The organism is Shewanella sp. Scap07, from assembly GCF_013394145.1.
GTDB classification, from domain to species: Bacteria; Pseudomonadota; Gammaproteobacteria; order Enterobacterales; family Shewanellaceae; genus Shewanella; species Shewanella waksmanii.
In genome coordinates this window covers 1,338,087-1,395,757 of sequence record NZ_CP041329.1, presented here as the reverse complement: position 1 = coordinate 1,395,757, position 57,671 = coordinate 1,338,087, and the positions used below count along the sequence as shown (strand labels likewise).

53 protein-coding genes (1 of these 53 only partly in view) are annotated in these 57,671 nt (G+C 45.4%); 29 read left to right on the top strand and 24 right to left on the bottom strand.

Annotated features, from left to right (window positions below; genetic code table 11):
- Positions 1–153: 153 nt before the first annotated feature.
- Positions 154–1,062, bottom strand: a complete 909-nt coding sequence (locus FLM48_RS06155; RefSeq protein WP_179024048.1) for a sensor domain-containing diguanylate cyclase — start codon at positions 1,060–1,062, stop codon at positions 154–156.
- A 380-nt stretch (positions 1,063–1,442) separates the two neighbouring features.
- On the opposite strand from FLM48_RS06155, the gene yiaY reads away from it, so the two are divergent.
- Positions 1,443–2,591: an L-threonine dehydrogenase gene (gene yiaY, locus FLM48_RS06150; protein WP_179024047.1), complete on the top strand. Its 1,149-nt coding sequence runs from the start codon at positions 1,443–1,445 to the stop codon at positions 2,589–2,591.
- Between the two features lie 398 nt (positions 2,592–2,989).
- Complete coding sequence (locus FLM48_RS06145) at positions 2,990–3,259, top strand: hypothetical protein (protein ID WP_179024046.1); 270 nt, start codon at positions 2,990–2,992, stop codon at positions 3,257–3,259.
- Between the two features lie 65 nt (positions 3,260–3,324).
- Here the strand turns inward: FLM48_RS06145 and FLM48_RS06140 are convergent, their stop codons facing one another.
- Positions 3,325–3,834 carry an SCP2 domain-containing protein gene (locus FLM48_RS06140; RefSeq protein WP_179026286.1) on the bottom strand — a complete coding sequence of 170 codons (510 nt, stop codon included), beginning with the start codon at positions 3,832–3,834 and terminating at the stop codon, positions 3,325–3,327.
- 200 nt (positions 3,835–4,034) lie between these two features.
- Between FLM48_RS06140 and FLM48_RS06135 the strand changes: the two genes are divergently transcribed.
- A complete protein-coding gene (locus tag FLM48_RS06135) occupies positions 4,035–5,036 on the top strand; it encodes a peptidase U32 family protein (RefSeq protein ID WP_028772650.1) in 1,002 nt (333 codons plus the stop codon).
- Between the two features lie 2 nt (positions 5,037–5,038).
- Positions 5,039–5,920: a U32 family peptidase gene (locus FLM48_RS06130; protein ID WP_179024045.1), complete on the top strand. Its 882-nt coding sequence runs from the start codon at positions 5,039–5,041 to the stop codon at positions 5,918–5,920.
- Positions 5,921–5,924: 4 nt separating this feature from the next.
- Here FLM48_RS06130 and FLM48_RS06125 read toward each other — a convergent pair whose 3' ends face one another.
- Positions 5,925–6,608, bottom strand: a complete 684-nt coding sequence (locus FLM48_RS06125; RefSeq protein ID WP_179024044.1) for a DUF998 domain-containing protein — start codon at positions 6,606–6,608, stop codon at positions 5,925–5,927.
- A 389-nt stretch (positions 6,609–6,997) separates the two neighbouring features.
- Between FLM48_RS06125 and FLM48_RS06120 the strand changes: the two genes are divergently transcribed.
- The 4 genes from FLM48_RS06120 (at position 6,998) to FLM48_RS06105 (ending at position 16,000) form a co-directional block, all read left to right on the top strand.
- Complete coding sequence (locus tag FLM48_RS06120; protein WP_179024043.1) at positions 6,998–8,542, top strand: methyl-accepting chemotaxis protein; 1,545 nt, start codon at positions 6,998–7,000, stop codon at positions 8,540–8,542.
- 361 nt (positions 8,543–8,903) lie between these two features.
- On the top strand, positions 8,904–10,235 hold the full coding sequence (locus FLM48_RS06115; protein WP_037470735.1) for a YjiH family protein: 1,332 nt from the start codon (positions 8,904–8,906) through the stop codon (positions 10,233–10,235).
- Between the two features lie 137 nt (positions 10,236–10,372).
- The gene (locus FLM48_RS06110; protein ID WP_179024042.1) at positions 10,373–14,089 is read left to right on the top strand and encodes a two-component regulator propeller domain-containing protein; all 3,717 of its coding nucleotides are present in this window, start codon (positions 10,373–10,375) and stop codon (positions 14,087–14,089) included.
- A 153-nt stretch (positions 14,090–14,242) separates the two neighbouring features.
- Positions 14,243–16,000, top strand: a complete 1,758-nt coding sequence (locus FLM48_RS06105) for a lysophospholipid acyltransferase family protein (protein WP_179024041.1) — start codon at positions 14,243–14,245, stop codon at positions 15,998–16,000.
- A 40-nt stretch (positions 16,001–16,040) separates the two neighbouring features.
- On the opposite strand, the gene dapE is transcribed toward FLM48_RS06105, so the two are convergent.
- Positions 16,041–17,240 (bottom strand): succinyl-diaminopimelate desuccinylase, encoded by a 1,200-nt coding sequence (dapE, locus tag FLM48_RS06100; RefSeq protein WP_179024040.1) that lies wholly within the window; start codon positions 17,238–17,240, stop codon positions 16,041–16,043.
- Between the two features lie 131 nt (positions 17,241–17,371).
- Here dapE and FLM48_RS06095 point away from each other — a divergent pair, with 131 nt between their 5' ends.
- The gene (locus FLM48_RS06095; RefSeq protein WP_179024039.1) at positions 17,372–17,776 is read left to right on the top strand and encodes a CBS domain-containing protein; all 405 of its coding nucleotides are present in this window, start codon (positions 17,372–17,374) and stop codon (positions 17,774–17,776) included.
- A gap of 83 nt (positions 17,777–17,859) precedes the next feature.
- Here the strand turns inward: FLM48_RS06095 and FLM48_RS06090 are convergent, their stop codons facing one another.
- A complete protein-coding gene (locus tag FLM48_RS06090) occupies positions 17,860–19,221 on the bottom strand; it encodes an NCS2 family permease (RefSeq protein ID WP_179024038.1) in 1,362 nt (453 codons plus the stop codon).
- Positions 19,222–19,611: 390 nt separating this feature from the next.
- Here FLM48_RS06090 and FLM48_RS06085 point away from each other — a divergent pair, with 390 nt between their 5' ends.
- Positions 19,612–20,769, top strand: coding sequence for a BamA/TamA family outer membrane protein (locus tag FLM48_RS06085; protein WP_179024037.1), 1,158 nt, complete (start codon positions 19,612–19,614; stop codon positions 20,767–20,769).
- A gap of 208 nt (positions 20,770–20,977) precedes the next feature.
- Here FLM48_RS06085 and FLM48_RS06080 read toward each other — a convergent pair whose 3' ends face one another.
- Both FLM48_RS06080 and FLM48_RS06075 read right to left on the bottom strand, forming a co-directional pair.
- Complete coding sequence (locus FLM48_RS06080) at positions 20,978–24,103, bottom strand: efflux RND transporter permease subunit (protein WP_179024036.1); 3,126 nt, start codon at positions 24,101–24,103, stop codon at positions 20,978–20,980.
- Between the two features lie 12 nt (positions 24,104–24,115).
- Positions 24,116–25,273: an efflux RND transporter periplasmic adaptor subunit gene (locus tag FLM48_RS06075; protein WP_179024035.1), complete on the bottom strand. Its 1,158-nt coding sequence runs from the start codon at positions 25,271–25,273 to the stop codon at positions 24,116–24,118.
- 481 nt (positions 25,274–25,754) lie between these two features.
- Between FLM48_RS06075 and FLM48_RS06070 the strand changes: the two genes are divergently transcribed.
- On the top strand, positions 25,755–26,123 hold the full coding sequence (locus FLM48_RS06070) for a hypothetical protein (protein WP_028772638.1): 369 nt from the start codon (positions 25,755–25,757) through the stop codon (positions 26,121–26,123).
- Positions 26,124–26,464: 341 nt separating this feature from the next.
- Positions 26,465–27,766: an NAD(P)/FAD-dependent oxidoreductase gene (locus FLM48_RS06065; protein WP_218645330.1), complete on the top strand. Its 1,302-nt coding sequence runs from the start codon at positions 26,465–26,467 to the stop codon at positions 27,764–27,766.
- Between the two features lie 48 nt (positions 27,767–27,814).
- Here the strand turns inward: FLM48_RS06065 and FLM48_RS06060 are convergent, their stop codons facing one another.
- On the bottom strand, positions 27,815–28,183 hold the full coding sequence (locus FLM48_RS06060) for an acyl-CoA thioesterase (protein WP_028772636.1): 369 nt from the start codon (positions 28,181–28,183) through the stop codon (positions 27,815–27,817).
- Between the two features lie 378 nt (positions 28,184–28,561).
- On the opposite strand from FLM48_RS06060, the gene FLM48_RS06055 reads away from it, so the two are divergent.
- From FLM48_RS06055 to FLM48_RS06045, 3 genes are read left to right on the top strand one after another with little or no spacing between them, the layout of a single operon-like run.
- Entirely contained in the window at positions 28,562–30,058 is a 1,497-nt protein-coding gene (locus FLM48_RS06055) for an alkaline phosphatase (RefSeq protein WP_179026284.1), read from the top strand.
- Positions 30,059–30,072: 14 nt separating this feature from the next.
- On the top strand, positions 30,073–31,719 hold the full coding sequence (locus FLM48_RS06050; RefSeq protein ID WP_179024034.1) for an alkaline phosphatase: 1,647 nt from the start codon (positions 30,073–30,075) through the stop codon (positions 31,717–31,719).
- Between the two features lie 59 nt (positions 31,720–31,778).
- Complete coding sequence (locus FLM48_RS06045) at positions 31,779–32,498, top strand: hypothetical protein (RefSeq protein ID WP_179024033.1); 720 nt, start codon at positions 31,779–31,781, stop codon at positions 32,496–32,498.
- Positions 32,499–32,559: 61 nt separating this feature from the next.
- Here FLM48_RS06045 and ltaE read toward each other — a convergent pair whose 3' ends face one another.
- Positions 32,560–33,582, bottom strand: coding sequence for a low-specificity L-threonine aldolase (ltaE, locus tag FLM48_RS06040; protein WP_179024032.1), 1,023 nt, complete (start codon positions 33,580–33,582; stop codon positions 32,560–32,562).
- A gap of 298 nt (positions 33,583–33,880) precedes the next feature.
- On the opposite strand from ltaE, the gene FLM48_RS06035 reads away from it, so the two are divergent.
- The gene (locus tag FLM48_RS06035) at positions 33,881–34,519 is read left to right on the top strand and encodes a trimeric intracellular cation channel family protein (protein WP_028772631.1); all 639 of its coding nucleotides are present in this window, start codon (positions 33,881–33,883) and stop codon (positions 34,517–34,519) included.
- A gap of 183 nt (positions 34,520–34,702) precedes the next feature.
- On the opposite strand, the gene FLM48_RS06030 is transcribed toward FLM48_RS06035, so the two are convergent.
- The 3 genes from FLM48_RS06030 to FLM48_RS06020 all read right to left on the bottom strand — a co-directional run bounded on the left by FLM48_RS06030 (position 34,703) and on the right by FLM48_RS06020 (position 36,799).
- Positions 34,703–35,527, bottom strand: a complete 825-nt coding sequence (locus FLM48_RS06030) for a mechanosensitive ion channel family protein (RefSeq protein ID WP_179024031.1) — start codon at positions 35,525–35,527, stop codon at positions 34,703–34,705.
- A 31-nt stretch (positions 35,528–35,558) separates the two neighbouring features.
- Positions 35,559–36,131, bottom strand: a complete 573-nt coding sequence (locus tag FLM48_RS06025) for an OmpA family protein (protein WP_256871064.1) — start codon at positions 36,129–36,131, stop codon at positions 35,559–35,561.
- Between the two features lie 218 nt (positions 36,132–36,349).
- On the bottom strand, positions 36,350–36,799 hold the full coding sequence (locus FLM48_RS06020; RefSeq protein ID WP_179024030.1) for a PACE efflux transporter: 450 nt from the start codon (positions 36,797–36,799) through the stop codon (positions 36,350–36,352).
- Positions 36,800–36,888: 89 nt separating this feature from the next.
- Between FLM48_RS06020 and FLM48_RS06015 the strand changes: the two genes are divergently transcribed.
- A complete protein-coding gene (locus tag FLM48_RS06015) occupies positions 36,889–37,773 on the top strand; it encodes a LysR family transcriptional regulator (RefSeq protein WP_179024029.1) in 885 nt (294 codons plus the stop codon).
- 10 nt (positions 37,774–37,783) lie between these two features.
- Here the strand turns inward: FLM48_RS06015 and FLM48_RS06010 are convergent, their stop codons facing one another.
- Both FLM48_RS06010 and FLM48_RS06005 read right to left on the bottom strand, forming a co-directional pair.
- Positions 37,784–38,230, bottom strand: coding sequence for a DUF924 family protein (locus tag FLM48_RS06010; protein WP_179024028.1), 447 nt, complete (start codon positions 38,228–38,230; stop codon positions 37,784–37,786).
- Between the two features lie 166 nt (positions 38,231–38,396).
- A complete protein-coding gene (locus FLM48_RS06005; protein WP_028772626.1) occupies positions 38,397–38,957 on the bottom strand; it encodes a DUF4136 domain-containing protein in 561 nt (186 codons plus the stop codon).
- A gap of 178 nt (positions 38,958–39,135) precedes the next feature.
- On the opposite strand from FLM48_RS06005, the gene FLM48_RS06000 reads away from it, so the two are divergent.
- The 4 genes from FLM48_RS06000 (at position 39,136) to ruvX (ending at position 40,981) form a co-directional block, all read left to right on the top strand.
- Positions 39,136–39,450, top strand: coding sequence for a hypothetical protein (locus FLM48_RS06000; protein ID WP_028772625.1), 315 nt, complete (start codon positions 39,136–39,138; stop codon positions 39,448–39,450).
- Between the two features lie 149 nt (positions 39,451–39,599).
- The gene (yciH, locus tag FLM48_RS05995; RefSeq protein ID WP_179024027.1) at positions 39,600–39,929 is read left to right on the top strand and encodes a stress response translation initiation inhibitor YciH; all 330 of its coding nucleotides are present in this window, start codon (positions 39,600–39,602) and stop codon (positions 39,927–39,929) included.
- Positions 39,930–39,948: 19 nt separating this feature from the next.
- Positions 39,949–40,509, top strand: a complete 561-nt coding sequence (locus FLM48_RS05990) for a YqgE/AlgH family protein (protein ID WP_028772623.1) — start codon at positions 39,949–39,951, stop codon at positions 40,507–40,509.
- A gap of 52 nt (positions 40,510–40,561) precedes the next feature.
- A complete protein-coding gene (gene ruvX / locus FLM48_RS05985) occupies positions 40,562–40,981 on the top strand; it encodes a Holliday junction resolvase RuvX (protein ID WP_179024026.1) in 420 nt (139 codons plus the stop codon).
- 60 nt (positions 40,982–41,041) lie between these two features.
- Here ruvX and hemH read toward each other — a convergent pair whose 3' ends face one another.
- From hemH to FLM48_RS05960, 5 genes are all read right to left on the bottom strand, one after another.
- On the bottom strand, positions 41,042–42,049 hold the full coding sequence (gene hemH, locus FLM48_RS05980; protein ID WP_179024025.1) for a ferrochelatase: 1,008 nt from the start codon (positions 42,047–42,049) through the stop codon (positions 41,042–41,044).
- Between the two features lie 29 nt (positions 42,050–42,078).
- Positions 42,079–42,621, bottom strand: a complete 543-nt coding sequence (locus tag FLM48_RS05975) for a glutathione peroxidase (RefSeq protein ID WP_179024024.1) — start codon at positions 42,619–42,621, stop codon at positions 42,079–42,081.
- 90 nt (positions 42,622–42,711) lie between these two features.
- Positions 42,712–43,842: a hypothetical protein gene (locus tag FLM48_RS05970; RefSeq protein ID WP_256871063.1), complete on the bottom strand. Its 1,131-nt coding sequence runs from the start codon at positions 43,840–43,842 to the stop codon at positions 42,712–42,714.
- 99 nt (positions 43,843–43,941) lie between these two features.
- Positions 43,942–45,054, bottom strand: a complete 1,113-nt coding sequence (locus tag FLM48_RS05965) for a PilT/PilU family type 4a pilus ATPase (RefSeq protein ID WP_028772618.1) — start codon at positions 45,052–45,054, stop codon at positions 43,942–43,944.
- A 13-nt stretch (positions 45,055–45,067) separates the two neighbouring features.
- Positions 45,068–46,105: a type IV pilus twitching motility protein PilT gene (locus FLM48_RS05960; protein WP_028772617.1), complete on the bottom strand. Its 1,038-nt coding sequence runs from the start codon at positions 46,103–46,105 to the stop codon at positions 45,068–45,070.
- A gap of 35 nt (positions 46,106–46,140) precedes the next feature.
- Here FLM48_RS05960 and FLM48_RS05955 point away from each other — a divergent pair, with 35 nt between their 5' ends.
- From FLM48_RS05955 to FLM48_RS05920, 8 genes are all read left to right on the top strand, one after another.
- A complete protein-coding gene (locus FLM48_RS05955; RefSeq protein ID WP_179024023.1) occupies positions 46,141–46,836 on the top strand; it encodes a YggS family pyridoxal phosphate-dependent enzyme in 696 nt (231 codons plus the stop codon).
- 117 nt (positions 46,837–46,953) lie between these two features.
- Complete coding sequence (gene proC, locus FLM48_RS05950) at positions 46,954–47,772, top strand: pyrroline-5-carboxylate reductase (RefSeq protein ID WP_028772615.1); 819 nt, start codon at positions 46,954–46,956, stop codon at positions 47,770–47,772.
- Between the two features lie 30 nt (positions 47,773–47,802).
- On the top strand, positions 47,803–48,351 hold the full coding sequence (locus FLM48_RS05945; RefSeq protein WP_179024022.1) for a YggT family protein: 549 nt from the start codon (positions 47,803–47,805) through the stop codon (positions 48,349–48,351).
- Positions 48,351–48,644, top strand: coding sequence for a DUF167 family protein YggU (yggU, locus tag FLM48_RS05940; protein WP_179024021.1), 294 nt, complete (start codon positions 48,351–48,353; stop codon positions 48,642–48,644). The genes FLM48_RS05945 and yggU overlap by 1 nt, the downstream gene beginning before the upstream one ends.
- 95 nt (positions 48,645–48,739) lie before the next feature.
- Positions 48,740–49,174, top strand: coding sequence for a DUF4426 domain-containing protein (locus FLM48_RS05935; protein WP_179024020.1), 435 nt, complete (start codon positions 48,740–48,742; stop codon positions 49,172–49,174).
- Between the two features lie 103 nt (positions 49,175–49,277).
- Positions 49,278–49,880, top strand: coding sequence for an RdgB/HAM1 family non-canonical purine NTP pyrophosphatase (gene rdgB / locus FLM48_RS05930; protein ID WP_179024019.1), 603 nt, complete (start codon positions 49,278–49,280; stop codon positions 49,878–49,880).
- Complete coding sequence (gene hemW, locus FLM48_RS05925) at positions 49,880–51,022, top strand: radical SAM family heme chaperone HemW (protein WP_179024018.1); 1,143 nt, start codon at positions 49,880–49,882, stop codon at positions 51,020–51,022. The genes rdgB and hemW overlap by 1 nt, the downstream gene beginning before the upstream one ends.
- A gap of 206 nt (positions 51,023–51,228) precedes the next feature.
- Entirely contained in the window at positions 51,229–53,073 is a 1,845-nt protein-coding gene (locus FLM48_RS05920) for a DUF885 family protein (protein WP_179024017.1), read from the top strand.
- Between the two features lie 947 nt (positions 53,074–54,020).
- Here FLM48_RS05920 and FLM48_RS05915 read toward each other — a convergent pair.
- The 5 genes from FLM48_RS05915 to trmB all read right to left on the bottom strand — a co-directional run.
- A complete protein-coding gene (locus FLM48_RS05915; protein WP_028772608.1) occupies positions 54,021–54,965 on the bottom strand; it encodes a LysR family transcriptional regulator in 945 nt (314 codons plus the stop codon).
- 357 nt (positions 54,966–55,322) lie between these two features.
- On the bottom strand, positions 55,323–56,150 hold the full coding sequence (locus FLM48_RS05910) for a YggN family protein (protein WP_179024016.1): 828 nt from the start codon (positions 56,148–56,150) through the stop codon (positions 55,323–55,325).
- A 197-nt stretch (positions 56,151–56,347) separates the two neighbouring features.
- On the bottom strand, positions 56,348–57,262 hold the full coding sequence (gene glsB, locus FLM48_RS05905; RefSeq protein ID WP_028772606.1) for a glutaminase B: 915 nt from the start codon (positions 57,260–57,262) through the stop codon (positions 56,348–56,350).
- Complete coding sequence (locus tag FLM48_RS05900) at positions 57,262–57,585, bottom strand: YggL family protein (RefSeq protein WP_028772605.1); 324 nt, start codon at positions 57,583–57,585, stop codon at positions 57,262–57,264. Before FLM48_RS05900 ends, glsB begins: the two co-directional genes overlap by 1 nt.
- 38 nt (positions 57,586–57,623) lie before the next feature.
- Positions 57,624–57,671, bottom strand: the end of a protein-coding gene (gene trmB, locus FLM48_RS05895; RefSeq protein ID WP_028772604.1) for a tRNA (guanosine(46)-N7)-methyltransferase TrmB. The gene runs 669 nt beyond the window's last position; 48 of the gene's 717 nt are visible here — the last part of the coding sequence; its start codon lies beyond the right edge, outside the window; the stop codon is at positions 57,624–57,626.

The window sequence follows — 57,671 nt, the reverse complement described above, 5'->3', positions numbered from 1 at the left end:
TACCTCCACCAAATTAACAATTACACAACAATTGAATTCCTTGCTTGTGAAAGGCTAAGCTATTTCAAAATCGAATTTTCAATTGAATAGTCAGATTGAATGAAACTCTAATTTGAGCAACACACGTGATCTCAGCAAATTTTGTTTATGCAGCTAGGTTTCATGATTACAAAGCGCTTCTACCAACACATAAGGTTGTCTCTCGGTTTTACTAAGGTACATGGCGTTGTCAGCAAGTGCGATAACCCGTGCTAGGTCTTTATCATCATGGGGCACTATACCGATACCAATGCTTGCTCCTACCCTAATAGGTTGTTGCTGATCTTCAATTTGCACCTCTTGGGTAAGCAACTGGTGCAGTTTGCGACCAATACCATTGGCCTCTTGTTGATAATGCTGATGATGATTAATCTTAAATAGAACTAAAAACTCATCACCGCCAAGGCGGAAACAAACATCGTCGCTACGCGATTGCACCAGCAAACGCTCCGATAATGCCACCAGCAAACTGTCGCCAACATCATGCCCTAAATTATCATTGATCAACTTAAAGCCATTTAGATCTATGTAAGCCACCCCTAAACATCCAGAATCGTAAATCCCCAAGTAGGGCTTGCTCATGACATTTTCTAAATGCCGCTTATTGAAAAGCCCGGTTAACGGATCGGTACTCGCTTCGCTTCGCAGTTCATTAATTAACTCCTGCACAGTTGAGTAATCTTGTATGGTCGCGATACCACAAGCTTGGCCGTGGAACTCAATATTAGAGATGGAGATACGGGCGTTAAACCCTTCTCCTTTGGCGTTAATACACGGCATAATATTGCGCGACATCATCGGCCTTGAGTGGGACTGGTTATCAATAAATGTGGCCACTTTATTTTGGTGACCCTGCACCTTTTCTGGCGTCATTAAATCGGTAATCGATAGTCCCAACATTTCACCTTGCCCATAACCAAATAATCGCTCACAAGAGCGGTTGGCAAACTCAACCTGTGATTGACGATTGACTATGACAATGGCGTCAGCCAGAAAGTCTAAGAACTTAGAAATATCATCCATAGATTGCTCTCTAATTATTAACTTCTACAGTTAAAAACATAGCCAAACTGAAGAGGGCTGCCAGCTTTAATAGCAACTTGTTTGATATCAAATAAGTATTTCAGACTAATTGACTATTTCAGACTAATTAACTATCCCAGCCTAGCTTCCCTTAATTGAAATCAGTCACGCGCTTGCTGTTCACCTGCTAATAAGAGGCCAGTTTTTACAACTCTGTCATAAAATTACAAAATTAGTCGTACAGATCGACTTTCTCATCATCCCTATGGCTAATCCGCGGACAAATCAGACGCGGATCACACCTTTTGGCCATGGGGGTTGGTACTTTAGTTACCAGATAAAGATAACAACTTTTAATTTTGAGCATAAAGGTGAATTTTATGGCTGCTAAATTTTTTATCCCATCTGTAAACGTACTAGGCCAAAACGCTGTCGATGATGCGATTAGTGATATTAAAACCTTAGGCTTTAAGCGTGCGCTTATTGTCACCGACCAACCTTTGGTAGATATCGGATTGGTCGCGCAAGTGACCGAAAAGTTAGGCCAAGCTGATGTTAGCTCTGTCATTTTCGCCGGCGTGCAACCTAACCCAACCGTGGGTAACGTTGAAGCAGGCCTTAAACTTCTAACCGCTAATGACTGTGACTTTGTGGTCTCTCTCGGTGGCGGCTCTCCACACGACTGCGCAAAAGGTATTGCATTAGTGGCAACCAATGGCGGCAGCATCAAAGACTATGAAGGCTTAGATGTCTCAGTCAAGCCTCAACTACCGTTAGTGGCCATTAACACCACTGCCGGTACCGCCAGTGAAATGACCCGGTTCTGCATTATTACCGATGAAGAACGTCACATTAAAATGGCCATTGTAGATAAGCACACTACGCCCATTTTATCAGTTAATGACCCTGAACTTATGTTGGCCAAACCCGCGGGGCTGACGGCTGCGACAGGTATGGATGCATTAACCCATGCCATTGAAGCCTATGTGTCGATTGCGGCTAACCCGATTACTGACGCTTGTGCAATTAAAGCCATTGAGCTGATTAAAGGTAACTTAGTTGAAGCCGTTGAAAATGGTCAAAACATTGATGCTCGCGATCAAATGGCTTACGCCCAGTTCCTTGCAGGCATGGCCTTTAACAATGCGAGTTTAGGCTATGTGCACGCTATGGCTCACCAGCTCGGAGGTTTCTACGACTTGCCACATGGTGTCTGTAACGCGCTGTTACTGCCACATGTACAAGAATACAACGCACAAGTGGCCGCGCCTCGCTTAAAAGATGTTGCTAAAGCAATGGGCGTTGATGTCAGTGGCATGAGTGATGAACAAGGTGCCCAAGCCGCTATTGACGCGATTAAAGCATTGTCTGTCGCGGTGCATATTCCTGAAAACCTCACCAAGTTGGGCGTGAAAGCAGAGGATATTCCAACGCTGGCTGATAATGCATTAAAAGATGCTTGCGGGCTAACTAACCCACAACAAGCGACCCATGCTGAAATCTGCCAAATCTTTACCAACGCGTTGTAACGGCAACCGTTACTGCAATTAATTGCTATACATTTTCTCCCTGCAAGTAGAAAATGCGCTCAGGGCTCAACCTAAGGTTGAGCCCTTTTTTATCTGTTGCAAATCGTGATCTCTCAATTAACTTAAGCTTAACTTTAGCTTAGGTCACACTCGGCAGTTTTATAGCAAAAACCGCTAGCACTCTGGGATACAAGTGTTATAAGATGTTATCAGTTCGCTTTTTCCCTGCAAAGAAACAGCTAGCTAGAGGCCCAAGCGAAGTCACTTTGCTTGGGCCTTAATTATTTGAACTGCGCCAAACTCAAGGCTAGCGAATTTAATGGTTAAGGCTTCATAGACAGTTAAGCTACAGTCTTTACCCTAGCAAGATAATTATTTAGTAGGATGTCAGGCATTTGATGAATTGGACGAGCATAGGCCAACATTGTTGGTCATTTGGTTTAGCATTCGGCTTGTTTGTTGCCAGCATAGTCACATTAGTGATTACGGTTTGGGAATGGGTCGAAAATCCCGGCGGTATTTTTTATGACGGCAACTCAACGCAGTGGTCAATGCTGTATGACACCGCCATTAGCTGGTTTATCCCCACTTTACTTTATGCCGCCATTGCCGCAACAATCGGTCATTTGAGCATTACGTTACTCAGCCAATGGATAGGTAAAAAATAAACAAGCGCCGTTATAACAGTCCAATAAAAGGCTGCGCCAACAACATCAATGGCGCAGCGCATCATTTAAGCGTTAATGGGTGCCTGACGTTGTAAATACTGTAATAGCTCGGCAAGCTTATCGATACTATCTCTTAGCGGCGCAGGCATAGTGTCAAACTCAACCCCCAATAACAGGTTTTTTACCTCTAAACCTAGCTCTGTATCGCCTTCAATTGTTAGCTTACGTTGAAAAAACAGCGTGTCGGGATCTTCCTTGCCCGCAGCAATGAGCAACAGATCTTTGGAATTGCCACTAAATACCACTTCGGCGTTACCACTGGGTGCAACACAGATTTGACCATCGAAACTCACTTCAAATCGTAAGTCCATATCGGTGATGTTAATCCCCACCCAACGTTGCTCAAGAAAATCCAGTTCTTCATCAATTATCTGCTGCTTGAGGATTAGACTCAGCATTGACTGTAAAGCTTGGCCTTTTACAGCAAAAGGAACCAACTGCAGCGGTTTAGCGACGATTTGTGGTCCATGGTTAAGCAGCTGTTTGGCGGCATGGGCAAATAAACGCGATTGCATCAAAGGGAATACTCCATAACGTTCAAGGGATAGCGTCAACGAACCGAAACGCTCGGTTGATGAAATAAGCGGCAAACGTGCTGCTTGTCAAAAAAAGAAACCAAGTTTAACCAGATTTTATGATCACAAACCTGTTTTACATCAACAATTCGATCTGCAAACGGTTTTAAACTCCAGTCTTTTTGTGGGAGAACACCATCATGGAGCTGTTATGTCCAGCAGGGAATCTGGCTTCGCTAAAAACGGCGCTCAACGCTGGGGCTGATGCGGTCTATTTAGGGTTAAAAGACGACACCAATGCACGCTCTTTTGCCGGCCTAAACTTTACGCCGAAAAAACTACAACAAGCAGCACAGTACACCCAGTCATTAGGGAAAAAGATTTTTCTCACCATCAATACATTCCCTAAACCAGGTGAAGAGCAACGCTGGTACGATGCCATTGATTTAGCCGCCAATACGGGCGTCAATGCGCTAATTATGGCGGATTTATCACTGTTAGATTATGCCCACAGCCGTTACCCACATTTGCCGCTACATTTATCTGTGCAAGCCAGTGCAACCAATCTAGGTGCACTGAACTTGTATAAGAAAGAGTTCAACATTGAACGCGCAGTACTGCCTCGAGTTTTATCGATGAAACAGGTACGCGATCTATCTAAAGTCAGCCCCGTCGATTTAGAGGTGTTTGCGTTTGGCAGCTTATGCATTATGGCCGAGGGCCGCTGTCATTTATCCTCATACGTCACAGGGCAATCTCCCAACACGGGTGGTTCATGCTCACCGGCGCAACATGTTCGTTGGCAAGAAGTCGGCGCGAGCCGCCAAACCCGGCTCAATAACGTCCTGATTGACGAGTCCAGTGTGGATGAACAAATGGGTTATCCGGTAGTGTGCAAAGGTCGCTATACCACCGCAGAGAATGCCAAACCAAGCCATATTCTTGAGTCACCAACTAGCCTTAATACCCTAAGCCTGCTGCCGGAGCTGGCCAAAGCTAATGTGGTATCGCTTAAAATAGAGGGCCGCCAGCGCAGCCCAGCCTATGTGGAACAAGTCACCAAGGTGTGGCGACAAGCTATTGATACCTATCTTAATGATCCACAGGCTTATCAGTGCCAATCACAATGGGATGCCGCTTTAGCTAAAGTCTCTGAAGGCCAAACCACGACACTAGGCGCTTACGAGCGAGCATGGCAATAATCATGGAAAATACCCTTAATGTTTCTCTTGGGCCACTACTTTACTGTTGGTCCAAAGCTAAAGTCACAAAGTTCTATCAGCAAGTCGCTGACAGCGATATCCCGCTGGTATATGTGGGGGAAACCGTCTGTAGTCGTCGTCGAGAGATCAAGTTTTCCGACTATATGGCAATCGCCCAGCAATTGCGTGAAAGTGGTAAGCAAGTGGTGCTATCAACGCTAGCGCTCATTGAAGCTCCGTCAGAGTTTACTGAGTTAAGTAAACATATCGACAATGGTGAATTTACTATTGAAGCTAACGACATGGGAGCGGTATCGGTTGCTAAGTCTTTAGGGTTGCCCTTTGTTTGTGGGCCCAGCATTAATAATTACAACCTCGCTACACTCAATAAACTGGCAAGCTGGGGCATGCAACGTTTTGTTATGCCGGTAGAGCTTTCCAAGCATTGGCTAGGACACATTCTCTCTGACAGCACTAAGCGCCAATTTGAAGCGGAAGTTTTTGGCCATGGCTATCTACCACTCGCCCATTCAGCGCGTTGCTTTACCGCGAGACAGCTGGGACGCCAAAAAGATGCCTGTAAGATTGCTTGTATCGACCACGCCAAAGGCTTATTAGCGCAAACCCAAGAGAATCAGCCACTACTGCGTATTAATGGCATTCAAACTCAGTCGGCTCAAGCTATTGATTTACGTAATGAGTTTCACAAGATGCAAGCAATGGGTGTGAGCTATTTTAGGGTATCGCCGTCATCGCTAGACAGTATAGAGCTGGCCCAGCAACTGATAACCGAAAAGTCGTTAAACAGTAAAGAGGAGCGGGATTTATCTTGTGACGGTTACTGGCATGGCCAACCAGGATTTAACAACAGCTTAGCCGGCTAATCACTTAGGCTTTTGACTCTCGCTGGCTCCAAACCAGCGAGAACACCCACAATACAAACAAACCTACGCTGATCCACTCAATCAAGGCTGGCCACCACAGTTCAGGTCTAGGCTGTGCCATCACCATCTCTTGATAAAACGGTTTACCATTGACCGCAATGCCAATATCTAGATGTGCTAATAATAACGACAGCGTAAAGCTCACCCAAGTCAAAAAGGCCCAAAAAATACTGCCTAACGAAGCAAATCGGCGCTTGGCAAACGCACTGTAAAACAGGTAGGTCAAACTACTACTAAAACCAAAGTAATAGAAGCAATGCATAGCTTTGTTATGCAAGTGATAGACGTTAATCGGAAACAACCCCACCACGGCTAAAGATAAAAAACAGCCGCCTAACAACAAAAAGCAAGGCACAAGCCAAGGGCTATCACTTATCTGCATAGCGAACAAACAAAACAGCACTAAACTCAGCCCACCGAAAAATAGCCCACCATTAAGTAACACAGCACCAGCTGAATGACCGTAATGCCCAAGCTCACTGACTGAATAATTGAAAAAGCTAAAACCGTGACCATCAACATCGGTGAAGGATAGCGTGGCAACGGTTACACCCAGCACTAAACCCAGCAAACCAAGCAGGCCAAACCGAAATGCGAGCTTAGAAAGTTTTTGTTGCCTTGAGATCATCGTTATTACATTCACTACACATAAAATGCCACAAACGTCTATGGAAACAGATTTTGTTACTAAGGTCTAGCCTGAAATATTTACAATGTGGTCAATGACTAACTATTACTTCAATCCTAGCGGGCGATTTTACCGCAACGTAAAAACTGACTGTAAAGGCAGATTGTTCATAAAAAAAGACAAAGCAGCATTCGCTAATAAAGCTCAGATTAGTAGCACAGCATGTTATTTGTAAGGTGAAATCTACCGCAAAAACACAGGAAAAACTAATCCACATCACAATTGTGGTTTTTATGTGATACACCTAACAAAACAAGTGTTTAAATGATAATATCGAAGCCATAAAAATAACACCTGTGAAACCTACAATAACTTCTGAGTAGTAGATTATGACCCGACAGCAAGTAAGCCTATCGAAGCGGGAAGTGCAGCTCGCAGCCGACGACGAATTAATTTCTAGCACCGATCTTTCAGGTAAAATTACCTACATTAATCAAACTTTCCTGGATATTTCCGGCTATTCACAACAAGAGTTGATTGGTCAAAATCACAACATTATTCGCCATCAAGATATGCCAAAAGCCGCCTTTGCTGATCTTTGGCAAAAGCTTAATGCCGGCCAATCTTGGCGTGGTGTGGTCAAAAACCGCTGCAAAGATGGACGTTTTTACTGGGTCGACGCATTTGTTTCACCTTTATATGAACATGGCAAAGTGATTGGCTACCAGTCAGTCCGAGTAAAACCTAAGCAGCAATACGTCACCGCCGCAGAGAAAATCTACCAAAGATTAAACTCAGGTAAAGCCGTAAACGATCCTTTGAGCCTAAACAATAAACGTATTCTCTCTGCCATCAGTGCCACCGCAGGTTTAGCGCTTGCAGGTTATCTATTCGGTTGGCAAGTGATTGTTGCTGGCTGTTTATTGATGGCCATTAATTTAGCGATTTTCTATGACGAGGCGTTTCGAGTGCCAGCCAAACTGATGGCAATGAAGCAAAGCTATGACTCAGTGAGTCGATTTATCTATTGCGGTCGAGATACATCATCACTATTAGATTTTCAAATGCTGATGAAAGAAGCCAAGTTACAAGGGGTGCTGGGTCGCAACCAAGACAGCGCCAACACCATTAATGATATAGCCAGTCAGTTGATTGTCGCAGCAAACCAGACCCATGCGGGGATAGATAAAGAGAACCGCCAAATTGAGCAGATAGCCAGTGCAATGGAGGAAATGGGTGCCACAATTGGCGAGGTAGCAACTAATACTCAATCGACCTCAGATCATATTGAGCAAACTTATCAACTGTGTGCAGAAAGTCGCGATAAGATGCAAACCAATGCCAATAGCATTGCCGCCTTGACCGATTCTGTCACGGTAGCAGCCGAAAATGCTCAGCAACTAAACAAAGAGGCTGAGCAGGTGGCCAATGCCATGAGTGAGATTGATGCCATTGCCGAGCAAACTAACCTATTAGCGCTTAATGCGGCCATTGAAGCTGCTCGAGCCGGTGAACAGGGACGCGGATTTGCCGTGGTCGCCGATGAAGTGCGCGCCCTGTCGAGCCGTACCCAAGTATCGACCAATAGCATTTCAACCAGTGTTGATAAGATGTTCAACATGCTCAGCGACTGGGCCAAACAGATGGAGCAGAGCCGTGAACAAGCACAAGATTGCGCCAATGAAACCCAAGAGTCTGCTGGGCACCTAGAGAATATTTACCAATCAGTGAGCCACATCCAATCCTTGGCGCAGCAAAATGCAGTGGCAGCTGATCAACAAAAACAAGTCGTTAATGAAATAAACAACGGAGTGTATGAAATCAACCATGCAGCAAACTCCAACTTGTCAGCGTTAACTGAAGTTGAAAACTCAATATTAGAGCTCAAATACAACGCAGACAAAGCCAAAGGCTTACGACAAACCTTTGGTTAACCCTCGCTCACCAAAAGTCGGTTTGCCACTATGGATACAGTGGCAAACCACCCCAAATTAAAAACACAATTACCACACTGTTTTAAAAGGTTTTTAACCAAAAAGTACATAGTGCAATCTCACTTTTTTCCGCTACAATATATTTAGTCAAAATCAGCTAATAACTATTCTTCATCAGTGAATATTCTCACCTATTGCTGGAATCGTTTTACATGGCTAGATGAAGGGAGTAACCTTCGTCGCTACGCTTGAATGGATATTCAGCATCAATCAATCTATAGCAAAGAACTGTAACTAGGCAGTTCAAATCAACATAGTAAAATTTAGGGCATAAAAAGTGGCAGAAAAACAAACCCATAACATGAAAACGATAATGACATTTATCGTTCCATCACTTATTGGCTTATTGTTGTTTATGACACCAATCAGCTACAACGATGCAATCACTATCCCGATTGCGATCATCTCTAAAGGCCTTCAAAGCTATTTGGGTGATGCCATAACCGCCATTGTCACTGCTATCGTGGTATTTACGGCGCTAGCAACATTGGTCACCAAGGCTTTCAAGCCCGCTATTGTCAGCAACAGTCGATTTTTCACGTCATTACTCAATGTGTCTATTCCATGGACAGTAGTACGTGTATTAGGGGCGATATTTATTGTCTTGACCTATATGGGCATTGGTCCAGAGGCCGTCCATTCGGGTGATACTGGCGCCTTGGTACTCAATGATCTGTTACCTGTGCTGTTTTGTGTGTTTATCTTTGCTGGCATGCTACTGCCTTTACTGCTTAACTTCGGCCTGCTTGAACTGTTTGGTACCCTGCTCACTAAGATTATGCGCCCGGTATTTAACCTACCTGGCCGCAGCGCCATTGACTGTATGGCCTCATGGCTAGGTGATGGTAGCGTGGGTATTTTGATGACGAGTAAACAGTATGAGGCCCGCTTTTATACCCAACGCGAAGCCGCGGTTATCGGTACAACCTTCTCTGCAGTGTCAATCACCTTCTCACTGGTGGTGATCTCTCAGGTAAAATTGGAGCACCTATTTGTACCGTTTTACTTAACCGTGTGTTTCGCTGGTATTGTTGCAGCCATTATTGTGCCAAAACTGCCACCGCTATCTTGGAAAAAAGATAACTACATCGACAACACGCCGCGTCACCCTGATGATGAGGTGATTCCGCAAGGTCATGGTGTGATGTCTTGGGGTCTAGATCAGGCACTGACAAAAGCCTCAAAAGCTGGTGGTATTGGCCATACTCTTAAAGATGGGGTTAAGAACGTCATTGATATGATTTTTGGTGTCATCCCAGTCGTCATGGCAATCGGTACTGTCGCGCTGATCATTGCTGAATACACGCCGATATTTGACTACTTAGGTATGCCGTTTATCCCACTACTTGAGCTACTGCAAATTCCTGAAGCGACACAAGCGTCGAAAACCATCGTGGTGGGCTTTGCGGATATGTTTATCCCATCGATATTAGCAAGCTCGATTGAATCGGACATGACTCGCTTTGTTATTGCTGCAATGTCTGTGACTCAGCTTATCTACATGAGCGAAGTGGGTGCCCTGCTAATCGGCAGTAAAATCCCCGTGAATATCGTAGAATTATTTGTGGTCTTTATCCTGCGTACGCTAGTCACTTTGCCTGTGATTGCCGGTGTCGCACATTTAATCTTCTAAGTTTCACCGCCATAGATTAAATAAGGGAGCTGTCGATTCAGCTCCCTTTTTCATTTCAATCTCGCACTTTTGTTAATCCCATCTACACTTATAGCTTAAAACACTAACTTTATTAGAAAATAACTCGGCTAGGTGTAATGAGACCACTGCTGCTCCTTATCATTTGTTGCTTCAGCTTCTTCAGTTCTGCTGCGCAATTTTCGCCAAGGTTTGACACCTTTGGTGTTGATGAAGGCTTGTCGATGAATACCGTCAATGACGTTGTGCATGACCAACAAGGATATCTATGGGTCGCAACGCAGGCAGGTTTAAACCGTTTTGATGGCAAACAATTTATTCAGTACAACCCTAAAGCCAACGGCTTAGGTCCATCTAAAAAGCATATCACCAAGCTGTATTATGGCGAGCAGCAACGGCTTTGGCTTATCACTCGCAGTGATGGAATTAACCTCTACTTACCGCAATCAGACTCTTTTACCTACTTTAATCAGGCTAATAGTGGTATTCCTAACAATCACATTGTTGATTTACTCGAAGACACCAATGGTCACCTATGGATAGCTACGGCTGATCAAGGTCTGATATATTTTGACCCTGAAACTAAAAAAATACTTAAACACTATCGCTATGATGGCACCTCACATGCACTCGTCAGCGACAGTATAACTGGATTGTTTCAAGACAGATTTAACCGAATGTGGCTCAGTTTTGCTAATGGTTTGATGGTATTTGATAGCGCACAGGATCAATTTATTGCGGTCGATGTCAGCGTCATTAATGGCAATATAACTCAATTAGAGCAAGCCCCTAGAAACGAGATTTGGATAGCAAGCAGCACAGGTGAACTATGGCTATTGAATGTAGAGTCGCGACAATTAAAGCCAATTGCGCTTGCCGAAGATAAACCTAACTCAGCCATCAGTAGCCTCAAGTATGATGGTATCGACACCTTATGGGTGGCCTATGCCAACCAAGGAATCGCACTTTACGATATAAAACATCAGCAAACTAGCTGGTTAAAGCATAGCCACAGTCACCCTTTTAGTTTATCGAGCCCGTTGGTCAATGTGCTTTGGTTAGACGACGAACGGCAAATGTGGATAGGTACTCAGGGCGGAGGACTTAATAAGGCAAACCTTAATGCTGCATTTTTTGGTCACTTACATCCCTATAGTTTCGATAAAAACAATTTAAGAAATAAAGATGTACGCGCAATTGCACTGCACAATAGCCAGCTTTATGTGGGTACGGCTAAGGGCGTATTTGTCACCACCCTCGATGAGCAAGGTCATGCCAGTAGCTTTAAAAAATTCGATCCCAGTAATAGTCGCTTAAGCAATGGCTTTATCAGCTTCATCGAACTTGGGCCTCAGGGCAAATTATGGTTTGGTACTCGCGGCGATGGCTTATTTATCTATAGCGCAGAAGGTGATTACCGGCATTTACATCACACTCCACAAACGCCCCAGTCGGTGGATTATCTCGCGACAAACCAGCTTTACGCGCTGTACTTTGACCCACAGGGTGATGGCTGGTTAACCACAAAAGATGCCGGCTTCTATCGATTTACTAAAGGCACTACAACGCCACAGCATTACCAGCACAATGAAAATATCATCAACAGTCTACCGACTAATGCCTTGACGGACGTCACCCAAGACAGGCGCGGCCACACTTGGTTTACCTCTTATCAAGATGGCCTAGTGGAGCTCACTGCTGAAGGACAGTTTAATCACTATATTGACGCAGCGCTGCCGTCCAATCACTTATTCAATATCGTGGCCGGCGATGACAACCTGCTCTGGATAGCCAGCAGTGATGGGTTAATTAAATTTGACCCGACCAGTAAGCAATCTCAGTTATTTACCAAAGCTGACGGGCTTATCGGTGATACTGTCTACTTACTTACGCAAGATGCCACCCAGCAATTATGGCTCGGCACTGCCAATGGCCTCACACGCTTTAACCCCAAAAACCAACAAGTGGTCAACTTCACCCGTGATGATGGTATTCAAGACAACGAGTTTAATTTTGGCGCCAGTTTTTTAAGCCAAGATGGTTGGCTATATTTAGGTGGCATTAATGGCTTTAACCACTTCCAACCCTCGCAGGTTCGTTTAGGCAGCGCCCCGCGAAGACCGATTATAGATGCACTTTATATTTTAGATAAGCGAGTACCATTGCCGACATCCACCAGCAACAATCTGCAAAAAGGCAACCGGGCAGCAACCCTAAAGCTTCACTATAACGATGATATTTTCTCGCTGCATTTTAATAGCCCAAGCCTGCGTGCCGCCAGTTACCTAAAGTACGAATACCGAATGATCGGACTCAGCGAGACTTGGCTGCCGTCACCTGACGGGCAGTTCATTTACTTCACGGGATTAAAGCCCGGCGCTTATCTTTTTCAGGTCAGAGCTCGGGATTTAAATGGCAACTTAAGCCCCAACAAACAACTTAAAATTATTATCCCACCAGCACCTTGGTTATCACCACTGGCCTATGTCATGTATGCTTTATTAGTCGTGTTAACCATTGCAGGACTATTCTACCGAAAACATCGCCAATTCAAGCAACAAGCCCAAGTACTGAGCCGTATTGAAAACAGTGAACAACGTTTATTGCTGGCGTTATGGGGCAGCGGCGATGAATTTTGGGATTGGGATTTAGTCGCAAAACGCACAGTACGCACTAACTCTTTCTTAAATTATCCCAAAGATAATGTCAGCTTAAAGCAGGTACTCGCCCAATGCATCCACCCAGAAGATGTTGACGAAATTCAGCAACAGTTAGATAGCTGCCTTGAAAACCGCTCCGATAAGTTTTCCATAGCTTATCGAGCTCGCGGCGAAAACGATCAATGGATTTGGGTACTCAACCGCGGTCAGGTGGTCAGCCGGGACGCTAACTTAAAGCCGACACGCATTGCTGGCACCATCAAAAATATTCAGCAGCTCAAGCAAAGTGAGCTGGCACTCAAACAATTAAACAGCGATCTTGAAGATAGAGTCAAGGCTCGCACCCAAGACCTTGAACAAAGTAATCAGGAACTTACCGATACTTTAGCAAGCTTAGATCATGCGCAAACGGAGTTAATCGACAAAGAAAAAATGGCGGCGCTAGGTGGATTGGTTGCCAGTATTACCCACGAAATCAACACACCTATAGGTATTAGTGTCACTGCGGCATCACACCTACAAGAAAGTGTAAAACGTTTTAATACCGCCTATGCCAACGAAGATGTGTCCCACGATGATTTTGAGCTGTACCAAAAAGAGGTCGCCGAATGCTCTCAGCTGATGCTAACCAACCTAGGCCGTGCCTCTCGACTGATTAAGAGCTTTAAACAAGTGTCAGTCGATCAGTCCCATGAAGACGTACGCCAATTTGATTTACATGTTTATCTAGAGGAGATTTTCGTCTCGCTCAATCCACTGCTATCACGCACTCAACACCACTATGAGTATCAATGTCCAGAGTCGTTACAAATAACTAGTAACCCGGGAGCCTTCTACCAAATCATCAGTAACCTATTTAATAACTCGGTGATCCACGCCTATCCTGACGGTAACAGTGGTCATTTAAGCTTACAGGTTGAGCAAACAGCTGAAGCAATTGTGATGACTTACCAAGATGATGGCTGCGGAATGAGCGATGAAGTAAAAAACCACATCTTCGCCCCATTTTACACTACCAAGCGCGGTAAAGGTGGTAGTGGTTTAGGTATGAATATTGTTTATAACTTAGTTAACCAAGTACTTGGAGGCAATATTGAGGTAGAGTCGGCACCACAACAAGGCACTCGGTTCATCATCACACTGCCACTTAGCTTATTAGCACAAGCAAAATCCTAGCAATTCTACCCAGCCAACAGTCATCTGTTTGCAATAAATCAGTCATCGATTAGTCAAACTTCCCCCCTACTCTGAGCGGTAACCTATTGTAAGCTCACAACGCAGTACCGTGGGCCTCATCCGTTTCAACGGAAAAATTGCGAGTAGCCAACTATGGAAAAGACCATTTTCAGTGTCGATGATGTTGTCGCCAATAACCTACCTAAAATCAATCAATCACCCTGGTTAGCAACACCGACTAAAGCGGTATTACGGTACTTCTTAATGGAAAAGCAGTGCCAACAGATCACTCAGGAGTTTGACTACCTCAACGGTATCGATTTTATTGAACAGGTACTCGCAAAATTCAACTTCAACTACAGCGTACCCAATAGCGAAATTGAAAATATTCCTAGCGAAGGCCGCGTGGTTATTTATGCCAACCACCCTATCGGATCTCTTGATGCGCTCGCCATGATCAAGCTGATAAGCAAAGTGCGCCCAGACATCAAAGTGGTTGCCAACGAACTACTCATGGCACTAGAGCCGCTGCATAACATACTGCTGCCAGTAAGAAACATGACTGGTGGCACCCCAAAGCAGCATTTAAGTAATATTCACCAACACCTTAAGAATGAGGGGGCGGTGTTAATTTTTCCGTCGGGTGAGGTCTCTAGGTTGCGGCCAAATGGGGTACGCGATCTGCATTGGCACAGCGGCTTTGTTAAAATCGCCAAGGCTTGCCAAGCACCGTTGCTGCCAATGTATGCCGACGCTAAAAATTCAGCGGCCTTCTACGGTGCATCTATGTTGTACAAACCGCTGGCAAGCTTAATGCTGGTCAAAGAGATGTTTAAACAGGCGGAAAAAACCATGCCGATCCGCATCGGCCAGCTCATCGCCAAAGAAGTCGTCATGGGTCACGACTTCCCATTGAAGACGCAAGTAAAACTGCTAAAAAATCACCTCTATCGGATCGGCAAAAATCGAAGCCCACTGTTCACGACCCAAAATGCCATAGCCCACCCAGAGTCTCGCAGCGAACTTTTAGAAGCTCTATCACACTGTGAATTGCTTGGACAAACCCATGACAACAAGCAGATTTATCTATACAACCATGGCGACAGCAACCCCATCATGCGTGAAATCGGCCGCCTGCGAGAAATCGCTTTTAGAGCTGTTGGTGAAGGCAGTGGACAGCGCCGTGATACCGATAAATATGATGCACACTATCAGCACTTAGTGCTTTGGGACAGCCAAGCACTGGAGATTGTCGGCGCCTATCGCTTTGGTCACGCCGCAAAACTCTATAATGACCCAGAAACCTCCGGACTATACAGTCAATCACTGTTTCAATATGACAGTAAGTTCACGCCCTATTTCGAACAAGGGCTTGAGCTAGGGCGCAGCTTTGTGCAACCTAAATATTGGGGCAAGCGCAGCCTAGATTACCTGTGGTACGGTATCGGTGCCTACCTCGCCAAACGGCCACAGTTTCGCTACCTGTTTGGCCCCGTATCCATCAGTGACAGTCTGCCAGAACATGCTAAAGAGAGCTTAGTGTATTTCTATCAAACTCACTTTGCGACCGAGCAACCGCTGGCAACGGCCAACGCCCAATATAAGTTTGATAGCAGCAAACAGCAGCAACTGGCCGCGCTATATCCAGGTCTAGACTATCAGTCGGAGTTTAAGCAGCTAAAACAAGCATTGTCGAGCATGGACAGTGCGGTACCCGCGCTATACAAACAGTATGGAGAGTTATGTAAAGACCAAGGAGTACGCTTTTTAGATTTTGGTATTGATGCAGAATTTGGTGACTGTATTGATGGGCTAGTTTTAGTTGATACCCACAAGCTAAAACCCAAAAAACGTAGCCGTTATATTGACTGCCATCAACCTGATCTTAACCTAGGCCAACATAGCCACTAGTAATCCGGGCTAAGTCATCCAACAGCAGTTCTAACTTAGGTTAAAACTGCTGTAATAACTGCCGATAGATATCATACAAGCGAACCACTTGCGCTAGCTCCACCTGCTCGTTAACTTGGTGAATGGTTTTGTTGGGTAAACCCAGTTCAATAACCTGAGTTTGCGCTGAGCTTAAAAAGCGCCCATCAGAAGTACCACCAGAGGTAGATAATCGAGGAAAGCGATGATTAACCGCCACAATAGCTTGCTCGACTTTAACCAACAAATTTGAGTCTGCATCAGCGGCATCGCTAATATGATAAGGCGTACAAGGCCGTTGCCACTCTAGTTGATATTGAGCCTGACTCTCTGCCATGATTTTTGTAATACATCGCACAATTCGCTGACTGATACTCACCTCATTGTAGCGGTGGCTATAGCGTAAGTTGAAGCACACTTCGCAGCTACCCGGCACAACATTGTCGGTAAACTCCCCTGAGTTGACGTAAGTCACCTGTAAGCTGGTACCGGGAAAATCGTCACTGCCTTTATCCCACTCAAGCTCGGCCAAAGCGCAGGCCACTTTGCTACCGATATGCACTGCATTGATGCTCTTGTCTGGATAGGCAACATGCCCTTGGCGGCCTTGGATGATTAGCTTGGCTGAAATTGCGCCACGGCGGCCAATTTTTATCACATCACCGGCTTGTTGATCCGCTGTTGGTTCGGCAATCAAGCAGTATTGCGGCAGTTGGTTGCGCTGCGCCAATCGCTTAACAATGGATTGGGTACCATGACTTGCTTCGCCCTCTTCATCGCTAGTGAGCAAAAACTGCCAGTTCTGATTGGGGCGACCATAGGTTTGAAAATGATCTTCTACTGCCGCTAGCATCACTGCAACGCCAGATTTCATATCAACAGCACCACGCCCAATTAGATAGCCCGCTTTCACAGTCGGTACAAATGGGTCACTATGCCAACGTTCGCGCGCGCCAGGCGGCACAACATCGGTATGACCCGCCAGTGCCAACACAGGCTTAGCGTCCGATAAGCTCGCAATGGTGTTGGTGACCCCATTGTCGACAAATCGCTCTATGTTAAACCCAAGCTTAGTCAGCTTGGCAGCAACCCAATCTTGGCAACCAGCATCGTCAGGCGTCACTGACGCTTTAGCCACAAGGGTTTGTGTGTAAGCAACAGCTTTATGGATAGCAAGATCTGCGTGGGCTTTATCATTACGGTAGGCATAAGCGCGATTCATAGTCAGTGTCCTTAAACAATGCGCATTCCACTGCTATTTAATCCTAGGACAGTGACATTTTTGTGACTTAACTATGGCTATTTGTTGAACGCTGGTTTGTCTGATATAACTAGTATAACAAGGAGATGCGTATGACAATTAAGGTTGAAACCATAATGAGCACCCGCGTGGTTACCATCGATATGGATGACCGCTTAACGGTAGCGAAAGAGATTTTCGACAACGCGCCCTTTCATCATCTATTGGTGACTGAAGATGGTGCCCTGCAAGGGGTATTATCGGAACGAGATTATTTGCGTGCACTGAGCCCGCACTTAGGCAAGATTTGTGAAACTGAGCGAGACTCAGAAACATTACAAAAACGGGCCCACCAAGTCATGACCCGTAAACCTGTTACCGTGAGCCCGCAATCAAGTATTGAGCAAGCAAGCGAGCTCATGCTTAAACATGGTATCGGCTCGCTGCCAGTACTAAATAATGCCGAGTTAGTCGGCATTATTACTTGGAAAGACTTGCTCCGCGCTTACACAAACTAAACGGTTAGGTGCTCAAGACTATTCGACTATTAGTCCTAAGCACTTATCACCCGTGGCGCTTTACTGCTGGTAAGTTAAAAAGCCTAAATTGCCCAGCCGCCCATATAAAACACCACTAGCCCTAGCGTGATGGCGACAACGCCAGGTTTTAGTTGACGCCACTCACCACTGCATAAACGGCCAACAACTAAGGTGACAAAACCTAACATGATGCCGGTGACAATGTTGCAGCTCAAAATAATAAACACCGCACAAGTCAGTCCAGCCATCGCATCGACTTTGTCATCAAAATTTAGCTTAGTCACATTGCTGAGCATCAATAGGCCCACATACATTAGTGCTGGTGCCGTTGCATAGGCTGGAACCAAATAACTTAGCGGCGCCAAGAACATCATGAGTAAGAACAGCACGCCAACGATGGTCGCCGTAAGGCCTGTCTTACCACCCGCTGCAGTACCTGCTGCAGACTCAATGTACACAGCTGCAGGAGAGCCACCCACCGCTCCGGCAAAAATACTACTGACCGAATCTGAGGTCAGTGCTTTGCCACCGCCAACAATATTGTCTTTTTTGTCAAGTAATTCAGCTTGTCCTGCCACCGCTCTTATGGTGCCGGTTGCATCGAAAATAGCGGTCATAACTAACGCCAATACAATGGGTAATACCACCGGGTTTAGCGCCCCTATAATATCCATTTGGCCAATCAGTGAGCCTTCAGATAACAAGTTGGGCCAAGCAAAAAGCCCTTGATACTGCACGTTAGGGTCAAACGCCAAACCAAACAAGGACAACACCACAATCACTAATAAAATGCCACCTGGCACGCCGCGGCGCTCAAGGCCAATCGTTGCTGCTAAGCCGATGATAGTTGCCAATACAGGCAAGCTATGAATATCGCCAAGCTTGACTGGCAACCCGCTATCATTTGCCACAATCAATGACACACTATTGGTAGCAATTAACAGCAGAAACAGTCCGATACCAATGCCGGTGCCATGGGCGATGCCTTTGGGAAGGTTGGTCAATATCCACTGTCTTAAGCCTGTCACACTGACAAAGGTGAACACTAAGCCCATTAAAAAGATGGCACCTAAGGTCACAGGTATTGAGATTTGCTGACCTAAAACCATACTAAACGCGGTAAACGCGGTAAGCGAAATCGCACAGCCAATCGCCATCGGCATATTGGCCCATAACCCCATTAACAAAGACCCAAAAGCCGCAATCAAACAGGTGGCGATAAATACAGCACCGGGGTCAAAACCTGCCGCACCTAACATGTTAGGCACAACAATCACCGAGTACACCATCGCCAAAAAGGTCGTTAAACCAGCGATAGTCTCACGTTTAACATTACTGCCACGCTCGGTTATAAGGAAGAATTGGTCGAGTTTAGACAGTGACGGGCTAGCCGCCGAACTTGCAGGGGATTGCTTCGAGGTCATAGGAGTACCTTATTTTTTGATCTCTTGTGTTATTTGGTTAAGGGTGTCGCAGATGAGAGCCCCGCTGGCGGGTGAGAGATCCATAAAATGATTGCACTTTATGATCTGCTAATTGATATTTTTTGCATCAATTAATGTCGTTGCTATACCGCACGACAACACAACCTTATGTTGGCGGCGGATTCTACAGTATGACGAAGAAGTGAAAAGGGACATAGGCAGCAAATCTAAAACAAACTTCTGCTTTCATCAACATGTGCTACAGCAAATTGGTTACAAAGATTTTGCTAGCTAACTGAAAAGACGCCAATATAATGTACACAACAAGCTCAATGGATTGTTTGATAACTGCAAATAATGCAACCAAGCGCTATGCAAAGGAATACATTAATGCCGCTTTCATATCGACATATTGCTCGGCTAAGTCGTTTATCATTGGTCCTTGGCTGCCTATTTACTGCAAGCAGCCATGCTGATGTATGGCAACAGTTAACCGATCCTCAAGATGGTCAGTTTGATACCAGTCAGTGGATTTTAGACAATGCCCACGGCTTTATGCCGGTTCCTTTTATTATTACCGAGCCCGCGGTGGGCACTGGCGGCGGCGCAGCGTTACTGTTTTTCCATGAAAGCGAACAACAAAAACAATTGCGACAGCGCCATCCCGATCAGGTATCCGGCATTCCCCCTAGTGTCACAGGGATCGTCGGCGGTGCAACCAGTAATAGCAGTAAATTTGCCGGGCTATTTCACTCAGGCAATTGGCAACAAGATAAAGTCCGCTACCTAGGCGCCCTACTTGCAGGCTCAATTAATCTAGATTACTACGCCCCCCTCACCAACCGTCCAGCTCAGTTTAATATCGAAGGACTGTACTTGCTGCAAGACCTTGACTTTAGATTGGGCGATAGCCAATTTTTTGCAGGCGTAAATTATACCTATGTACAATCTAAGACCGTTTTTGATATCACTGACAACCTGCCAGGTGTCGACCCGCTGAGCTTAGATAATCAAGATGCTAGTGTTGCAGTTAAATTCTCGTACGACAGTCGCGATAATCAGTTCTCACCACGAACGGGGCTCAAAGCAGGTATAGAAGCAGGCTTTCATCATCCCAATCTAGGCGGTGACTTTACCTATCAGCAATACTCATCTTATGTTCATAGCTATCAGCGACTCAGCAATACTTGGGGGCTGAGGCTACGCGGTGAGTACGACTATATGACCGATGGAGCCCCTTTTTACGCGAAACCTTTTATCAGTTTGCGCGGTATTGCCGCAATGCGCTACCAAGGTGATGACGTCTCTGTAGCTGAGATGCAATTAGATTATGATCTCAACCCGCGTTGGACAGTGTTAGCCTTTGCTGGTGCAGGTAAAGCCACGACTGAACAACAAAGCTTTGCTGATGCTGATTGGCAATTCACCCAAGGAGGTGGCTTTCGATATTTGATTGCTAGGCAGCTTGGATTACGCAGTGGTATAGACGTTGCTAAAGGCCCTGAAGAGTGGACTTTTTACATCCAATTTGGCAGCGCTTGGCGTTAACTTAATCGCTTTAACTTAATCGCTTTAAGCACCCTTTTAACAGCCGATGTTAAATCTCTTGAGCCACTTTCACCACGGCATATTAATCGTACTGCGGTAACGCCAGCCATCCTCTCGACACAGTTTTCCAAAGACCAAACTCATCCCTTTAGCACGCCAAAATAAAAAGCCCACATCAAGTGGGCTTTTTATAAGGGTTTGCTAGCGTTTAGGCTTTGGCTTCGTCACTAGTGCCTTTCATGCGCTCGCGCAGTTTTTGCATAATCACATAGAAAACCGGTACCAGCAATGTCCCCACAATGGTGGCGGCCAACATGCCACCAAACACCGAATAACCTAGGGCGCGGCGGCTGCCTGAACCCGCACCGGTAGCCACCACTAACGGGAGTACCCCAAGTAAGAATGAGAAAGCTGTCATCAGTACCGCGCGGAAACGCAGCCTAGCAGCGGTTTCCCCTGCATCAAGAATGCTCTTGCCTTCTTCACGCAACTGTTTGGCAAACTCGACAATCAAAATCGCATTCTTACAAGCAAGGCCAATCAATAATACTAAGCCAATTTGAGCATACAAGTTCAGGTCCGCCCCAACCAATAAAATATTGAGGAACGCGCCTAATATTGCAATTGGAACCGCAAGCATAACCGCAAATGGAATGCTCCAACTTTCATACTGCGCGACTAAGAACAGATAGGTGAACACCAGTGCCAGTGCAAAAATTAGCGGTGCTAAGTTCCCCGCCTTAATTTCTTGATAAGTCTGCCCTGTCCACTCAAAGGTATAACCTGCCGGTAAACTCTCATTGGCTGCGCGCTCCATTGCGGTAATGGCATCACCACTACTAAAGCCCGGTGCGGGGAAACCATTAATGGTGGTTGAATTGAACATGTTGTAGGCGTTCATTACGTCGGGACCAAGAATTGGCGTCACCTTAACTAAGGTGCTCAGCGGCACCATTTCACCGGTGTTGGAACGCACATAAAAACTGGAGATATCCCGATCTGAATTTCGGTAATCGCCCTCAGCTTGAAGTATCACCCTAAACACCTTACCAAAACGGTTAAAGTCATTGACGTACATTGAACCGAGCATAGTCTGCATGGTGCTGAAGATTTCATTAAGCGAAATCCCTAAAGCTTTTGCCTTGTCACGGTCAACATCAACAAACATTTGTGGCACGTCGGCCCTAAAGTTACTAAAGGCCATAGCAATTTCAGGCTGCTCATTGGCTTTCATAATGAGCGCTCGCATTACCGCAGCAAGCTCTTGCGGAGAGCGACCTTGGGTATCTTGCAGCACAAACTCAAAGCCACCAACACTGCCCACACCAGGAATAGGCGGCAGAGAAAACGCCATCGCTTTCACCGAGGGGTTAGCGGCATATTTAGCCTGCAACTTAGCAACAATTGCCGCTTCAACCATATCTGGCGTGTCACGTTCATCCCAAGTCGATAAAGTGACAATCATCAAACCACCATTTGACGATACCGAACCGGTCAAAATACTAAAACCACTAGCATGAATCACATTCTCCACACCCGGCTCTTGCAGTGTCAACTCCACCAAATCACGCATAACTTCTTCGGTACGGTTGAGCGACGCGCCATCAGGTAGCTGAATATCTACCATAAAGGCCTTCTTATCTTCCATTGGCACAAAGCCTGAAGGCAAGATTTTTGCGATACCGCCCGTTAGGCCAATCAAACACACGTAGACAATTCCCACTAAGGTTAACTTGCGGGTGAGAGATTTCACTAAGGTCATATATTTACCGGTGAACTTCTCAAACATGCGGTTGAAAGCGGCATGAAAGCCTTTGGTATGTTGCTTAGGCGGTCTCAATACAGAAGCACATAATGCAGGTGATAATGTCAGTGCATTAATCGACGAAATCAGCACCGAAATACAGATGGTGACCGAGAATTGAGCATACATCTGCCCGGTAATACCTGGCATCACTGCGGTTGGAGCAAATACAGCCAATAACACTAAGGTGGTGGCGATAATAGGGCCTGTCACCTCTTTCATCGCTTTTGAGGTCGCTTCTTTGGGCGATAGCCCCTCATCTTGCATAAGGCGAGTCACGTTCTCAACCACCACAATAGCATCATCAACCACAATACCAATCGCCAAAATAAGCGCAAATAGCGATACGGTATTAATACTCATGCCAAAGGCAAGCAAAAACGCAAAGGTACCAATCAAAGACACCGGAATAGCAATCCCAGGCACTAAGGTTGAGCGTGCATCTTGCAAGAAGATAAACACCACAAATACCACCAGCGCGATTGAGATAAACAGGGTTTGCACCACTTCTTTAATCGAGGTTTCTACAAACTCGGTGGTGTCGTACAGCACTTCGTACTCTAAATCAGCCGGAAAACGAGCCGATAGGCGTTCCATTTCCGCTTTAATGCCTTTAGCCACATCCAGCGCATTAGCATCAGGAGACTGATAGATAGCAATAATTGCTGACGGTTTATTGTTGAGTTTACCTTGAGCATCATAGGTTTGGGAGCCGAGCTCAACACGTGCCACATCACCAACTGTGACTTTTGAGCCATCATTGTTGGCTCTAATCATCACATTACGAAACTCGTCGGGGTCTTTCAAACGCCCTTTAGTTTGTAATGTATATTGAAACTGCTGATCTGGGTCTACCGGCGCTGCACCAATACGCCCGGCGGCAACTTGAATATTTTGCTCTTGCAGCGCGGCAATGACATCACTGGCCGTGACGCTCAGGCTCGCCATTTTAAAGGGGTCAAGCCAAATACGCATGGCATAATCTAATGCACCAATGACTTGGACTTTAGAGACCCCGTTTTGCCGTGCTAATGCATCCTTTACATTTAAACCGGCATAGTTGGTGATAAACAGCGAGTCGAAGGTCTCTTTAGGTGAAACCAAGTTAACCACCATCAACATATTGGGACTTTGTTTCTCAACTTTGACCCCCTGACGGCTCACCTCTTCAGGTAAACGCGGCATAGCCTGTTGTACGCGGTTTTGCACCTTAACCTGAGCCATATCCGCATCGGTACCCACTTCAAAGGTGACACTCAGTGAATAGCTGCCATCGTTAGCGCTTTTAGACTCCATGTAGAGCATGCCTTCAACACCATTGACCTCGGCCTCTAACGGCTGCGCGATAGTATCTTTAACAATCTCGGCACTGGCGCCTGAATAACTGGTTGAAACATTCACTTGCGGTGGCGCTATTTCTGGAAATTCTGCCACCGACAAAATGGGGATAGAGATTAAGCCCACCAAAGTCAGCACCGTGGAGATCACAAATGCAAACTTGGGCCTATTGATAAAAAATTCACTAATCATAATAGGCTCCGGCTACGCGTCATTATTTTCTTGGAAAGGTACCACCTGCTGCTCAACCGCTTCGACCTTTATACCTGCGCGGATTTTTTGCAATCCATCGACGACAATACGCTCACCATCTTTAAGCCCACTATGTACGCGCCAATCAATGCCAAAACGTTCGCCTAGTTCGACGACGCGCTTTTCAACTTCATCATTTTCATTTAGCACCATCACAAAGCGCCCTTGTTGATCTTCCTGCACGGCTGCCTGGGGAATCAATAACGCAGTTTCAGTAATAGGAGATTCAATCACTAAGGTGACAAACAGGCCTGGTAGCATCAGCTTTTCACCATTGTCGAAGGTAGCTCTAACCGGCAAAGTACCGGTCGCGGCGTCTACACGGTTACCGATAAAGTCGATATGACCAGTTTCATTAAACATGGTGCCATTAGGCAAACGTAAGTTGATGACGATATCGCTGATCTTAATGTCACGCTGTGCCGCTTTTGAGAAGTTCTGCTGGGCTGTGATTAATGCCTTTTCCGCCACTTGGAAGGTGACCCACATAGGTTGAAGCTGAACTAAACTGGCCATATCAGATTGCGGGGTAATGATGTCACCGGTACTGACCATTGCGTTACTGATACGCCCTGAAATTGGTGCGTAAATTTTGGTGTAACTCAATTGCAGCTCCGCCGCTTTAACTGCAGACTCGGCCTGAACGACGCCTGCGGCTGTGGTTAATTTTCGGCTGGTTAGCTCATCCATATCTTGCGCACTGATCATACCATCAGGTAGTAAACGTCGACCACGCTCCCAGTTCATGACCGCCACATCGCGCGACGCAATGGCCTGCTCCAGCACTGCTTGTTGCTGGGCTAATTCCGCACTATAAGTCGACGGGTCGATTTCAAACAGCAAATCCCCTGCGCTAACATCGTCACCTTCGACAAAGTTACGTTTAAGTAACTGTCCTTGGATCTGTGAGCGAATAACCACATCTTCCGACGCCTCAGTTCGACCAACAATTTCGCTCTTAGGCGTAACTTGTTGGGTTTGAGCGGTATTAACAATCACACTCGGTAACAAAGCTTGTTGCGGGGCTGGCGCCTCACCACAGGCCGTTAAAACAAGTAGCGCCAAAACTGTGGAACACCACTTAAATGTGGCAACGGTGCGAACAACCATTACGGCCTCCGGTAACAATTAATAAAATTAATAACTTGAGTGACATAGAGTATAAGACGATAGTCAGACCAATAAAACTTTTTTACATTTTTTTTTCATGGTGGTAACGCGATTAAAGTAAGCCCTGCAGGAGGTATAGCGCTAGAGCAATATTCCCGCTCGGTTAATTGCACCCACCCACAGCCGAAAGCTTGCCGTGGTAGCCAGGATGAACGCCAATGGGCTATTGGATGAAGGCTTTGGATAGGGGGTTACGTTTTAGCTGATGCTTTATTAACCATTAACGATGCGATTAAAAATAGATTAGTACAAATGCGATCTAGCACAAAGTTATCTACGCTTTAAGCATGCTAAAACAAGTTCATAGCAACGAAGCTTTAACTTTGGATTTAAGATAGTTAAGTAAATACGAATAAAAGTTGACCGAATAGAAATACGGTGCCTATGATGGCATTAGTATCAACATACAGGTAGGTAATTTATGACAGCAATCTCTCATGTCTACAACTATACAGTTCGATGCCCACACGTTAAGGATCCCGCCCACCCCACCACTTGGCAAAATCACATTGAGTTCAACCAATCCTGTGAAATCGGTTTAAATCGCGTCACCAAGTGGCATGGCCGTTCTGGGCACCGAGTATTTGACATTCAAGGTTTTGTCGTGAGAGAAGCCGATACCGAGAGTGCATATTTTAGTATGAACAACGTCCGTATCAAAAATGATGGCCATGTGCTTGTCACCTTTAAGATTTTTATGGATGACGATACGAAAGACACCTCAGTACAAGAAATTATGCAGCATCTGATCAGCGATCTTAACGAGCGTATCGGTAAGATTAACGAGTAATTTGCCGTTGCGAGAGTAACCTCCAAAAGGAGGTTGCTCACAGTTTTTAAAACTAAGCTGGTGCGAGATCACATATTCGACAGGTCTACATCGCCAGATTTCTTTGTTTTAAATTGCAAAATCAAAAAATAAAAACATTAATAATCAAGCCACTACTATAAAACACATCCTGTTTACGCCTTTTAATCACGATATCCCCCTCAATTGCTGAAATTAGACACTACTGATACAATTTTGCGCAGTTGATTTTCGTCAGCAACCATATTAGCTGCGGCAAAATCACGGTTAACCTCTAAACTAAATATTTATCTCACTCCTCTATCGATAGGAACACGCAGTCCATGCAGGAAATGATCAATGTAGTCATCGTTGGTGGTGGCGCAGGTGGAATGGAAATCGCCACCAAACTAGGACATAAACTCGGCAAAAAGAACAAAGCTCGGGTCACCCTTATCGATTGTGCTGAAAGCCATGTTTGGAAACCTTTGCTCCACGAGGTTGCCACCGGTGCACTTGATATCGGAATTGATGCTATCAGTTATCGTGGTCACGCTGCCGCTCACGGCTATCACTTCCAGCAAGGAGCAATGACAGATATTGACCGCGAGAATAAGCAGGTCATTTTAGCGCCGATTCTCGATGAGGATGGTGAAGAACTGCTACCAGCGCGCCGAATTGATTACACCTATTTAGTGATTGCTATTGGTAGTATTGCCAATGACTTTAATATTGAAGGCGTGCGTGATCATTGTGTATTCCTCGACAGCACTGAACAAGCTATGGAAATTCGCACCATGCTGCTAAATAAGTTCATGCGCTACGCCAGTCACCACCAGTTGGACGAAAAGATCAAAATTGCTGTTGTTGGCGCTGGAGCGACTGGGGTTGAGATGTCTGCAGAGATGCACCATGCCGTCGACCAGCTGCGTGGCTTTGGGTATAAAATAGATACGAGTTTGCTCGAAGTTACCCTGATTGAAGCAGATCAACGTATTCTACCTAAGGTAGAAAAAACCGAAATCTCTGACTCTGTTGCCAAAGAACTGACCGCCATTGGCGTTAACGTGCGCACCAATACCCGTATTGATGCCGTGACGCCTGAAGGTCTGCATACCACCACTGAAGAGTTTATCCCTGCAGATATGGTGATTTGGTCTACTGGGGTAAAAGCGCCAGATTTTCTCAATGAGATCGGTGGACTAGAGAGTAACCATATTAATCAGGTAATGGTTAAGCAGAATATGCAAACCACTCGCGATAGCCATATTTTTGCGATTGGTGACTGTGCAGCTTGCCCCCAAGAGGATGGTTCTTGGGTGCCACCACGTGGTCAATCAGCTCGACAAATGGCGTTAATGACAGCAGACAATATCCGCCTGATGATTGATGGTCAGCAACCAAAACACAACTATGTTTACAAAGACCTAGGTTCTTTGGTGAACTTGTCAAAATTCCATACTGTCGGTAACTTGATGTCCTTCATGGGCGGCGGGGTCTTAGTCGAAGGCAAGATTGCTCGCTTTGTCTATACCTCATTATACCGACGCCATTTAATTGAGTTACATGGCGTATTCAAAGGCACACTGCTGATGTTTGCCAAGGGGATTAGCCGCATTATTCACCCGCATTTAAAGCTGCACTAATCATAAAAAGGGCTTCAATATGAAGCCCTTTTTAGTTTTTACATGCCTTCACGCAACATTCGCTCTTAAGCCGTGCGGCTTAGGTAAGCCCCGCTCATCAACGCAAACAAACACCATTTTATCAATGACTACCACTGGCATATGAGTCATTTTATTGCGCACTTCACAGCGTACAGTAATTGATGAACTACCTGCACTAACAAGCTCTAAGCCAAACTCCAACACATCGCCCTGTCTAGCAGGCGTCATAAAGTTAATCTCAGAGATAAGCTTAGTGACAATACTATTGCTACTGGTTTGGCAAGCCGCAAAAATCGCTGCTTCTTCATCTATCCAGCTCAGCAGCTGACCACCAAATAGCGCGTTGGCAGGGTTAAGGTGTTCCGGTTTGATAAAACGGCGGCTGTAGTACTTCATAATAACGACTCCAATCAAATTAAATACCTATTTAGAGGTATGCAAAATAATGACCAGTTTTTACGATTCTTTGTAATGTCAGTAACCACGCTCACTCCTCTGCCGTTGATAAATGATTGCCCCATTAAACCTGCACAGTTAACGCCCATTGAAGCCCCATTGCGGTGCACTTTAATCACCTCCAACCAAAGCCACATCTCGCTAAACCTCTGATTACAATCAAAAATGATACAGGGTAACATTTTGCAACAGCTATTAAATAAGTCACAAAACCGACACAACAACAGCACACATCTGTCACAAACTTTGCCGACAATCGGTGCGTTTTAGTGAATTAACTCTAGATATTCCTCAATCGACCTAAGGGTGATCATAGTGATAAACCATAAAAAAATAGCTGCATTGTTCACATGTAGCTTGGTAAGTGCAGGTATCAATGCTGCAGTACTACCAACAGTACAAACTGACAGTGATTGGTATAAAAATGGCGCACAACGTGTTGCTGATAAAACTCAAATCACAACCAAACAACAAGCGAAGAATGTCATTTTGTTTGTCGGTGATGGCATGGGTATCTCTACCCTTACCGCGGCTCGTATCTACGCAGGTCAGCAGTTAGAAGGTAACCAAGGTGGTGAAGAGCACTTCTTGAGCTTCGAACACTTTGATAATACCGCCTTAGTTAAAACCTATAATACCAACCAGCAAACCCCTGACAGCGCCGGTACCATGACCGCGATGGTCACAGGTGTAAAATCTAAAGCTGGGGTTCTATCGGTTTCTGATACCAGCTTGCGCGGCAACTGTTTATCATCTCAAGGCAACGAACTGACAACTTTGGTGGATTTAGCTAATGCTAAAGGCCTGTCAACGGGTGTGGTTTCTACCGCAAGAATCACTCACGCAACGCCAGCAGCCACTTATGCCCGCAGCCCAGAGCGTAACTGGGAAGCGGATAGCAACTTAACAGATGAAGCGATGAGCAACGGTTGTAGTGATATCGCTAAACAGCTGGTCATGCGTGACAAAGATAACGCCTTGACTGTCGCACTTGGTGGCGGCCGTCGTAACTTCATCCCTAGCGATGTCACCGATGGTGAAAATCAATCGGGTCGTCGAGATGATGGCATCGACCTAACTCAAGCTTGGATAGAGAATTTTGATAATGCCGCATACGTGTGGAACAAAACTGATTTTGACGCCATTGATGTTGATAGTACCGACCACCTCCTTGGTCTATTCAATTCATCTCATATGGAATATGAAGCCGACCGTGCAGATGATGTCGGTGGCGAACCTTCGCTAACTGAGATGACGGCAAAAGCGATTGAAATGCTGAGTAAAAATGATCAAGGCTACTTATTGATTGTTGAATCTGGCCGTATCGATCATGCCCACCATGGTGGCAATGCGAAACGCGCACTAATTGACACGGTTGAGTTTTCCAACGCCGTCAGCGCTGCTGTCACGGCCACCAGTGATGATGACACACTCATCATGGTAACAGCTGATCACAGCCACGTGTTTACTATCGCGGGCTACCCAAAACGCGGCAACCCAATATTAGGGTTAGTCCATGGTGTTGATGGTTCATTATCAACCGCCTCTGACGGTCTACCCTACACAACACTAGGTTATACCAATGGTCCTGGCGCCGTGGTCGGCAGCCGTGATGATTTAAGCAGCGTCGATACCGAAGCGACCGACTTTCAGCAGCAAGCACTTATTGCCACCAGCAGTGAAACCCATGCCGGTGAAGATATCAGCTTACACGCAACAGGCCCCGGTGCACATCTAGCTCAAGGTGTCATGGAGCAGAACGTTATCTTCCATATCATCAACCAAGCACAAATGCTTGGCGGCACTAAGTACTAATTGGAGTGAACAACATGAAAAAGCATTTACTTGTACTGTCCCTTGCCGCAGCACTAGGCCTAGGATTATCAGCCTGTGGCAGTGATGGTGACAACGGCGCCGCTGGCGCTTCTGGCAGCAATGGCACTAACGGAACCGATGGCAGCAATGGCTCCAACGGCACAGATTGGACAAATGTGAACAGTTGGTACATTGACGGCCAAAACCGAGTCGCGCGTGCAGACACAATGGCAACCGACAATAACGCCGGTGCCGCCAAAAATGTCATTTTGTTTGTGGGTGATGGCATGGGCGTGTCGACAGTGACTGCCGCGCGTATACTCGATGGTCAAATGAAAGGTCAAATGGGTGAAGAGAACTCACTGTCATTTGAAACTCTACCCTATGCAGGCTTAGCCAAAACTTATAACGTTGACGGCCAAACACCGGACTCTGCTGGAACCATGACCGCAATGGTCACTGGAGTAAAAACCGATGTGGGTGTGCTATCTCAAGCTGAAGGGGTCACACGCGGCAACTGCGCATCAACCTCAGGGCAGAATCTCGTCACTTCTTTAGAGTTAGCTTTAATGGCTGGCTTAGCCACTGGCGTAGTATCAACCGCACGCGTGACCCACGCAACTCCGGCGGCAACTTATGCACACGCGCCAGAGCGTAACTGGGAAAATGATAGCGATCTACCAGAGGAAGCCGTGAGCAATGGCTGTACTGATATTGCCTCTCAACTGCTTGCATACGATCATGGCAGCGGTATCAATGTTGTTTTGGGCGGCGGACGCCGTAACTTCATTCCCAATACCATGACCGATCCAGAAGGTAGCACTGGTCGCCGCAGCGACGGTCGTGATCTAACTGCTGAATGGACCGCAAAATATGTTAATTCGGCCTATACCCAGGACCGCGATCAACTGCTAGCAGTGGACGCCAGCACTACTGACCACCTTCTAGGCCTGTTTAATTCATCACACATGGATTATGACTATGACCGCACGGAAGATGGCGTAAACGGTGAACCGTCATTGGCAGAAATGACGGCAAAAAGTATCGACATTTTGCAAAAAAATGACAAAGGGTTTGTGTTGATTATTGAAGCGGGTCGTATTGATCACGCCCATCACGCGGGTAATGCCGCACGGGCATTACATGACACCATTGCATTGTCAGAAGCAGTGCGCGTTGCCATGGAAAAAACCTCTAGCAGCGACACATTGCTGATGGTAACGGCAGACCACAGTCATGTATTTACCATTGCGGGCTACCCAACGCGCGGCAACCCAATCCTTGGCCTCGTTAAAGGTAATGACGCAAATGGCGCCCCTTCAGTGTTAAATGCCACTGACAACAATGGCCTGCCTTACACTACAGTGGGCTATACCAACGGCCGTGGATTCGCCAACCTAGAGACCGGCGGCGATGAACGTTATGGCTATGATGTTGCAGCAGGTCGTATGGATCTTAACTATGTAGACACTCAAAGCGCAGGCTTCCACCAAGAAGCTTTAGTGCCGCTATCAAGTGAGACTCACGCAGGTGAAGATGTGGCAATTTTTGCTAGCGGCCCAGGGGCACATTTACTCCAAGGTACCGTTGAACAAAATCACATTTTCCACGTGATGAATCACGCAACTAACCTTGTTACTCAAGCTCAAGCAGCCCAATAAATTTGGTTGCAGCCGAGCCACCTATGGTGGCTCGGCTAACTTAATACTAGGAATTCACCATGCGTTATATCTTGATTTTGGCAGCAACACTACTTTGCCATACCGCCAGTGCTCATTCGTCCTCGACAGCAACCTGCCCGACACAGGCTAATTCGCAAGCCTACCAAGCCACGTACCAAGTACAGCGCTCAGACGGCGGTGAGCATCAACTTATACTGACACGTTTCAACGACACAATTCGCTATCAAAGTCATGATTCGGTATTTGAACAGTGGAACCTTCAGGGTGAATTTAGCCGCTATTTTGCCAATCATATGCGCTCAGTCACCTACACTCGTGGCGATCTCAAATCACTGCATCGTGTGCCCAACATAGCGCAAAAGTTTCATTTAATCGCACCTGATATGCTGGCCCAATTCAGTAAAGGCAGTGAACACAATCAAGGATGCTTTACCGTGACTGATTACCATAGTACAGAGCCGCAGGAAGTTAAGCTGCAGTGGATAGCACAGTTGCAACTGCCCTACTCTCTCAACTATCAAAATGCGGCTCATCAGGTGCGCTTTACGTTAGCTAACGTTACGCCAATCACAGCAGCTGATTTTAATGCTATCGCCACAGGTTACCGAGATATCGACTTTGCGGATATTGGCGACAATGAATCCGACCCTTTCATCGCAAAAATGATCAATCAGGGCTTTATTGAGCATGGTAGCTCAGGGTTTTATCGCAGCAATGGCCAAAGCCTAGGTGGCAGTAGCCACCACCACAGTCACTAGTTGTCTAAGTGCAAAAGTTACCGCACGATTTCACGCATCGGGTAACGCTGTCTATACAGCGCTACCCACGGTGCAAGCTTAAGTATTGTTTTAGCTGATGAATAAACGTTGCAACATCAGCGCGGCTAATATCGGCATGGGTCACCAATCTTAAGGTTCTACCTGGGCTGATTAAAATACCTTGCTGCTTTAGATGTGTTGCTAACTGATGCACATCAAGGTGCTCAGCCACACGGGCAAATAACATATTGGTTTGCACGCTGGGCACATCAACATCAAACTCTGATAATGCCGCCAGCTCATTGGCTAATACCTGTGCATTGTGATGGTCTTCAGCCAAACGTTCGACTTCAGTGGTGATTGCAAGTTCAGCAGCAGCCGCGAGAATACCGGCTTGACGCATGCCACCACCGAGCATTTTTCGCCAGCGACGCGCTTTAGCGATTAAACGCTCATCACCCAGTAAGATAGAGCCGATTGGCGCGCGTAACCCTTTAGATAAGCAGATTGAGACTGAGTCAAAGTGTTGGGTTATATCGCTAATATCAACCCCTTGGGCCACCGCAGCATTAGCAACACGTGCGCCATCGAGATGGATTTTCAAACCATGGTTAAACGCCAACGACTGAGCTTGTGCCAAATATTCCATAGGTAGCACTTTGCCGCCAATGGTATTTTCTAAACTCAGCAATCGAGTGCGGGCAAAATGAATATCATCGGGCTTAATCGCAGCTTTAATATCAGCTAAGGCAATGGTGCCATCAGCTTGATTTGATAATGGCTGTGGTTGAATACTCCCCAATACTGCCGCGCCGCCGCCTTCAAACTTATAGTTGTGGGCATCCTGGCCACAAATGTACTCATCGCCTCGCTCGCAGTGCGCCATTAAGGCGAGTAAATTGGCTTGTGTGCCCGATGAAGTAAACAAAGCTCGATCAAAACCAAATCGCTCTGCAACTTGATCTTCCAGACGGTTAACCGTTGGGTCATCACCATAAACATCATCACCTACACTAGCTTTGTGCATCGCATCTCGCATCGCCTGAGTCGGCTGCGTCACGGTATCACTGCGAAAATCTATCATTCCACCCTCTACTAGGTACCACAAAGTAAAAAAAGCATACTACTCCGAGTTAAGCCAACTCTCTAGTGACCGACTGCAAGTTTTCCCGCTCCGCTGCTCCGCTTTATATTCATCTTGAAAGTTAAGCATCAAATTTGCTCACACAACAACTCAGTTTTAGTTGGCTAATTGTTCTATTAGTTAGGCTAAGCCGAGCATATATTGGATTAGAAAATATAATGCAAAATAGAATAAAAACACTAGTCAGAAACCATAGCAATGAGGCAGAATCTGCAGCCGCATATTGGTGAGCAGTAATATCATGGAACTAAAATTTATCAGCCTGCTTTGGCTTATCGGCATTATTGCCGAAGCGATGACCGGCGCGCTCAGCGCAGGTAGACGCCAAATGGATCTATTTGGTGTTGTCATTATTGGCTGCGCAACAGCAATTGGCGGCGGTACCTTACGCGACATGTTGCTTGGGCACTACCCCATCATTTGGATAGAGAACCCACACTATTTACTTGCCATTGCTTTTGCATCATTGCTAACCGTACTGATTGCCCCGGTAATGCGCTACCTATCTAAACTGTTTTTAACGATTGACGCATTGGGCTTGGCAGTGTTTTCGATTGTTGGCGCGCAAAAGACCTTACAGCTGGGATATAGCCCGGTTGTCGCCATCGTAATGGGGTTGGTGACGGGTGTTTTTGGCGGGATCATACGAGACATTTTATGTAACCAAGTGCCGTTAGTGTTCAAAAAAGAACTCTATGCTTTGGTGGCTCTCAGTACGGCAAGTTTATACGTGACTATGAAGTTTTTTGGTGTGACCGAGTGGATAAACTTAGCTGTGAGCTTAAGTTTTGGATTTGGTTTTAGAATGATAGCGCTGCACTATCGCTGGTCTATTCCACAGTTTAATTATCAGCAAGAAGATCAGCACAGCCACTAGGTGTAAGCCACTAAATATAAGTCACTAAATATAAGTCATTAAATATTAGCCACTAAATGTAAGCCATTAAGTGCAAGCCACTAGGTGTAAGCCAGTCGCGGCTAGCTCATTAGCTCGGTCAATCGCAACTCAATAGATACAAAAAAGGTCGACATCACGTCGACCTTTTTTAACCTTATAGGCTTATGCCGCAGGCGTTTCTTTTACGTGCAGATCAAGCTGAGGATATGGGATACCGATACCCGCTTCATCTAAAGCTAATTTTATTTGCTCTAAAATTTCAAAATAGGCTGGCCAATAATCGCTACCATTAACCCATGGACGGACAACAAAATTAACTGACGAGTCCGCAAGTTCTGACAACGCAATGGTATAGGCAGGATCTTTCAATACATAGGCATTTTTCTCAATCACCGCTGTTAGCACTTGCTTGGTCTGTGCAAGATCGGCATCGTATGACACACCAATTACAAAATCGATACGGCGCTTATCCATCGTTGAATAATTGATAATAGTGCCATCCATCACTGATGAGTTAGGCGCAATGATCACTTTATTGTCTGGCGTAAGTAGCTTGGTTGAGAAAATGGTGATTTCATTGACGGTACCGGCTACACCAGCCGCCTCAACATAATCCCCCACACGGCATGGACGAAAGATAATCATCAACACACCAGAGGCAAAGTTCGACAAACTCCCCTGCAGCGCTAAACCAACCGCAAGGCCCGCAGCACCGAGAACAGCAACCAAGGATGCTGTTTGAATACCAATCTGCCCAAGTGTCGCTATCACAGTAAATACAAACACAACCGCCCATGCCATGTTGGCAATGAACGACACGACTGTCGGCTCAAGCTTACGCTTGTTCATTAACTTGGTAGAAACCTTCTTGGCCACATTGGCGAGGTATTTACCAACTAGGAAAATGACCAGAGCAAACAAGACTTTCAACCCGTAGGCCACAATCAAATCAGGCGCTTGCTCAAGTAAACTTTCAATATTATCCATTTATTACTCCCTTAAAATACTCGATTAAAATCTATTTTGTCTCTACTACAAATTCCACTCGACGATTCAAGCTTCGCCCGAGCTCGGTATCATTGCTGGCAACAGGATGTTCAGTTCCCATCCCATCTATGGTTAGCCTTGCTGGGTCGTGCCCAAAATCCTCAACCAATACGGCTTTTATGTTGGCTGCGCGCTGCTTTGACAAACTCAGATTAAACTGTGACTCACCTACATTATCGGTATAGCCAATAAGCGCTAATGACACATCATGCTGCTGTAGAAACCGATTGACGAGTGCAAGCTTTGTCCATTGCGACATCGCCACATCAGCTTTAGCAAACGCAAACTGGATTGATAATGCCGTCATTTGTTGGCATGTCTTGGGAAATAAATCACCAGCACGGGTTTTTAAACATAGTGCTTGTTGCGACTCCCGCTTGCATCCTGCAGCATCGACAACAACACCGGCCGGCGTGCCAGGGCAGGCGTCTTTGGCATCTGGCACCCCATCGCCATCACTATCTTGCCAAGCAAATGTAAGCGGAATGTAGCACAGCATTGTTACAGCAAAAACTACCACAGCAGGCGTTTTCATATCATCCATTTTCCGTCTAAGGCATTAATACCTAAGCCTTATATAGACTAAAGCGCGTCAATAAACAATTTCAGAGGGATTTAAAGTGCGCACTTAGCCTGTAATTATGCATTGTCATACAGCCAAAAACACAACAAACCGCCAACATTATTCACATTGGCGGCATTTTATCCTCATTCTTAACTATTCTCAAAGACTAAATAGCAAATTAGCATCGCTGGTTGATATTAGTGGCCAGATTTATGACTCACTGTAGCAATTTTAGCTATTGCAGCCGTATTAGGCGCAGTTATACGGTCATAAATTCCATTAAAAATCATCGCATAAAAGAAGAAAAATACTAAAAATGCAGCTTCGAGCATCAACGCCGACAGCATAGAAATCCCGAGGAACCAAGCAACCGCCGGCAGGGTCACCACAATAATGCCAAGCTCAAAACCGGCAGTGTGTATCAAACGGGTCGCCAGTGTTCTGCTAGCACGTTGCTCGCCAAAGTAGCGATCAAAAATGATGTTGTAGAAATAGTTCCAGACCACAGCATAAATGCTCAGGCCTACAGCAACCACCAGCATGTCACCCGCTTCTTTTTGTGCGAAAAACGTTGCCAAAGGCACAACAATAATCAATGCGAAAAATTCAAATAGCAGCGCATGTGTCAGTCTCTGTTTATTGTTCATGGGTTATTCCTAGGTTTGCATTTGTTGTTGCAGCTATTATCATTCACAAATAAGATGAATAAAAACTAGATACCATCAGGTTTAGTGATATGTTTACCATTGAACAACTCAGTGCGTTTGTCGCAACCGTTGAGGCTGGATCCTTTTCTGCAGCAGCGAGAAAGCTAGGCAAAGTACAATCGGCGATAAGCCAAAATATCATCACATTAGAGATAGATACTAACCAACAGCTGTTTGATCGAAGTGGCCGTTACCCGGTACTCACCCACGCAGGCAAAGCGCTGCTGCCACAAGCTAAGGCGGTAATAGCGCAACATCGTCGTTTAACTCAGCAATTGCACAGTTTGGACGCTGCTCAACCACAAACATTGACCTTAGCTCTGGATGAAGGCGTACCTTATGCCGAACTGGCGCAGTACTTGAACGCTTTCGCACAAGCATGGCCTACCATCGAATTGGAGTTTCTCAATGCATCGAGCCATGACATTATTCAATTGGTTCGCCAACAACGTGCTGATGTAGGGCTGGTTGTGAGTGAATTGACTTACCCAGAGCTCATTGAATTTGAGTCAATAGGCACCATAGAATTTGACTTGATGGTGGCGATTAACCATCCACTTGCAAAGGGTGATTTTGCCCATCTCGACCAACTGAAGTTATTTAGACAAGTGGTGATTGGCGCTCGCGACCGTAACCCAAGTCAGTACAACCTTCAGCATTCGCCCGATGTGTGGTTTGCCGACAACTACTATATGCTGGCAGAACTGATAAAAGGCGGGTTCGGTTGGGGGATTGTACCCAAACATATTATGCAAGAAGCGCTTAAGGCTAAACAGGTTTGCTCGCTCCCCGCCAGCTTTCAGCGACTAGATTGGACAGCGAATATTGATGTAATTCAACATATTGGTTCTGGCAACGCAGCTTGTAATGAACTGCGCCGCCAACTACGTTTGATGATGCAAACTAGCCAGTAAACGGTTAGCTTCAGCTGACCGAAGCTTGTTGGTACCAATTAGACCATGCGGGACGCACTGCGTGCTCAACCTGAAACTGCATCCCATCGAGCAACTTAATTAATAGCGCGCGGTCTTCGGCACGTGTTGAATAAAAAAGTGGGTCGTAAAAACAGCGCCGTTGAATTGGGTTTAACTGAGTATCAAAACCGCGATCTACCCCACTGACGCACAATTTATGGGCTCGACTTTGTAAGTGGTGTGACTGCTCATCATTTAGAATATGTGCCACTGGGCCCATCAGTAAAATTAGTGATAAGCGACCGGGCGGAGAATTTTGCCAACTGTCCAACTCGCCAGCCTTGAGCTGGTTTAACAACTGCTGCCAGTGAGTTTGGGTCGCCTCACTGAGTTCACTAACCTCGACACCTTCACCTTTTTGATAATGATGAAACCACTGCTGTAAGAAACCTTCCACGTTTGCCTCAATCTACCGCTTATATGACTAGAGTGGCAGCATAGCATTGGCAGTAAAAACAGATATCTTGGACTTTGGTCTAATTGGTTTGTGGATCACAAAATCGCTGGGAATGGAAAACAAAAAGAGCGGCCTAAGCCGCTCTTAAATAACAATAACTTGCTATCTATTTAGTGCCAGGCATTGGCGGATAGTTAAGCATCATTTCACCGATAGCTTTGTTGATCACTTCAACACGCTCTTCAGGGGTATTCTTGTCACGAATGGTATCAGCCACTGAGCCACGCCAGATAAGTTTGCCTGTTTCACGATTAACCATATCTAGAATCAGTGTACCCACTTCATACTCACGGACTGTCGTTTGAGTATGCATGTTGCCACCATAACCCCAACCTGGGCCATAGTATGGATTGTAGCCAAAGCTAGTATTAAAGGTATCTACATTGATTTTTTTATCGACCTTGGTTAAGTAATTAACCAAAATGTCGGCGGTTGCGGCATCAGATTTACTGATCCCTTTGAGCTGCATATTGCTATCAACAGCCGCGCGGACACGTTGGTCCATCAAACCATCTAAATGGTAGGTGGCGTCTTTACTTTTTTGTTCAACCCAAGCATAGGTCTTAATGTCTGCAAAGTTAGCTTGAGGATCATAATCCGAGCTGGTCTTTAACGAACTACAAGCCGTCAGCGCTAATGCTGCCGCCAACACGATTAACTTTTTCATACTTTCACTCCTATTAATCCCTAACTTAGGTCTGACACCTAATTCATAAAAAAGAGCTTACAGAGCAATTTTATGATCTACAACTCTATTTTAGAACTATATCACTTTTATTCAGCTTGACTTCAGCAAAGATGTAAATGATAATGATTATCAGTTAGTTTATTTATAGAGAATTATCATGACTTGGTTCATTGCAGCTTTTACCATCGCGACCGCTATATTCCTATTTGGGCCTAAAGAAGTCAGCGATCAACAGACGCAAAAACACAGTGAGCTACCCAAACAGCTGTCACTATTATTGCTGCCGGTCATTATGCTTGCTTGGTTTGCAGTGACTCAGCTAAACAGTCAAACCTCAATGTTTGATATTGTTGCACTTGGATTTGTACTTTCTGCTTGCAGTATTGCATTGCCTACTTTGCGCCGTTTCATCCTCCCCTGCGCAGGATTAACCAGTGTGGCACTAATCGCTGCTTTACTCGTTAACCTCTAAGCTAACGCTAGTTTCGCAAACCGATCTCCCTGCAAATTGATCGATACGCCATTAAGACCACCCAAGGTGGTCTTTTTTTTGCCCTTTCTCCCATAGTGTCACTGAGTTTGTTAAACTTGAAATAACTCAATACCACAAGTGTGTAAATAATGAGAATTGATCCGAATATTTCCCTGGTCTATAGCACAGACGGTGGAAAAATTGCTCCCGAGAAAACCCAGAAATCAGCACCGAAAGGAGACGGTATTATCCGTATCCACAAAGATAGCAAAGGCCGTAAAGGTAAAGGTGTATCTGTGATTAAAGGTTTGGAGCTAGACGAAAAAGCCCTCAAGGCGTTAGCGCAGAAGCTAAAGAAGCAATGTGGCTGCGGTGGCACGGTTAAAGATTTTAATATTGAAGTGCAAACCGACAATCGCGAGCAGCTCAAAGTCTTACTAGAAAAGCTCAACTATACGGTAAAACTGGCTGGAGGCTAATCCTTTGACAGCGCCTAAAATGACAAGTTTGCAGAATCACCTACTGATTGCAATGCCATCACTGCAAGACACTTTTTTTGAGCGTTCAGTAATTTATATTTGCGAACACGATGAAAAAGGTGCGATGGGGTTAATGATAAATCGCCCTATTGGCGTTGAGGTGGAAGAACTCCTCAAGCAGATGGAACTTGATGATAGTGCTGATATGCAGCCGTCTTTATCAACTAAGGTGTTGGTTGGCGGTCCGGTTAACCCTGAACGTGGCTTTGTATTACATACGCCGCAACCTCATTGGAGTAACAGCGAACAGCTTAGCGATGAAGTCATGCTTACCACCTCTCGGGACGTGCTTGCCGCGCTCGGAAAAGACAGATCACCGCAGCATTATATTGTCGCCTTAGGTTATGCAGGTTGGGGCCGAGACCAGTTAGAGCAAGAGCTTGCCGACAATTCTTGGTTATCAATTCCCGCCAGCGCCGATATTCTTTATAGCATTGCCCACGACGAACGTTGGCAACAAGCCACCCAATCGCTAGGGTTCGATGTTTGGCAACTATCACATCAATCAGGCCGAGCCTAGCTGCGGCCTCAACCCGTTTTATTGAACGCATAATAGCCATTAGGATTTACACATGGGTACCCAATCAGTACTGGGCTTTGATTTTGGCACTAAGAGTATTGGTGTTGCTATTGGCCAGGCGATTACCGCCAGTGCCAGACCTCTCACCTCGCTTAAGGCAAATGATGGCATCCCAAAATGGGAGGAGATCGCTGCACTTATTGAAGAGTGGCAGCCAGATATAGTCGTGGTCGGCCTGCCGCTTAATATGGACGGTACTGAGCAAGAGATGACCCAGCGAGCCCGTAAGTTCGCTAATCGTATTAATGGTCGCTTTGGCATCAAAATAGCCACCCAAGATGAGCGCCTAACGACCGCAGATGCGAAAGCTAGGTTGTTTGAATTTGGTGGCTACAAAGCACTGACCAAGGGCCAAGTCGACTCTATGTCTGCAGTATTAATCATTGAAAGCTATTTTGAAAACCAATACTAATTGCCGTCGCTAAAACATAAAAAAGCAGCCAAATGGCTGCTTTTTTTTAGCAAAATTGGCTTATAGATGGGGTTTAACCAAATTAGCCATCATCTTAATATGACTGTCGCCGTCATTGAGCGCAGCAATATAGCGATAGTGCTCACCACCAGCTTGCTCAAACACTTCTCGGTTTTCTGATTCAATTTCTTCTAAGGTCTCTAGACAATCGCTGCTAAAGGCTGGGCAGACAATGGCGACATCTTTGACGCCCTTTTCAGGTAGCCCCTCCAGCGTAGCATCGGTATAAGGACCCAGCCACTTAGCTTTACCAAATCGAGACTGAAAAGTAGTGATGTACTCATCTTCGCTCAAGCCAAGCTTCTCTACCACAAGACGGGTGGTGACTTTGCAGTAGCAGTAATAAGGATCGCCAAGGTGAAGATTACGCTCAGGCATGCCATGATATGACAACACCAGCTTTTGCGGCTTACCATGCTTGTCAAAATCAGCTTGGATTGACGCTGCTAAGGCATCAATGTAATCGCTGTTGTCATGATATGTATTGATAAAGTGCAAAGAGGGTAAGAAGCGCCACTTAGTTAACACCTTGCTAATGGCATCAAAAGCAGAGCCGGTGGTGGGCGCCGCATACTGAGGATAAAGTGGCAGCGCGACAATTTTATCCACGCCTTGTTGATGGAGACGATTTAACACTTCATCGACCGACGGATTGCCATAACGCATACAAAAGTCGACCAAAACAGTGTCGCTGCCTATTTGCTCGCGCAGTTTATTGGTTTGTGCCTGAGTGATACTCATTAAAGGTGACCCATCTTGCTGCCAAATTTCTTTGTATAGTGCAGCAGATTTGGCGGGCCTTACCCGTAATATAATGCCGTGTAGAATTAGCATCCACAGCAGTTTGGGGATCTCAACCACTCGCGGATCGGATAAAAACTCTGCTAGGTAAGTTCTAACCGATGCAGCAGTTGGCGCATCAGGCGTGCCTAAGTTCATTAATAACACAGCCACTTTGGCTCTTTTTTGGTGGCCTTGCTCTTTGGTCATTCCAACAAACTTGTTCAACTTATCTCCTTAATACGCACCATACGACGTTATAGTTGCTGCTCTATCGCCTCAACAAGGGCATCTGAATCAGGTTTAACACTCGAATTAAATTTTTGCACTACTTTACCATCAGCACTGACTAAGTACTTATTAAAATTCCAATTTGGCTCGCTGGTTTGTGCAGAAAGGTGGTTAAAAACGCTTTGTGCGCCCTGACCTTTAACTTTTCCTGGCGCTAGCATGGTAAAAGTGACGCCATAGTTGATGTAACATACATCGGCGGTTTTAACCTCTTCAGCTTCTTCTTGATTGAAATCATTAGATGGGAAGCCCAGTACCACCAGCCCTTGGTCTTTATAGGTTTTATGTAATGACTCTAGCCCTTTAAACTGCGATGTGTAGCCACAGTTGCTGGCGGTATTGACGATTAACACCGGCTTACCCTCAGTCAATTTACACAAATCGACCTGCTTCTCTGAGTGCAGTTTTCTAGCAGTAACATCTAAAAAGGCGGGACACTGCCCTTGGGCGGATACGCTCGGCACAGCCATCAAGGCCAATAAGCTTGAAATAATAATGCGGTTTTTCATAACGACTCCTTAATTAGTTAAGTGTCGATACGTGTAACCGCACTATTTGGATCATAACAAAGCGCATTTCTAATCAATGGCGTACGGTATTTAGAAATAAAAACCAATATTGACGTTCAGGCGAGAACTCCAGCGCTGCTCACCTTCATCAATACCGATACCGGGTCCATTAATAAACCACATATTGTTACCAGCAATCCAATCCACGTATGAATAAAATTTGCCAGCGGTAATCGCACAACCCGTGACGTTTTGAATCGAGTCTGCTTGACCTTGACCTGACACAAAGATTTGGCTGTAGTCGTTATAACAATTGAGGTGAGTGATTGGGCCCCAATCAACGTCAAAGCCTTTAGCAATGTTTGCCGTTACCACATCAGCTTCATTTGCTATCTCAAAGGGGAAAGCAAATGCAGATAATGCTATGCGCTTATCTGCCGGCGTATCATAGTGGTAGCGCATGTACTGCAATTGTGTTTGCCATTGCTGCCAATCCATTTGCCAATGCACTGCTCCAGCATAACCTTCAATATCCTCACCGGGATCTGCACCTACCGTGTTTGGCTGATATTCCAGTTGCTGCCATTGTAACGACCCACCAATTTTATGGGTGGCATCACCAGATTTAATAATATTTTCACCGCGTAAATTAACCTGACCCGCTTCTTCATAAGGCGCTTCGGCGGTGGTTGCCACATCAAACGAGTAACGGTCAAACTCAGTGCCGTCAGCATATTCATCGCTGATAAAGTAAGCCACATCCCAACGCCAATCGCCGCGATCATGTATCCAGTGGAAACCGGTATCATAATCATCTTCAAAACCAAGGTAATAATTAGCGCTAAACCAGAAAGAGTGCGAATTATAAGGCAGCAAACCAAAAGGGACTTGAGTCACCCCTAACTGAATTTTATTCTGCTTATCAATGTTGTAGCCAATATACGCATGGTGGATAACATCAATATCTTTGTACCAGCGATACTGGGCAGAACCATAGAGGATATCTGACTGGTAGTTGACATCGACTCGAAATAACTCAAATTCAATTGAATCGTCGTTATCATAATCTTTCCAACCATAGTTAACTCGAAGTGCGCCACCCACATCCCATTCATCATTGATCGGAATGGCATTGGCTTGGGTTGCAGAGCACGCCATGCCCAATAGGCATAACCGCCAAAAGTGATGCAGTTTTGGAGTAGGTTTGGTGCGTGTTTTCATGATCACTCATCCTTGTGAGGGAATTTTTATCCGTCACTTTGCATACAAAAAAAGTAAAGCAGGCGACTGCCTGCTTAACTTCATACGACTATATTGCAACTAGTCGAGGTCTAGGGTTACCCCTTCCATAAAACCTGAACTCGGTGAGTCTGAATTTTGCAGCTTAATCATCAGACGCAAGTCATTAGGCGAGTCAGCGTGATGCAGTGCATCTGCGTAGGAGATTTCACCTTCGCTATATAACTGTAGTAAAGCTTGGTCAAATGTCTGCATTCCTTGCTCATTTGATTTAGCCATGGTTTCTTTCAGCACGTGCAGCTCATTTTTGGCAATTAAGCTGGCAACCCTCGGGGTGTTAATCAGCACTTCAATGGCTGCACGCCTGCCGCTGCCATCACTCTTGGGAATGAGCTGCTGAGCAACAATGCCGCGCAAGTTCAAAGATAAATCAAATAACAATTGCTGATGCTTATTCTCTGGCACTAAATGCATGATGCGGTCCAGCGCTTGGTTGGCGTTGTTGGCGTGTAAGGTTGCCATACATAAATGCCCGGTTTCAGCAAACGATAACGCAAACTCCATGGTTTCTTGGGTACGGATCTCACCAATCAAAATCACATCGGGCGCTTGGCGCAAAGAGCTCTTAAGCGCGGCATCAAATGAGTCAGTATCGATGCCGACCTCACGCTGAGTAATAATACTTTTGCGATGGTCGTGGACAAATTCAACCGGATCCTCAATGGTTAAGATGTGCCCTCGGGCATTAGAGTTGCGGTAACCAACCAGTGCAGCCAGCGAGGTTGACTTACCCGTACCGGTACCACCAACCATAATAATCAGACCACGCTTACTCATCACCAAGTCTTTCAAAATAGGCGGTAGTTTGAGGTCGTCTACCAAAGGAATTTGGGTTTCGATACGACGCATCACACACCCTGGCGACTCTCGTTGCCAAAATGCACTAACACGAAAACGCCCTAAATCTTTCGCAGCAAAAGCGAAGTTACATTCACGGCTTTCATGAAACTCCTGTTTTTGCACGTCTGTCATTAGCGACTCAACAAACGCTAGCGATTGCTCAGGTGAAAATGGGTTTTCCGCTAACGGTCTTAGTTCACCATCAATTTTTGCACTAGGTGGAAAGCCCGCAGTAATGAATAAGTCAGACGCTTTGCGCTCAATCATTACCTTTAAAAATGGGAGGACATCCATATTATCTTCCTACTTAAAATGTCGTTTGCTTATTCGCGCTTTTCTGCATGGCATCTTCGCGGGTGATTTGGCCACGATTGACTAGATTTTGCAGACATTGATCCAGTGTTTGCATGCCATGAGCCATACCGGTCTGAATCGCCGAATACATCTGCGCAACTTTATCTTCACGGATTAGATTTCGAATCGCGGGGGTACCCATCATAATTTCATGAGCCGCCACTCGACCACCGCCGACTTTCTTAATCAGGGTTTGCGAAATCACCGCCTGCAATGACTCAGAGAGCATGGTCCGCACCATGCCTTTTTCACCTTCAGGGAAAACATCCACCACACGGTCAATGGTTTTTGCCGCTGAGGTGGTATGCAAGGTGCCGAATACTAAATGACCGGTCTCCGCTGCGGTCATCGCCAAACGAATGGTTTCAAGGTCACGCATCTCACCCACTAGAATAACATCGGGATCTTCACGTAATGCGCTTCTTAGTGCGGCATTGAAGCTATGGGTATGCTTATGAACCTCACGTTGGTTAATCAAACATTGCTTGTTTTGGTGTACAAATTCTATCGGGTCTTCAATAGTCAGAATGTGGTCATGGCGATTTTCATTCACGTAATCAATCATCGCCGCCAAAGTGGTACTTTTACCAGAACCAGTAGGCCCGGTAACCAGTACTAAACCACGCGGGTAACTAGAGATTTTCTTAAAAATTTCCGGAGCACCTAATTGCTCTAAGCTAAGAATATCACTGGGAATGGTACGAAAAACGGCTGCAGCGCCGCGAGACTGATTATAAGCATTGACACGAAATCGTGCTAAATTAGGCACTTCAAAAGAAAAATCTATCTCTAAATGTTCTTCATAATCTTTACGCTGCTTATCATTCATAATGTCATAGACTAAGCTATGTACGCCTTGATGATCTAAAGCAGGCAGATTAATCTTTCTGACTTCACCATCAACACGTATCATTGGCGAAACGCCAGCACTAAGGTGTAGATCTGAAGCGTTGTGTTTTACACTAAAGGCAAGTAACTCTGTGATTTCCATAGTTCGGGACATCCATTCAACCAAAAACTTACATCATGACAACAATAGCAGACAGACTGGCTAACGCCCACCTAAGAATTACCCAAGCGGCGCAAAAAGCAGCGCGAGATCCAAGCGATATTCATTTACTGGCAGTCAGCAAAACCAAGCCGATTTCGCAAATCCAAGCCGCTTATGCCGCTGGGCAGCGCCAATTTGGTGAAAATTACGTACAAGAAGGCGAACAAAAGGTTAAGCAGTTAGCCACACAATGCCCTGAAATCATTTGGCATTTCATTGGCCCATTGCAGTCAAATAAAAGTAAAATTGTCGCCGAAAATTTTGACTGGATGCATACGCTATCACGGGATAAAATCGCCAAGCGCTTGAACGAACAGCGCCCAGCGGGAAAAGCACCGCTAAATGTCTGTATTCAAATTAATATTAGTAACGAAAGCAGCAAATCTGGCTGCAGTGTCGAACAAGCACTGCAACTGGCCAGTGACATCAAAGAGCTGCCTAACCTGTGTCTGCGCGGCATTATGGCGATTCCCAGTGCCGAATGCTCACCCGAGCAGCAACAACATGAGCTCAGCGCCATGCAAACCCTGTATCAAACATTGCAGCAGCAACATTCCAGTATTGATACGCTTTCAATGGGGATGAGTAACGATTTAGAAGCGGCGGTCACCCACGGCTCTACCATGGTACGCATTGGCACAGCGATATTTGGCGCACGAGACTATTCCTAATGTGCCGCCCAGCGGCTAAATGAGTTAAACTCGACAACAATTTAGTAAGATGACTGGTAATTAGCGCCCGGTAGGAATGCTTGTTACCCCTCATAGGCAGGAGCTTAGAGAGCAATAATGATACAGAAAAAGATATGCTTTATCGGCGCAGGTAACATGACCAGCAGCATAACGAGTGGATTGGTCAAAAGTGGCTATAACCCACAACTCATCCATGCAACGAACCCAAGCCAAGCCAAGCTGGATAAATTGTCTCAACAACTGGGCATTAAAACCTCTAATGATAACCTACCAGCCGCAGCAGAAGCTGATGTGGTTGTGTTATGTGTTAAACCGCACCTAATGGAAAGCGTTTGTCAGCAGTTAAGTCAGCTCGATATGACTGACAAATTGGTGATTACCATTGCTGCAGGGGTCACTGCCAATCGTTATCAAGATTACTTTAACCAGCCAATTAAGTTAGTGCGCACCATGCCAAATACCCCCACGCAAATAGGCGTCGGCATGACCGGGCTTTTCGCTGATGACAAGGTCTCTCAAAGCGACAAAGATTATGTAGAACAGCTTATGGCTAGTGGCGGTGAAGTCGTTTGGGTGAATCAAGAAGATGAGCTCAATCAAGTTATAGCATTAGCGGGTAGCTCTCCTGCCTATTTTTTCCTTATGATGGAAGCGATGATTGACAGCGCCAAGCAAGATGGCGTTGATGAACAAGCTGCAAGAGCACTTGTACAACAGGCCGCAATGGGAGCGGCTGCAATGGTTAAACAAAACCCACAACTCAGTGCAGCCCAGCTGCGAGAGAATGTGACATCAAAAGGCGGTACAACAGCACAGGCTGTTGCAGCGTTTGAACAAGCCGATTTGCGTGGTATTGTGCGTAATGCAATGCATGACTGTATTGCCAGAGCAGAAGAGATGGCCAAGCAATATTAATTGATCCCTGACCAATAATAGAGACCAACAATGAACGCATTTAGTTTTTTAGTCAGCACCCTATTTGATCTATACCTAATGGTGGTAATTTTACGCATTTGGTTACAACTGGCGCGCGCTGATTTTTACAACCCGTTTAGCCAATTTATCGTTAAAGCAACCCACCCTATTGTCGCACCGATGCGCCGAATACTGCCATCGCTGGGCAACTTAGATACCGCTTCAGTCGTACTAGCGCTATTAGTGGTCGTGGCTAAGTTTGTGATCTTAAGCTTAATGGCTGGCGCCAACATCGACATTGTCACCATATTGATCATCTCTATCGTGTCAGTAATAAAAGAGGCTGGGGTGTTACTTTTCTGGATGTTAATCATCCGCGCTATTTTAAGTTGGGTCAGCCAAGGGCATAACCCAATTGAAATGGTTATGGGTCAACTAACAGAGCCACTGTTATCACCCATTCGCCGACTATTACCGCCAATGGGTGGTTTAGATTTATCGCTACTCGTTATGATGATAATCCTTAATTTCCTCAACATATTGCTCAGTCAGTATGTGCCGTTTTGGGCTAACGTATAGTGGCAGCATTAATTGAGCAGCAAGGTGACTTGCTGCTCAAGCTATATATTCAGCCTAAAGCCAGTCGTGACCAGTGGGTGGGATTGCATGGGGACGAGATAAAAGTAGCCATCACTGCGCCCCCCATAGATGGCAAGGCTAATGCCCACCTCACTAAGTGGCTGTCTAAAGCCTTTAAGGTGCCTAAATCAGCTATCACGATTACCAAAGGCTCACTTGGGCGCCATAAACAAGTGGAAGTGATTGCCCCCAAGCAAATACCAACCGTGATTGCGCAATGGCTGCACCCATAAATCAATTGAATAAAACGTAACAAAATACAGCAAAACAAGATCGAATCCGCGCTATCCCCTATACTTGATAAAAGCGCCAACCGAGGAGTATCACTATGGTACGTTTACTGATCGCAACCCTTTTACTGGTTATTACCTATAGCCCCAATGCGCTAGCAGAACAAAAAAAAGTCGTCGGCAACTTTGACATCCACTACGTGGCATTAGGCAGTACCTTTCTAACCCCCTCCATTGCCAAAACCTATGGCATTAAACGCAGCAGTTATACCGGTATTATCAATATCTCGGTGCTGCAAAATAATCTACAAGGTCATCCTGCGGTACCGGTAGAGATATCAGGAATAGCCAATAACCTGCTTGATGCACGAATAAACCTGAACTTTAGAGAGATACGTGAAGGCAATGCCATCTACTATATTGCTGAAGTACCTTATCGTGACGATCAAGAAATCAACTTTCAAATTGCCATTAAGCATGACAACGAGCTCAATACCCAGCTCAAATTCAAACAGAAATTTTATGTAGAGTGATCCATCAAGGCAGCTAAGCTGCCTTGATTGTTTTCTTCACTACCGTTTTCAGCCATCCTTGGGTATCATGGCGCGCTAAAATGTGGCCCGAAAGGTGATGATTGTGAAAAAAATAGTGTTAGCTAGCGGTAACAAAGGCAAGTTAAAAGAGTTTTCAGAAATATTGGCTGAGTTTGGCATTGAAGTCATGCCACAGAGCCAGTTCAACGTATCTGAAGTTGCCGAAACCGGTACCACTTTTGTTGAAAATGCTATTATCAAAGCGCGTCACGCCGCTGAAGTCACCGGCATGCCTGCCATTGCAGACGATTCAGGACTTGAAGTTGACCTGCTCAATGGTGCACCAGGCATCTATTCAGCTCGCTATGGTGGTGAAAACGCCAAAGACAGCGACAACTATATGAAACTACTCGATGCCATTGCCGACGAAAAACAGAACCGTAGCGCCCGCTTCCAGTGTGTGCTGGTCTATATGCGCCATAGCGCTGATCCAACGCCCATCATTTGCCAAGCCTCGTGGGAAGGTGAAATAGGCTTTAAGGTTGCCGGCGATAATGGCCATGGTTATGACCCAATTTTTATTCCTCAAGGCCACAGTTGTACCGCTGCCGAATTAACTAGCGATGAAAAAAATGCGCTCAGTCATCGTGGTAAAGCCATGCAGCTTTTACTCACCCAGATGCAAGCTAAAGGCGTGCTCGGCTAATGTTAACACTGCCACCACTTAGTCTGTATATCCATATTCCTTGGTGTGTACAAAAATGCCCTTATTGCGACTTCAACTCCCATGGTCAACACGGTGAGTTACCGCAACAGGAATATGTCGACGCGCTGCTTGAAGACTTAGACCAAGACTTAGCCTACGTTCAAGGCCGTCAATTGCACTCAATCTTCATAGGTGGTGGTACGCCTTCGCTATTTGATGCTCAACAAATCAAACGCTTACTCGATGGCGTACAGGCACGAATTGTCTTTGAAGACAGTATCGAAATTACCATGGAAGCGAACCCTGGCACCTTAGAGCATGATGACCTTGCCGCTTATCAGCGTGCTGGCGTCAACAGGTTATCAATTGGCGTACAGAGTTTTGCCACAGATAAGCTTAACTTGCTCGGTCGGATCCATGATGAAGGCGAAGCCCAAGCTGCCGCTAAACAGGCGCATAAAGCGGGATTTAACAGCTTTAATTTAGATTTGATGCATGGTTTGCCCAATCAAAGCTACGAGCAAGCCATGGCTGACATCGCGCAAGCAGCAGAGCTAAACCCACCGCACCTGTCTTGGTATCAGCTCACCATTGAGCCTAATACGCTGTTTCACTCTAAACCACCGCAGCTGCCTGACGATGAAGCATTGTGGCACATTTACGAGCAGGGTCAGAAGAAGTTGGCAGAGCTTGGGTATCAACAATATGAGATATCCGCCTATGCAAAACCTGGCTACCAATGTCGTCATAACATCAACTATTGGCAATTTGGAGACTACATCGGCATCGGCTGTGGTGCCCACGGCAAAATTACCGACTTGAGCCAACAACAACTATTTAGAACGGTCAAAGTTAAACACCCTAAGGGCTACTTGTCTGAGCAAGATTATCTATTTGATAAGAGTGAAATAGCACTTAACGATCGTGCACTAGAGTACTTAATGAATCGCTTTCGATTAATGGCCGCGATCCCTAAAGTAGAGTTTGAGCAACGTACCGGCTTAGCGGCGGCATCAATAATAAAACCCATGCAGCAAGCACAAGCTAAAGGCTTAGTGACTGTGAGCAGTGAACATTGGCAATTAACCGCAAAAGGTAGCATGTTCGTCAATGAACTACTGGGGCTATTTTTTGACGAATAGGCCTGAGCTAGACCGAAACCACATTGTACAATTAGCGACTGACATCGCGAGTAGCCGCTAGGATAAAGCCCGTTAGCCTCGCGGTAGTCGCTATATACAGATTCGTCAACTTTCTGCGCAATAATACACATCTGCTAACAATTATATTAGAAAATCGTCGCCAACCTTTATTAGGATAACAAGCAATAATAATAGGAAGACGACACATGCAAATAAAAACAACAACGACCCTAATCGCACTAACCCTGAGTGCTTTACTTGCTTCACCGGTTACCTTAGCCGCTAATGGTGCTGGCCTATCAAGCCCCAACCAACCAGTCGCGCAATCACTTAATAGTGAATCAGAAAAAGCCAACGCGCTGTTTGAACGCATTTTTATGGACAATGTGATGGCTAGCCCCACCACCCAAACCCAACTTGGTATCAAAACAGATTATGACAAGTGGGATGAGCGCGGTGAGCAAGCGGATGAACGTAAACTAACCCGCAGCCAAAAGCACCTCGCTGAGCTCAATAGCATTAACATTGACAAGCTAGATCAACAAACTCGTCTCAGTTACGATTTACTTAAAGCGCGCTTAACTCAAGCAATAGATCAGCATCAATGGCGTCATTATAGTTACCCTGTCAATCAAATGTATGGCGGTCACTCTTTCATTGCCTCGTTTCTAATCAATCAACATCAAATTAGCAATGAAGCTGATGCACAAGCCTATATCGCTCGCCTGCAAGCGGTACCGAGCAATCTACATCAACTCACGCAATCACTCGAAGTCCGGGCTGAAAAAGGCATTATTGCACCTAAGTTTGTATTCCCTTATGTGTTATCAGACAGCAAGAACATCATAACTGGCGCACCTTTTGACAATGGCGAAGATAGTGCGATTTGGGCGGACTTCAAGCGCAAAGTTGCCCTACTCGATATAAGCCAATCACAGCAAGAAGCGCTACTAAAACAAGCCAAATCAGCGCTCATCAAACAGGTTAAACCCGCTTACACTAGCCTAATTAGCTATGTGACAGACCTAGAGAAGCGCGCCGATACTCGAGACGGTGTATGGCGTTTTGATAATGGCGAGCAGTTTTACAATATGGCGTTAGCGCGCACGACTACGACAGATATGAGCGCAGATGAAATCCATCAACTTGGCTTAAGTGAGGTTGATCGTATTCATGACGAAATGCGCGCCATCATGAAGCAAGTTAACTTCGAGGGGAGCTTAGCTGAGTTTTTCACTTTCATGCGCGAAGATAAACAGTTTTACTATCCAGCAACCGATGAGGGCCGCCAAGCCTATTTGACCGAAGCCACAGCGCTTATCGACAATATGACTTCGCGACTCGATGAAGTATTTAATATTAAGCCAAAGGCGCCAATGGTTGTAAAACGGGTTGAAGCTTTTAGAGAGAAATCTGCTGGTAAGGCATTTTACAATCAACCAACCCCAGACGGATCTCGCCCAGGCACTTATTACGCCAACCTGTACGACATGGAAGCCATGCCTAAATACCAAATGGAAGCATTGGCTTATCACGAAGGTACACCCGGCCATCACATGCAAATAGCCATCGCTCAAGAGCTACAAGGCGTGCCGAAATTTAGACGTTTTGGTGGCTACCAAGCCTATGTTGAAGGATGGGGTTTATACAGTGAGTACTTCCCTAAAGAGATGGGGCTGTATGCAGACCCCTACTCTGACTTTGGCCGCTTAGCCATGGAGCTCTGGCGCTCTTGTCGCCTAGTAGTCGATACCGGCATTCACGCCAAAAAGTGGACCAGAGAGCAAGGCATCGAATACTACGTACAGAACACGCCCAATGCAAAATCAGATGCGGTAAAAATGGTCGAAAGACATATTGTGATGCCTGGCCAAGCTACCGCCTATAAGGTTGGTATGATCAAAATATTGGCACTAAGAGAAAAAGCGCAGCAAGCATTAGGCGACAAATTTGATATACGTGATTTCCACACAATCGTACTCAAAAATGGCCCTGTACCTTTAGATGTACTAGAAAGTGAAATTGACCTTTGGATAAAGAAAAGTAGCTAACTAGTCAGTATTGACCATTAAGCCTCGTCAGCAAATTGTTGCTTACGGGGCTTTTTTATTGCTTGCTATCAATTCAATCAAAGGAAATTGACCGAAGATTCCCATGGGTCTGTGACAAATTGGCTATGGCAAATATTAATTATACCAATCAGTATAAACATTTAGTCACTCAGCGAGAGTTTAGCGGTTCTGAGGTAAGGCAACGAGTGAAGAGCATAGTTATTCTACGGTTAAGCTCGTTAACACAGCATCAGAATCGCTAAAACTCGCCATTCTGGCGCGTTTTGGCTGCCTACTTCTGCGTTGAATAATTTCACAAGGGAACAACCATGGTTTCAATCATTCGCCTTGAATTAGTTTGCCCAAAGCGCGCTGAGTAGATCAAATTCTTATACTGATTGGTATTATACCAATCAGTATAAGATTCACAGACAAACTTGTTGGAGGTGCGTTTGCACAAAGCGCCGTTAGATAAAGGATGAGATTAGCGAAGTTGACCCTAAAAAGAAAAATACCCCGGTAAAAGCCGGGGTAAACCAAAAACTAGGATGATGGTTTAAAGCCGACATTGTTTTAGTTCTTAAACCGCTGTCAGCATTGAATTAAAGCCGCGTTGCCGCTGTCTGCGAAAAAAAGCCAAGAGGGGTCATTCTTTAGCTTTCTTAAGGGTCTCAGACACCCTAATTCAATTTCCACCATTGTATTATTTACAGAACAAATGACAATAAAAACTCACACTCACCATTAGTAATAACTAAACAAAACGGCACAATACAAGTAGCAATAACAACACATAATCATTTGTTTTAATTAATAAAAAAGGCGATCGCCTGCAAGGTGTCGCCTTTTTGTTCTAGATATGAAACAATGTTTCCAGAATAACTAAAATTATAATGTTCAAAAAGCCAACAATACTAGCTCATCTACTATTTTACATCGTCCCTAATTTAAGACTTACGCTTCGCATAAAGTTCAGCATAAGGCGCATCCCAATATGGAGGCGTACCAATATGCTCTTTAATAAAGTCAATAAAAGCACTGACTTTGGGCGCAAGGTGTTTACGACGAGGATAGACAGCCTGTAGCGGCAAATGGTTAGTCAATTGCCACTCAGGTAAAATAGGCACTAGCGTGCCCTTAGCAATCTCATCTTCAAGCAAGTAACTGGCTAAATAAACAACCCCTAAACCACTTACTGCTGCAGATTTCAATGCTGGCGCATTATCCACTCTAAAGTTACCAGAAACGCCAATTTCACAGTAATCTTCACCGCGCTTAAACTGCCACACACTGTGTTCGTGCCATTCGCCGTGATACACCAAACAATTATGATCAACAAGCTGCTCTGGACGCTCTGGCTGACCATGTTTGGCAATATATTCAGGTGAAGCTGTAAGAAGGAACTGACATTTCATCAGTGGGCGAGCCACCATGCCTAAAGGCAATTGCTCAGACATCGTCAACAACAGATCTAAGCCTTCGCTCACGACATCGACTTTATGATCTAGCAAGCTAACTTGTAGCTCTAACTCTGGATGCTTAGCCATAAACTCTGGCAGTGCGGGGATAATATGCATAGTACCGAATGATTGAGAAATCCCTACCTTCAATACACCGCGAGTGGCATCATTAAGATTATGGACACTGGCCACCGCTTGATCCGCATCTCTTAATAGCTCTTCGCCTTGGGTATAAAGCAGTTGACCCGCTTCTGTCAGACTCAAACTGCGCGTGGTTCTTTGTATTAGCTGCACACCTAATTTGTGCTCCAAGTCAGCAACTTGAGTACTTACCTTAGATTTAGATATGCCCAATTTGCGTGCAGCAGAGCTAAAGCTTCCTGCCCTAGCAACATGGGTAAAAATAGCAATAGGTTCCAAAAGTTCTAACATGTAAATCGCCTTCAGGTATTTGCGACACCAATATTATTCTTTAATAATCAAATAGGTAAGGATGTTAAACGGCTAATCCACACTGCATTGAATAATCGAGAATATGCGTAAGTAGGGTCAATTTCGCAATCAGTATTTGGTCAAAAATCTGATCGATATTGTTATTATTTTTTTAAGTATACCAAAGATTTGCCCATTATTTCTAATATGTATTTTTAAACAAAGATAATGCAAAAGTATAAGAGAAAATCCCCACAACACAATTGCATAAAAAAGCCCCAAATGAATTATCATTTGAGGCCGTTGCAATTGCGGTTGGGCGCAACAAGGAGAAAGGTAGCTTAACGAATAGTCTCGCTATTCACGCAAAGGTTGGTTGCTGGTATCAATCAACGCGTAATTCTTTAAACTGGGTACTTGAGCACGTAATTTGTTTTCTGTGACCAGTAACTGCTCAAAGTTGTCGCAAACGCGCTCTGCACGTACTTCAAGATCTTGGGCTTGTTGCTCCATTTCACGCTCTATATCTTGGCCCATACGCTCCATTCTTTGGCCAAAAGAGTTCATTTTCTCTTCGAAAGTGTCACCGTCACCGGCCATCATTTCACTGCCTAAGGTCATCATCATGCTGCCAATAGAGCTTTGCACTAACTGATCAAGCTCTTTTTCAAAGTCTTCACCAAAAGTTTGCTCCAATGATGACTCGGTGGCGCCAATATAAAACTTGTCGCCATTTTGGTAGGCCACAGACTCAATGCGCTCACTAAGCCCATCCATCATGGTGTCAATCTTGGCGCCGCTGGCATCACCCAATAGCGGCGTTAGCGCCATACTTACGGCTGATGTAGCAATTTCTACCGCATCATTCACAAGCTCGATAACTTCTGGCACTTGCTTAGAGACTTGCTCGCTATAGTCATTAACCAGTGCTTGTTGACTGCTGTTCAACGCGATCTCTTTGCCTTCAACGAACAGTTTGCCAAACTCTACACGATAGACTTCTTTGCCACCGTCACTTACTGTCAGCTTTTTAGGCTCAACTGCAACATCATAATTAAGCGCAACATCACACTGCTTATTGTCACCAAAGCTAATATGGTTACCTTCACCATCATGCGCCCATGCTGACGCAGTTGTAGCCAGTACCATTGCGGTTATCCCTACTGAAGCGGCCAATTTCTTCATCACTTTATCCTTTTGCTCATTTAATCTAATTGCTGATAAGACCTAAAGTCTTTAGCTGTCTATTGATAATAGTTATAGCAGTTGCCATGCCAACTTTTTAAATTACTGTAATTAAAGGAGTTATTAATAATAGGACGGAGTATGGAAGGAAAATAGCAGTCATTGCCACTAAAAATTAGTGACATTGACCAACAGAATTAGAAAATCGAACGACCGAGTGCTTGGCAAAGCGATTCTAGCGCGGCAGTTCCCGCCAGTGAGTTACCATTTTTGTCTAACTCAGGCGACCACACACACACTGCCATGTCACCGGGTATGACAGCTATAATACCGCCACCTACACCACTTTTTCCCGGCATACCAACACGATAGGCAAACTCGCCTGCGCCATCATAAAGCCCTGATGTGGCCAACAATGCGTTAAGTTGGCGAGTTTGTACTGGTGAAACCAACCGGTCGCCACGAATACTGGTGCCCGCATTCGCTAAATACAACATTGCCCGAGATAAATCAGCACAACTCATGCGCATCGCGCAATAATGAAAGTAACTTTTAAGCACGGTATCAACATCGTTGTTGAAGTTGCCAAAAGATTTCATCAAATAGGCAATCGCGGCGTTACGGGCACTGTGTTCATACTCAGAAGCAGCGACCGCCTTGTCATAGCAAATATGTGAGTTATTGCTTAGCTTACGGACGACTTCTAGCATACGTTGCTTAGGTGCGCCTAAGCGACCTTGGAGCATATCGGCAATCACTAACGCGCCGGCATTAATAAAAGGATTTCGAGGTAAGCCTCGCTCTAACTCCACTTGAACCAGCGAGTTGAACGATTGACCAGAAGGCTCTTTACCCACACGAGACCATATCTCTTGCTCTTCATAAAGCGTTAGCGCAAGCGTGAGGCTAAACACTTTGGAGATACTTTGAATGGAGAATGGTTCTAAATAGTCACCGGCACCAATGGTGGTGCCATCGAGCGTGGTGATAGCGATCCCAAGCTTATTGGCATCCACGTTTGCCAGCGCTGGAATGTAATCGGCAACCTTACCTTTGCCTAGCAGGGGTCGCACTTGCTCGAGCACTTGCTCGAGCATTTGCTCATCTGGCATTAACTCCACCAAATATCATAAAGGTCGCTAACTTCAACATCTTTAACGTCTTGGCCATCCCAGAATGCTTTTACCGCTTGACGATCTTCCTCAGTGCACTTACCAATAGTCTGGGTTGCGATAATGCCTTCCCACTCTTTATGACCACCACCATGGAAACCGAGGTTTCTCGGCTCAATCACAGTATCGATAAACGCATCAACCGCGGTATCAATTTGCGCTTCGCTTACTGACTCATTGAAAGTCCAGTTAACATCAAAGCCAAATTCTTGAAACTCATCTATACGCAACTTTTTGCGCAAACGACGACTACGTGTTGCCATAATTTTATTTCCCTAGTGAGGTAGATAGTTGAGACAGATTATTGGTCTCTTTCAAACATTAAATCCCAAACGCCATGACCTAAGCG

Excerpts from the sequence above, each read along its gene's own strand:
- FLM48_RS06155 (WP_179024048.1), bottom strand. The coding sequence starts at position 1,062 with ATGGATGATATTTCTAAGTTCTTAGACTTTCTGGCTGACGCCATTGTC.
- yiaY (WP_179024047.1), top strand. The coding sequence starts at position 1,443 with ATGGCTGCTAAATTTTTTATCCCATCTGTAAACGTACTAGGCCAAAAC.
- FLM48_RS06145 (WP_179024046.1), top strand. The coding sequence starts at position 2,990 with ATGAATTGGACGAGCATAGGCCAACATTGTTGGTCATTTGGTTTAGCA.
- FLM48_RS06140 (WP_179026286.1), bottom strand. The coding sequence starts at position 3,834 with ATGCAATCGCGTTTATTTGCCCATGCCGCCAAACAGCTGCTTAACCAT.
- FLM48_RS06135 (WP_028772650.1), top strand. The coding sequence starts at position 4,035 with ATGGAGCTGTTATGTCCAGCAGGGAATCTGGCTTCGCTAAAAACGGCG.
- FLM48_RS06130 (WP_179024045.1), top strand. The coding sequence starts at position 5,039 with ATGGAAAATACCCTTAATGTTTCTCTTGGGCCACTACTTTACTGTTGG.
- FLM48_RS06125 (WP_179024044.1), bottom strand. The coding sequence starts at position 6,608 with ATGATCTCAAGGCAACAAAAACTTTCTAAGCTCGCATTTCGGTTTGGC.
- FLM48_RS06120 (WP_179024043.1), top strand. The coding sequence starts at position 6,998 with ATGACCCGACAGCAAGTAAGCCTATCGAAGCGGGAAGTGCAGCTCGCA.
- FLM48_RS06115 (WP_037470735.1), top strand. The coding sequence starts at position 8,904 with ATGAAAACGATAATGACATTTATCGTTCCATCACTTATTGGCTTATTG.
- FLM48_RS06110 (WP_179024042.1), top strand. The coding sequence starts at position 10,373 with ATGAGACCACTGCTGCTCCTTATCATTTGTTGCTTCAGCTTCTTCAGT.
- FLM48_RS06105 (WP_179024041.1), top strand. The coding sequence starts at position 14,243 with ATGGAAAAGACCATTTTCAGTGTCGATGATGTTGTCGCCAATAACCTA.
- dapE (WP_179024040.1), bottom strand. The coding sequence starts at position 17,240 with ATGAATCGCGCTTATGCCTACCGTAATGATAAAGCCCACGCAGATCTT.
- FLM48_RS06095 (WP_179024039.1), top strand. The coding sequence starts at position 17,372 with ATGACAATTAAGGTTGAAACCATAATGAGCACCCGCGTGGTTACCATC.
- FLM48_RS06090 (WP_179024038.1), bottom strand. The coding sequence starts at position 19,221 with ATGACCTCGAAGCAATCCCCTGCAAGTTCGGCGGCTAGCCCGTCACTG.
- FLM48_RS06085 (WP_179024037.1), top strand. The coding sequence starts at position 19,612 with ATGCCGCTTTCATATCGACATATTGCTCGGCTAAGTCGTTTATCATTG.
- FLM48_RS06080 (WP_179024036.1), bottom strand. The coding sequence starts at position 24,103 with ATGATTAGTGAATTTTTTATCAATAGGCCCAAGTTTGCATTTGTGATC.
- FLM48_RS06075 (WP_179024035.1), bottom strand. The coding sequence starts at position 25,273 with ATGGTTGTTCGCACCGTTGCCACATTTAAGTGGTGTTCCACAGTTTTG.
- FLM48_RS06070 (WP_028772638.1), top strand. The coding sequence starts at position 25,755 with ATGACAGCAATCTCTCATGTCTACAACTATACAGTTCGATGCCCACAC.
- FLM48_RS06065 (WP_218645330.1), top strand. The coding sequence starts at position 26,465 with ATGCAGGAAATGATCAATGTAGTCATCGTTGGTGGTGGCGCAGGTGGA.
- FLM48_RS06060 (WP_028772636.1), bottom strand. The coding sequence starts at position 28,183 with ATGAAGTACTACAGCCGCCGTTTTATCAAACCGGAACACCTTAACCCT.
- FLM48_RS06050 (WP_179024034.1), top strand. The coding sequence starts at position 30,073 with ATGAAAAAGCATTTACTTGTACTGTCCCTTGCCGCAGCACTAGGCCTA.
- FLM48_RS06045 (WP_179024033.1), top strand. The coding sequence starts at position 31,779 with ATGCGTTATATCTTGATTTTGGCAGCAACACTACTTTGCCATACCGCC.
- ltaE (WP_179024032.1), bottom strand. The coding sequence starts at position 33,582 with ATGATAGATTTTCGCAGTGATACCGTGACGCAGCCGACTCAGGCGATG.
- FLM48_RS06030 (WP_179024031.1), bottom strand. The coding sequence starts at position 35,527 with ATGGATAATATTGAAAGTTTACTTGAGCAAGCGCCTGATTTGATTGTG.
- FLM48_RS06025 (WP_256871064.1), bottom strand. The coding sequence starts at position 36,131 with ATGGATGATATGAAAACGCCTGCTGTGGTAGTTTTTGCTGTAACAATG.
- FLM48_RS06020 (WP_179024030.1), bottom strand. The coding sequence starts at position 36,799 with ATGAACAATAAACAGAGACTGACACATGCGCTGCTATTTGAATTTTTC.
- FLM48_RS06015 (WP_179024029.1), top strand. The coding sequence starts at position 36,889 with ATGTTTACCATTGAACAACTCAGTGCGTTTGTCGCAACCGTTGAGGCT.
- FLM48_RS06005 (WP_028772626.1), bottom strand. The coding sequence starts at position 38,957 with ATGAAAAAGTTAATCGTGTTGGCGGCAGCATTAGCGCTGACGGCTTGT.
- FLM48_RS06000 (WP_028772625.1), top strand. The coding sequence starts at position 39,136 with ATGACTTGGTTCATTGCAGCTTTTACCATCGCGACCGCTATATTCCTA.
- yciH (WP_179024027.1), top strand. The coding sequence starts at position 39,600 with ATGAGAATTGATCCGAATATTTCCCTGGTCTATAGCACAGACGGTGGA.
- FLM48_RS05990 (WP_028772623.1), top strand. The coding sequence starts at position 39,949 with ATGACAAGTTTGCAGAATCACCTACTGATTGCAATGCCATCACTGCAA.
- ruvX (WP_179024026.1), top strand. The coding sequence starts at position 40,562 with ATGGGTACCCAATCAGTACTGGGCTTTGATTTTGGCACTAAGAGTATT.
- FLM48_RS05975 (WP_179024024.1), bottom strand. The coding sequence starts at position 42,621 with ATGAAAAACCGCATTATTATTTCAAGCTTATTGGCCTTGATGGCTGTG.
- FLM48_RS05970 (WP_256871063.1), bottom strand. The coding sequence starts at position 43,842 with ATGAAAACACGCACCAAACCTACTCCAAAACTGCATCACTTTTGGCGG.
- FLM48_RS05965 (WP_028772618.1), bottom strand. The coding sequence starts at position 45,054 with ATGGATGTCCTCCCATTTTTAAAGGTAATGATTGAGCGCAAAGCGTCT.
- FLM48_RS05960 (WP_028772617.1), bottom strand. The coding sequence starts at position 46,105 with ATGGAAATCACAGAGTTACTTGCCTTTAGTGTAAAACACAACGCTTCA.
- FLM48_RS05955 (WP_179024023.1), top strand. The coding sequence starts at position 46,141 with ATGACAACAATAGCAGACAGACTGGCTAACGCCCACCTAAGAATTACC.
- proC (WP_028772615.1), top strand. The coding sequence starts at position 46,954 with ATGATACAGAAAAAGATATGCTTTATCGGCGCAGGTAACATGACCAGC.
- FLM48_RS05945 (WP_179024022.1), top strand. The coding sequence starts at position 47,803 with ATGAACGCATTTAGTTTTTTAGTCAGCACCCTATTTGATCTATACCTA.
- FLM48_RS05935 (WP_179024020.1), top strand. The coding sequence starts at position 48,740 with ATGGTACGTTTACTGATCGCAACCCTTTTACTGGTTATTACCTATAGC.
- hemW (WP_179024018.1), top strand. The coding sequence starts at position 49,880 with ATGTTAACACTGCCACCACTTAGTCTGTATATCCATATTCCTTGGTGT.
- FLM48_RS05920 (WP_179024017.1), top strand. The coding sequence starts at position 51,229 with ATGCAAATAAAAACAACAACGACCCTAATCGCACTAACCCTGAGTGCT.
- FLM48_RS05915 (WP_028772608.1), bottom strand. The coding sequence starts at position 54,965 with ATGTTAGAACTTTTGGAACCTATTGCTATTTTTACCCATGTTGCTAGG.
- FLM48_RS05910 (WP_179024016.1), bottom strand. The coding sequence starts at position 56,150 with ATGAAGAAATTGGCCGCTTCAGTAGGGATAACCGCAATGGTACTGGCT.
- glsB (WP_028772606.1), bottom strand. The coding sequence starts at position 57,262 with ATGCCAGATGAGCAAATGCTCGAGCAAGTGCTCGAGCAAGTGCGACCC.
- FLM48_RS05900 (WP_028772605.1), bottom strand. The coding sequence starts at position 57,585 with ATGGCAACACGTAGTCGTCGTTTGCGCAAAAAGTTGCGTATAGATGAG.